Annotated in this window: 56 protein-coding genes and 1 pseudogene (2 of these 57 only partly in view); 36 read left to right on the top strand and 21 right to left on the bottom strand. The window is 63.5% G+C overall.

Going from position 1 to position 55,807, the window contains the following annotated elements:
• Both EJ070_RS17110 and EJ070_RS17105 read left to right on the top strand, forming a co-directional pair.
• Positions 1-716: the 3' portion of an extensin family protein gene (locus EJ070_RS17110; RefSeq protein ID WP_126092424.1), read on the top strand. It extends 109 nt beyond the left edge of the window; 716 of the gene's 825 nt are visible here — the last part of the coding sequence; its start codon lies off the left edge, out of view; the stop codon is at positions 714-716.
• A 76-nt stretch (positions 717-792) separates the two neighbouring features.
• Positions 793-1,503: an LssY C-terminal domain-containing protein gene (locus EJ070_RS17105; RefSeq protein ID WP_126092423.1), complete on the top strand. Its 711-nt coding sequence runs from the start codon at positions 793-795 to the stop codon at positions 1,501-1,503.
• Positions 1,504-1,516: 13 nt separating this feature from the next.
• Here EJ070_RS17105 and EJ070_RS17100 read toward each other — a convergent pair whose 3' ends face one another.
• Positions 1,517-2,539: an NAD(P)-dependent alcohol dehydrogenase gene (locus EJ070_RS17100; RefSeq protein ID WP_126092422.1), complete on the bottom strand. Its 1,023-nt coding sequence runs from the start codon at positions 2,537-2,539 to the stop codon at positions 1,517-1,519.
• Positions 2,540-2,662: 123 nt separating this feature from the next.
• Here EJ070_RS17100 and EJ070_RS17095 point away from each other — a divergent pair, with 123 nt between their 5' ends.
• Entirely contained in the window at positions 2,663-3,577 is a 915-nt protein-coding gene (locus EJ070_RS17095) for a LysR family transcriptional regulator (protein WP_126092421.1), read from the top strand.
• Between the two features lie 88 nt (positions 3,578-3,665).
• A complete protein-coding gene (locus EJ070_RS17090; RefSeq protein WP_126092420.1) occupies positions 3,666-4,979 on the top strand; it encodes a hemolysin family protein in 1,314 nt (437 codons plus the stop codon).
• Positions 4,980-5,164: 185 nt separating this feature from the next.
• On the opposite strand, the gene EJ070_RS17085 is transcribed toward EJ070_RS17090, so the two are convergent.
• On the bottom strand, positions 5,165-5,770 hold the full coding sequence (locus EJ070_RS17085) for an NADPH-dependent FMN reductase (RefSeq protein ID WP_126092419.1): 606 nt from the start codon (positions 5,768-5,770) through the stop codon (positions 5,165-5,167).
• 89 nt (positions 5,771-5,859) lie between these two features.
• Between EJ070_RS17085 and EJ070_RS17080 the strand changes: the two genes are divergently transcribed.
• Positions 5,860-6,228 carry a helix-turn-helix domain-containing protein gene (locus EJ070_RS17080; protein ID WP_126092418.1) on the top strand — a complete coding sequence of 123 codons (369 nt, stop codon included), beginning with the start codon at positions 5,860-5,862 and terminating at the stop codon, positions 6,226-6,228.
• A gap of 169 nt (positions 6,229-6,397) precedes the next feature.
• Here EJ070_RS17080 and EJ070_RS17075 read toward each other — a convergent pair whose 3' ends face one another.
• Together EJ070_RS17075 and EJ070_RS17070 are read right to left on the bottom strand one after the other, a co-directional pair.
• Positions 6,398-6,592 carry a hypothetical protein gene (locus EJ070_RS17075; protein WP_126092417.1) on the bottom strand — a complete coding sequence of 65 codons (195 nt, stop codon included), beginning with the start codon at positions 6,590-6,592 and terminating at the stop codon, positions 6,398-6,400.
• A 116-nt stretch (positions 6,593-6,708) separates the two neighbouring features.
• Entirely contained in the window at positions 6,709-7,104 is a 396-nt protein-coding gene (locus tag EJ070_RS17070; protein ID WP_126092416.1) for an acyl-CoA thioesterase, read from the bottom strand.
• 191 nt (positions 7,105-7,295) lie between these two features.
• Between EJ070_RS17070 and EJ070_RS17065 the strand changes: the two genes are divergently transcribed.
• The 3 genes from EJ070_RS17065 to EJ070_RS17055 are packed head-to-tail and all read left to right on the top strand — an operon-like array spanning position 7,296 to position 11,034.
• Entirely contained in the window at positions 7,296-8,912 is a 1,617-nt protein-coding gene (locus EJ070_RS17065) for a GMC family oxidoreductase N-terminal domain-containing protein (protein ID WP_126092415.1), read from the top strand.
• Positions 8,909-10,120 carry a mandelate racemase/muconate lactonizing enzyme family protein gene (locus EJ070_RS17060; RefSeq protein ID WP_126092414.1) on the top strand — a complete coding sequence of 404 codons (1,212 nt, stop codon included), beginning with the start codon at positions 8,909-8,911 and terminating at the stop codon, positions 10,118-10,120. The genes EJ070_RS17065 and EJ070_RS17060 overlap by 4 nt, the downstream gene beginning before the upstream one ends.
• A complete protein-coding gene (locus EJ070_RS17055; RefSeq protein WP_126092413.1) occupies positions 10,117-11,034 on the top strand; it encodes an NAD(P)-dependent oxidoreductase in 918 nt (305 codons plus the stop codon). The genes EJ070_RS17060 and EJ070_RS17055 overlap by 4 nt, the downstream gene beginning before the upstream one ends.
• A 71-nt stretch (positions 11,035-11,105) precedes the next feature.
• Here the strand turns inward: EJ070_RS17055 and EJ070_RS17050 are convergent, their stop codons facing one another.
• Positions 11,106-12,044 (bottom strand): diacylglycerol kinase family protein, encoded by a 939-nt coding sequence (locus EJ070_RS17050; protein ID WP_126092412.1) that lies wholly within the window; start codon positions 12,042-12,044, stop codon positions 11,106-11,108.
• A 795-nt stretch (positions 12,045-12,839) separates the two neighbouring features.
• On the opposite strand from EJ070_RS17050, the gene EJ070_RS17045 reads away from it, so the two are divergent.
• Both EJ070_RS17045 and EJ070_RS17040 read left to right on the top strand, forming a co-directional pair.
• The gene (locus tag EJ070_RS17045; protein ID WP_126092411.1) at positions 12,840-13,361 is read left to right on the top strand and encodes a hypothetical protein; all 522 of its coding nucleotides are present in this window, start codon (positions 12,840-12,842) and stop codon (positions 13,359-13,361) included.
• Positions 13,362-13,550: 189 nt separating this feature from the next.
• Entirely contained in the window at positions 13,551-14,045 is a 495-nt protein-coding gene (locus EJ070_RS17040) for a DUF2314 domain-containing protein (RefSeq protein ID WP_126092410.1), read from the top strand.
• A gap of 10 nt (positions 14,046-14,055) precedes the next feature.
• Here EJ070_RS17040 and EJ070_RS17035 read toward each other — a convergent pair whose 3' ends face one another.
• Together EJ070_RS17035 and EJ070_RS17030 are read right to left on the bottom strand one after the other, a co-directional pair.
• Positions 14,056-15,027, bottom strand: a complete 972-nt coding sequence (locus tag EJ070_RS17035; RefSeq protein ID WP_126092409.1) for a DUF3137 domain-containing protein — start codon at positions 15,025-15,027, stop codon at positions 14,056-14,058.
• A gap of 73 nt (positions 15,028-15,100) precedes the next feature.
• Entirely contained in the window at positions 15,101-16,150 is a 1,050-nt protein-coding gene (locus EJ070_RS17030) for a CapA family protein (RefSeq protein ID WP_126092408.1), read from the bottom strand.
• Positions 16,151-16,317: 167 nt separating this feature from the next.
• Between EJ070_RS17030 and EJ070_RS17025 the strand changes: the two genes are divergently transcribed.
• The 7 genes and pseudogenes from EJ070_RS17025 (at position 16,318) to EJ070_RS16995 (ending at position 25,050) form a co-directional block, all read left to right on the top strand.
• Positions 16,318-17,574 (top strand): hypothetical protein, encoded by a 1,257-nt coding sequence (locus tag EJ070_RS17025; protein ID WP_126092407.1) that lies wholly within the window; start codon positions 16,318-16,320, stop codon positions 17,572-17,574.
• 118 nt (positions 17,575-17,692) lie between these two features.
• Positions 17,693-20,809, top strand: coding sequence for an excinuclease ABC subunit UvrB (gene uvrB / locus EJ070_RS17020; RefSeq protein ID WP_126092406.1), 3,117 nt, complete (start codon positions 17,693-17,695; stop codon positions 20,807-20,809).
• Positions 20,810-20,929: 120 nt separating this feature from the next.
• Positions 20,930-21,836: pseudogene (locus EJ070_RS17015) on the top strand (DMT family transporter).
• 241 nt (positions 21,837-22,077) lie between these two features.
• Complete coding sequence (locus EJ070_RS17010; RefSeq protein ID WP_126092405.1) at positions 22,078-23,604, top strand: ABC-F family ATP-binding cassette domain-containing protein; 1,527 nt, start codon at positions 22,078-22,080, stop codon at positions 23,602-23,604.
• A 140-nt stretch (positions 23,605-23,744) separates the two neighbouring features.
• The gene (locus EJ070_RS17005; protein ID WP_126092404.1) at positions 23,745-23,927 is read left to right on the top strand and encodes a hypothetical protein; all 183 of its coding nucleotides are present in this window, start codon (positions 23,745-23,747) and stop codon (positions 23,925-23,927) included.
• A gap of 159 nt (positions 23,928-24,086) precedes the next feature.
• Complete coding sequence (locus EJ070_RS17000; RefSeq protein ID WP_126092403.1) at positions 24,087-24,503, top strand: glyoxalase/bleomycin resistance/extradiol dioxygenase family protein; 417 nt, start codon at positions 24,087-24,089, stop codon at positions 24,501-24,503.
• A gap of 193 nt (positions 24,504-24,696) precedes the next feature.
• Positions 24,697-25,050 (top strand): DUF1428 family protein, encoded by a 354-nt coding sequence (locus tag EJ070_RS16995; RefSeq protein ID WP_126092402.1) that lies wholly within the window; start codon positions 24,697-24,699, stop codon positions 25,048-25,050.
• A gap of 236 nt (positions 25,051-25,286) precedes the next feature.
• Here the strand turns inward: EJ070_RS16995 and EJ070_RS16990 are convergent, their stop codons facing one another.
• Together EJ070_RS16990 and EJ070_RS16985 are read right to left on the bottom strand one after the other, a co-directional pair.
• Complete coding sequence (locus EJ070_RS16990; protein WP_126092401.1) at positions 25,287-26,921, bottom strand: tetratricopeptide repeat-containing sulfotransferase family protein; 1,635 nt, start codon at positions 26,919-26,921, stop codon at positions 25,287-25,289.
• 188 nt (positions 26,922-27,109) lie between these two features.
• Positions 27,110-27,520, bottom strand: coding sequence for a Kazal-type serine protease inhibitor domain-containing protein (locus EJ070_RS16985; RefSeq protein WP_126092400.1), 411 nt, complete (start codon positions 27,518-27,520; stop codon positions 27,110-27,112).
• Positions 27,521-28,067: 547 nt separating this feature from the next.
• On the opposite strand from EJ070_RS16985, the gene EJ070_RS16980 reads away from it, so the two are divergent.
• From EJ070_RS16980 to EJ070_RS16970, 3 genes are all read left to right on the top strand, one after another.
• On the top strand, positions 28,068-28,280 hold the full coding sequence (locus EJ070_RS16980; protein ID WP_006202520.1) for a cold-shock protein: 213 nt from the start codon (positions 28,068-28,070) through the stop codon (positions 28,278-28,280).
• A gap of 239 nt (positions 28,281-28,519) precedes the next feature.
• Complete coding sequence (locus EJ070_RS16975; protein WP_006202521.1) at positions 28,520-28,732, top strand: cold-shock protein; 213 nt, start codon at positions 28,520-28,522, stop codon at positions 28,730-28,732.
• A gap of 196 nt (positions 28,733-28,928) precedes the next feature.
• Positions 28,929-29,339, top strand: a complete 411-nt coding sequence (locus EJ070_RS16970) for a BA14K family protein (RefSeq protein WP_126092399.1) — start codon at positions 28,929-28,931, stop codon at positions 29,337-29,339.
• Between the two features lie 125 nt (positions 29,340-29,464).
• Here the strand turns inward: EJ070_RS16970 and EJ070_RS16965 are convergent, their stop codons facing one another.
• The 5 genes from EJ070_RS16965 to EJ070_RS16945 form a co-directional block, all read right to left on the bottom strand.
• Positions 29,465-30,106, bottom strand: a complete 642-nt coding sequence (locus tag EJ070_RS16965; protein WP_126092398.1) for an MBL fold metallo-hydrolase — start codon at positions 30,104-30,106, stop codon at positions 29,465-29,467.
• Between the two features lie 329 nt (positions 30,107-30,435).
• Positions 30,436-33,753: an AAA family ATPase gene (locus EJ070_RS16960; RefSeq protein WP_189350554.1), complete on the bottom strand. Its 3,318-nt coding sequence runs from the start codon at positions 33,751-33,753 to the stop codon at positions 30,436-30,438.
• Between the two features lie 266 nt (positions 33,754-34,019).
• Positions 34,020-34,238, bottom strand: a complete 219-nt coding sequence (locus EJ070_RS16955) for a hypothetical protein (RefSeq protein WP_126092396.1) — start codon at positions 34,236-34,238, stop codon at positions 34,020-34,022.
• A 25-nt stretch (positions 34,239-34,263) separates the two neighbouring features.
• Entirely contained in the window at positions 34,264-34,581 is a 318-nt protein-coding gene (locus EJ070_RS16950; protein ID WP_126059777.1) for a hypothetical protein, read from the bottom strand.
• 146 nt (positions 34,582-34,727) lie between these two features.
• Positions 34,728-35,621, bottom strand: a complete 894-nt coding sequence (locus EJ070_RS16945) for a branched-chain amino acid aminotransferase (protein WP_126092395.1) — start codon at positions 35,619-35,621, stop codon at positions 34,728-34,730.
• 257 nt (positions 35,622-35,878) lie between these two features.
• Here EJ070_RS16945 and EJ070_RS16940 point away from each other — a divergent pair, with 257 nt between their 5' ends.
• The 5 genes from EJ070_RS16940 (at position 35,879) to EJ070_RS16920 (ending at position 41,459) form a co-directional block, all read left to right on the top strand.
• Positions 35,879-36,412, top strand: coding sequence for a MarR family transcriptional regulator (locus tag EJ070_RS16940; protein WP_126092394.1), 534 nt, complete (start codon positions 35,879-35,881; stop codon positions 36,410-36,412).
• On the top strand, positions 36,399-37,118 hold the full coding sequence (locus tag EJ070_RS16935; protein ID WP_126092393.1) for a response regulator transcription factor: 720 nt from the start codon (positions 36,399-36,401) through the stop codon (positions 37,116-37,118). Before EJ070_RS16940 ends, EJ070_RS16935 begins: the two co-directional genes overlap by 14 nt.
• 132 nt (positions 37,119-37,250) lie before the next feature.
• Entirely contained in the window at positions 37,251-38,663 is a 1,413-nt protein-coding gene (locus EJ070_RS16930) for an ATP-binding protein (RefSeq protein WP_126092392.1), read from the top strand.
• 255 nt (positions 38,664-38,918) lie between these two features.
• A complete protein-coding gene (locus tag EJ070_RS16925; RefSeq protein WP_126092391.1) occupies positions 38,919-39,941 on the top strand; it encodes a glycosyltransferase family 1 protein in 1,023 nt (340 codons plus the stop codon).
• 579 nt (positions 39,942-40,520) lie between these two features.
• Positions 40,521-41,459, top strand: a complete 939-nt coding sequence (locus EJ070_RS16920; RefSeq protein ID WP_245464904.1) for a hypothetical protein — start codon at positions 40,521-40,523, stop codon at positions 41,457-41,459.
• A 109-nt stretch (positions 41,460-41,568) separates the two neighbouring features.
• On the opposite strand, the gene EJ070_RS16915 is transcribed toward EJ070_RS16920, so the two are convergent.
• From EJ070_RS16915 to EJ070_RS16905, 3 genes are all read right to left on the bottom strand, one after another.
• The gene (locus tag EJ070_RS16915; protein ID WP_126092389.1) at positions 41,569-41,928 is read right to left on the bottom strand and encodes a tRNA-binding protein; all 360 of its coding nucleotides are present in this window, start codon (positions 41,926-41,928) and stop codon (positions 41,569-41,571) included.
• An 18-nt stretch (positions 41,929-41,946) separates the two neighbouring features.
• A complete protein-coding gene (locus tag EJ070_RS16910) occupies positions 41,947-42,447 on the bottom strand; it encodes a YbjN domain-containing protein (protein ID WP_040970944.1) in 501 nt (166 codons plus the stop codon).
• Between the two features lie 318 nt (positions 42,448-42,765).
• Positions 42,766-43,068 (bottom strand): accessory factor UbiK family protein, encoded by a 303-nt coding sequence (locus tag EJ070_RS16905; RefSeq protein WP_126092388.1) that lies wholly within the window; start codon positions 43,066-43,068, stop codon positions 42,766-42,768.
• A gap of 141 nt (positions 43,069-43,209) precedes the next feature.
• On the opposite strand from EJ070_RS16905, the gene EJ070_RS16900 reads away from it, so the two are divergent.
• From EJ070_RS16900 to EJ070_RS16865, 8 genes are all read left to right on the top strand, one after another.
• Entirely contained in the window at positions 43,210-43,470 is a 261-nt protein-coding gene (locus EJ070_RS16900) for a type II toxin-antitoxin system ParD family antitoxin (RefSeq protein WP_126092387.1), read from the top strand.
• Complete coding sequence (locus tag EJ070_RS16895) at positions 43,467-43,769, top strand: type II toxin-antitoxin system RelE/ParE family toxin (RefSeq protein WP_126092386.1); 303 nt, start codon at positions 43,467-43,469, stop codon at positions 43,767-43,769. The genes EJ070_RS16900 and EJ070_RS16895 overlap by 4 nt, the downstream gene beginning before the upstream one ends.
• Positions 43,770-43,852: 83 nt before the next feature.
• Positions 43,853-44,707, top strand: a complete 855-nt coding sequence (gene lgt, locus EJ070_RS16890) for a prolipoprotein diacylglyceryl transferase (protein ID WP_126092385.1) — start codon at positions 43,853-43,855, stop codon at positions 44,705-44,707.
• Positions 44,704-45,771 carry a class I SAM-dependent methyltransferase gene (locus EJ070_RS16885; RefSeq protein WP_126092384.1) on the top strand — a complete coding sequence of 356 codons (1,068 nt, stop codon included), beginning with the start codon at positions 44,704-44,706 and terminating at the stop codon, positions 45,769-45,771. The genes lgt and EJ070_RS16885 overlap by 4 nt, the downstream gene beginning before the upstream one ends.
• A 105-nt stretch (positions 45,772-45,876) precedes the next feature.
• Positions 45,877-46,665: a peptidoglycan editing factor PgeF gene (pgeF, locus tag EJ070_RS16880; RefSeq protein WP_126092383.1), complete on the top strand. Its 789-nt coding sequence runs from the start codon at positions 45,877-45,879 to the stop codon at positions 46,663-46,665.
• Positions 46,665-47,816, top strand: coding sequence for a Xaa-Pro peptidase family protein (locus EJ070_RS16875; RefSeq protein ID WP_126092382.1), 1,152 nt, complete (start codon positions 46,665-46,667; stop codon positions 47,814-47,816). The genes pgeF and EJ070_RS16875 overlap by 1 nt, the downstream gene beginning before the upstream one ends.
• A 54-nt stretch (positions 47,817-47,870) precedes the next feature.
• Positions 47,871-48,482: a hypothetical protein gene (locus tag EJ070_RS16870; protein WP_126092381.1), complete on the top strand. Its 612-nt coding sequence runs from the start codon at positions 47,871-47,873 to the stop codon at positions 48,480-48,482.
• A gap of 165 nt (positions 48,483-48,647) precedes the next feature.
• Positions 48,648-49,583 (top strand): ribose-phosphate pyrophosphokinase, encoded by a 936-nt coding sequence (locus EJ070_RS16865; protein ID WP_126092380.1) that lies wholly within the window; start codon positions 48,648-48,650, stop codon positions 49,581-49,583.
• Here the strand turns inward: EJ070_RS16865 and EJ070_RS16860 are convergent.
• Entirely contained in the window at positions 49,580-50,464 is an 885-nt protein-coding gene (locus EJ070_RS16860) for a helix-turn-helix transcriptional regulator (protein WP_126092379.1), read from the bottom strand. The genes EJ070_RS16865 and EJ070_RS16860 overlap by 4 nt on opposite strands.
• 129 nt (positions 50,465-50,593) lie before the next feature.
• On the opposite strand from EJ070_RS16860, the gene EJ070_RS16855 reads away from it, so the two are divergent.
• Entirely contained in the window at positions 50,594-51,838 is a 1,245-nt protein-coding gene (locus EJ070_RS16855) for an MFS transporter (protein WP_189350552.1), read from the top strand.
• Between the two features lie 152 nt (positions 51,839-51,990).
• Positions 51,991-52,905, top strand: a complete 915-nt coding sequence (locus EJ070_RS16850; RefSeq protein ID WP_126095795.1) for an alpha/beta hydrolase — start codon at positions 51,991-51,993, stop codon at positions 52,903-52,905.
• Between the two features lie 80 nt (positions 52,906-52,985).
• Here EJ070_RS16850 and EJ070_RS16845 read toward each other — a convergent pair whose 3' ends face one another.
• Positions 52,986-53,843: an alpha/beta hydrolase gene (locus EJ070_RS16845; protein WP_126092377.1), complete on the bottom strand. Its 858-nt coding sequence runs from the start codon at positions 53,841-53,843 to the stop codon at positions 52,986-52,988.
• 147 nt (positions 53,844-53,990) lie between these two features.
• On the opposite strand from EJ070_RS16845, the gene EJ070_RS16840 reads away from it, so the two are divergent.
• Entirely contained in the window at positions 53,991-54,431 is a 441-nt protein-coding gene (locus EJ070_RS16840) for a MarR family transcriptional regulator (protein WP_126092376.1), read from the top strand.
• A gap of 17 nt (positions 54,432-54,448) precedes the next feature.
• Here EJ070_RS16840 and EJ070_RS16835 read toward each other — a convergent pair whose 3' ends face one another.
• Together EJ070_RS16835 and EJ070_RS16830 are read right to left on the bottom strand one after the other, a co-directional pair.
• Positions 54,449-55,210 carry an ABC transporter ATP-binding protein gene (locus EJ070_RS16835; RefSeq protein WP_126092375.1) on the bottom strand — a complete coding sequence of 254 codons (762 nt, stop codon included), beginning with the start codon at positions 55,208-55,210 and terminating at the stop codon, positions 54,449-54,451.
• A gap of 15 nt (positions 55,211-55,225) precedes the next feature.
• Positions 55,226-55,807 carry the 3' portion of an ABC transporter substrate-binding protein gene (locus EJ070_RS16830; RefSeq protein WP_126092374.1) on the bottom strand. 417 nt of this gene lie beyond the right edge of the window, so 582 of the gene's 999 nt are visible here — the last part of the coding sequence; its start codon lies off the right edge, out of view; the stop codon is at positions 55,226-55,228.

The raw sequence follows: 55,807 nt of genomic DNA, 5'->3' as shown, positions 1-55,807 counted from the left end.
GCAACACGGGCGATGTCTTCTCGCTGCAGCCGGCCGTCGACGTCGGCAGCCAGACCGCTGCCGTGCCCGAGGCGCCGCAATATTCCGGCATGCAGCGCCTCGTTCCTTCCAATCCCTATATGACCCAGGCTGCCTATCCGCGCATGGATGAGCCGATGTCGCCGGTCGAGCAGATGCCCGCAAGCGAGATCGACTGCCGCAACGAGCTGAAACGCATGGGCGTCGTCTATACGGATATCCAGCCGATCCATGAAGGCCAGTGCGGCATCGACTTCCCGGTGAAGGTTTCGGCCATCGGCAGCGTCGAGATGAAGCCCGCCGCCACGCTGACCTGCAACATGGCCGCGACCTTTGCCGCCTGGACCAGGAACGAACTCGTGCCGGCAGCCCGCTGGCGCTATTTCTCCGGCGTCAGGGCCATCCACCAAGGCTCGAGCTATTCCTGCCGTAACATCGCCGGCGAAGGCGTGCTCTCGGAGCACGGCAAGGGCAACGCGCTCGACGTCATGAGCATCGAGCTCAACAATGGCGACGACATCGACGTCCGCAAGCCCGGCCTGTTCGCTTTCCGCACCCGCGGCTTCCTCAACAACGTGCGCGCCGACGGCTGCCAGTATTTCAACACGGTGCTCGGTCCGGGCTACAATTACGATCACCGCAACCACTTCCACTTCGACGTCAAGAACCGCAGGAGCGGCTACCGCGCCTGCCGCTAAAGCAATCCCGAAACCTCTGCCCAATGCGCGCAACGCGACATAGAGTGGCCGTGCATCGACTTGGGAGTGGTCTCTCTTGGGTGAGCGGAGCCTTCGGCGGCGCGCCGCGATCTGGCTGGCGGCGTTTTGCGCTTTCTATCTGGCATTTGCCTATCTCGCCGCGCCGGAATTCTGGACCTGGCGGGAGCGCGGCTTCCGCACACAGCGTTTCGAGATGGTGACGCACACGCCGCAAGGAATTCCGGGCGACCCGATCAATGTCGGCCTTGTCGGTACCGAAAAGGAAGTGGTCCACGCTTTTGCCGTCGCCGGTTGGGACACGGCCGACGCCGTCACGCTCAGGACCGCTATCGACATCGGCGAAAGCGTCCTGTTCTCCCGTCCCTATCCCGATGCGCCGATGAGCAGGCTGCTGTTCGAAGGCCGCGCCCAGGACCTCGCCTTCGAAAAGCCGGTCGGCGACAGCGCCGACCGTCGCCACCATGTCCGCTTCTGGCAAACCAACACGGTCGGCGACGACGGCCGCCGCCCGCTCTGGCTGGGCGCTGCCAGCTTCGACCGCGGCGTCGGCCTCAGCCACGACACCGGCGCCATCACCCACCATATCGGCCCGGACATCGACGCCGAGCGCAGCTTCCTGATCGGCGGCCTCGATGCGGCAGGCATGCTGATTTCGACCAGCGAGATACCGGGGATTGGCGCCACGAAAAGCGGCAGGAATGGCGGCGGCGATCCGTTTTTTACCGACGGCATGGCGGTAATCGGCGTGCTGAAGACCCTGCCGTGACCGCGCGGCGAGGTCAGGTCGCGGTGATGACGATCTTGCCGAACGGGCCTTTCTCAAGATGCCCGAACGCCTGCGGCACGTCGTCGAAGCCGTAAACCTTGTCGACCACTGGTTTGATGCGGAGAGCTTCGATCGCCTGATTCATGCGCTCGAAGCTGCGGCGGTGGCCGATGGAAATGCCCTGCACGACGATGCGGTTGCGCATGAGCGGCACGACCGGAAAGCTGATCTCCGTCGCGCCGAGCAGGCCGACGATCGACAGCCGGCCATCGGCGGCGAGCGCGTTCAACGACCGCCGTGCGTTGTCGCCACCGACCATCTCCAGAATGTGGTTCACGCCCAGCCCATCCGTCAACTTACGGGCTGCCTCGTCCCAGGCCGGCTGGGTGCGATAGTTGATCACCTGCCAGGCGCCGAGTTCCTTGGCGCGCTTGAGCTTCTCGTCGCTGCTCGAGGTGACGATGGCGCGCAGGCCGAACGCCGCGGCGAACTGCAGCGCAAACAGCGAGACGCCACCAGTGCCCTGGATCAGGATGGTCTGGCCCGGCACCGGCCTTGTCGCCTCGGTCATCGCGAACCAGGCAGTCAGCGCCGCGATCGGCAGCGTCGCTGCCTCGATATCGCTGAGCGAAGGCGGCGCGAGCACCGCGGCATCTTCACCGAAGACGACATGCTCTGAAAGCGTGCCCGGCAGCGATGAGCCTAGCGTGTGTCTGTGCAGCACCGGCGGCGCATCGCCGTCCGGCCAGTCGGCAATCACCTGGCCGAGCACGCGCTGTCCGACCTGAAATCGGCTGACCGCGCTGCCGATGGCGACGATCTCGCCCACCGCGTCCGATGTCGGCACGAAGGGGAAGGTAAGATCGGGAATGAGCATGCCATCCACGATCAGCTTGTCCTTGTAGTTCAGCGAGACAGCTTTCGTACGCACCAGAAGCTCGTGCGGGCCGGGCTCGGGAATCTCGCCTCTCACCGGGTTCAGTTTTGACAGGCCGAAGCCCGTCATCTGCCAGGATCTGTTGCCGTCGGTACTCATGCGTCTCGCTCCTTGATTGATGGCCGAGCGAAGACATTTATGCGATCCAACTATGGAAAATAGTGCCGCAATGCGGGATATTTGGCAACAAATTGAAGAGAAGAACTCTACAAAGGATGCATCGTGGATTCGGTAGACCTGCAAGGCATTGTCGCATTCGTCCACGCCGTGGAGGCCGGCAGCTTCACCGGCGCCGGCGAACGGCTGCGTGTAACGAAGTCCGCCATCGGCAAATCCGTCGCGCGGTTGGAGCAGCGGCTCGGTGTTCGCTTGCTTAACCGCACCACCCGCAGCCTCAGCCCCACCAGCGAAGGCGCGAGCTATTACGAAGCCTGCGTGCGGGCCCTGGCCGAGATCGAGGCCGGGCAGGCGCTGCTCGCCTCACGCCGGCAGGTTCCGTCCGGCAGGCTGCGCGTCGACGTGCCGCTTGCCTTTGGCCGCACATGCGTCGCCCCGGTGCTGTTCGGCATCTCCAGCCGTTTCCCGGAGCTGACGATCGAGATCTCCTTCAACGACCGGCGCGTCGACCTGATCGAGGAAGGCATCGACCTTGCGGTGCGCATGGGCGATCTCGACGACAGCCTGTCGCTCGCGGCGCGCCGCATCTACGCCCAACGCTCGGCAATCTTCGCGGCTCCCGCCTATCTCGAAAGGCACGGCAGGCCGCGGTCCATCGACGACCTCGCCGGCCACAGCGTCATCGGCTATGGGCGTGAGGGCGTTGTTCGTCCCTGGACCATAAGGGACGCCGACGGCCGTCTGACGACATTCGTGCCCAAGGCCAGGCTCGTCCTCGGCCACGGCGAACCGATGCTCGATGCGGCCCTTGCAGGCTGCGGCATCACCTTTCTGCCGACCTGGCTGGCAGCCGACAGCCTGAAGCGCGGCGAGCTTGAAATGGTCCTGTCCGACTGTCTGGTCGAAAACATCGTCGTGCACGCGGTCTGGCCGGTGACGCGCGCGCTCACGCCGAAGGTCCGGGTCGTCATCGACGCGCTCGTCGAACATTTTTCGGCGCCGCCCTGGGATGCCGTCTGAATGGCCAGCGCCCGCGCTCCAAAATTGTCATGCTCCAAATAGCGGCGGACTATTTTCGAATGCACCGCGGCAATGCTATTGACCAGGCATGCTTTATGTTGAAATCGCCGTCGTGGCCGTCCTCATCCTGGTGAACGGCCTTTTGGCCATGTCGGAGCTCGCCATCGTCTCGTCGCGGCCGGCCCGCCTCAAGGCGATGATCGACCGCAACGTCAGGGGGGCCGGCCGCGCGCTGGCGCTGGGCTCCAATCCCGGCAAGTTCCTGTCGTCGGTGCAGATCGGCATCACCCTGGTCGGCGTTCTCTCCGGCGCCTTTTCCGGCGCCACGCTCGGCGGGCGGCTGGCGCAATATCTGGCTTCGACGGGCATCCGCGAGAACATCGCCGATCCCGTCGGCGTCGGTATCGTCGTCGCGATCATCACCTATGCCTCGCTGATCGTCGGCGAGCTCGTGCCGAAGCAGATTGCGCTGAGGGATCCGGAACGCGTCGCCGTCAGGGCGGCGCCTGCGATGACCATCCTCGCCACCGTCTCGGCGCCGCTTGTCTTTCTGCTCGATGTTTCCGGCCGCGCCATTCTCTGGCTGCTCGGCCAGTCCGGCGAGTCGGAAGAAAAGGTCACCGACGAGGAAATCAAGATGCTGGTCGCCGAGGCCGAACATCACGGCACCATCGAATCCGACGAGCGGCGCATGATCGCCGGCGTCATGCGCCTCGGCGACCGCGCCGTGCGCGCCGTGATGACGCCGCGCACCGAAGTCGACTGGATCAACCTGCAATCCGACGAAGCAGCCATCAGGCGGCTCCTGATGGAGACCCAGCATTCGCGCCTGCCCGCCGGCGACGGCAATGTCGATGACATGGTCGGCGTCGTCCAGACGCGCGACGTGCTGTCGGCGATCCTCGGCGGCAAGGTGCTAGAACCGCGCCAGCATGTGCGCGCCGCGCCCATCGTGCATGACCAGGCCGACGCGCTCGACGTCCTGCAGAAGTTGAAGGAGTCGGACGTCCCGATGGCGCTCGTCCATGACGAATACGGCCACTTCGAAGGCATCGTCACGCCGGCCGACATCCTGGAGGCGATCACCGGCGTCTTCCGCTCGGACCTCGATGCCGGCGAGGAAGAAAACGCCGTCAAGCGCGAGGACGGCTCATGGCTGCTCGCCGGCTACATGCAGGCCGACGAGATGGCCGAGGTGCTGGGCATCGATCTTCCGGAGAACCGCGATTACGAGACGGTGGCCGGCTACGTGCTGTCGCATCTGCACCATCTTCCCGCTACTGGAGAGTGCGTCGACGCGCAAGGCTGGCGCTTCGAAGTGGTCGACCTCGACGGCCGCCGCATCGACAAGCTGATCGCCACCCGCCTGCCCGACGGCCACCGCCAGATCGCGCGGCGGTAGCCGACGCAACAGGCCGATACCTAGAGCGGTTCGGCGATTCTATCAAACGCTGAACCGCTCTAAGGCACCAGAACAACCTTGCTCCGGTCACGGCCGCCGGCTGAAGCGTCCGCGAATTGAAAAAGGGCGGCGCAAGCGCCGCCCTCGACAGATGATTTTGGGAGGATGATCGCGCTATGACGCGCTCAAGCCGCCTTGGCTTCGGCGTCGATCGCATCGGCCGCGCGCGCGGCCTTCAGCACCTTCGCCCACCATGCAACGTCGTTGACCAGCGCCGCGGCCGCCTGGTTCAGATGCTCGATATCTTCCAGCTTCTTTTCGCCCTGACGTACCGCAAGGAAATCGCCCCAGGCGATGTGGACGGCCGACTTGACCGGCGCCATCTGCAGCTCGACGGCATGCAGACGGAGCTGTTCGACGGCGCGCGAGCCGCCGACGCTGCCATAGCCGACGAAACCGGCCGGCTTCTTGTTCCACTCATTGGCGGCGTAGTCGATGGCGTTCTTCAGCACAGCCGTCGGGCCGTGATTGTATTCGGCGGCGGTGAAGATGAAGCCGTCGAAATCGGCGACCTTCTTCTGCCAGCGCTGCGCCACCTCGTTCTGCGACGGCGCCCAGGCAGACGAAGCGACCTCGTCGAAGAAGGGCAGCGGGAAGTCGCGCAGATCGACGACTTCGACGTCGATGTCGGCATGCGTCTTGGCGATCTTGGCGATCCACTGCGTCGGCACGTCGGCGAAGCGGGCGGCGCGCGTCGAACCGACGACAATGGCGATTTTGGGCTTGGACATAAGGGGCTCTCCTTGCGGGAATTTTGGTATCGTTTGGATACCGGCGCTATATGTGATACTGACAAAGCGGCACGCAAGGAGGCACATTTTTGTTACTGAGGCACCCGCACAACACCGAGGACTGCCGCGCCGTGTCGGAAATCCTGCAACGGGTCGGCGACAAATGGACCGTTCTGGTGGTCGGCAAGCTGGGCGGCGGAGCGATGCGCTTCAACGAATTGCGCACGGCCGTGGGCGGCATTTCGCAGAAGATGCTGACCACTACTTTGCGCGGTCTGGAGCGTGACGGCTTCGTCACGCGCAAGGTATTTCCCACGATCCCACCGCGAGTCGACTACGAGCTGACCGAGCTCGGCCACGAGCTGCTGGTGCCGGTCGGCGCGCTTGGCGAATGGGCGCGCAAGAACACCAGTCGAGTGCAGGCAGCGCGCGCGAAATTCGACGGCCAGCAGGCCTGAAAGCCTTGCGGCGCAAGCGCTTCGGAGGTTTCGAGGCGGAAGTCCCGCCGGCCGCGAGGCGGGCCGTGCAACAACATCTCAAAATCTTTAGATCTTGTCGCATCGGACTGTGGCCAGTCCGGCCTGCATTGGACTCTCGTGGCGAAGGTCGCCTTGCGATGACAGTCGTTCAGGCATTTCGCGCGATGCCGCCGCGAGGCGCGAGATCGCATATCGCGCCCTGCCCCCCAATGTCCCCGCCGCCACCCAGACTGGCGGTGCGCGGAAGGTCCGTCTTGACCTCGGCATAGGCTATTATGCCGAGCAGGCAGACCAGGGCGACGAAGGCTGCCACGAGCCAGCCGTTCAGCATGTATTGACGCATTGTCTTTCCTCCAGCGTTGGCACGATCGGGCGTGGCGGCAACCATCGGATGTCGCCGGACGCATCTGCCGCGCGGGAGTTGTTACAAATGCGCCGGTCCGGAAGAATCGTCTTCCGTCAGCCTTCGGCTGGAACCGGTTTCGGCTTGCCTTCGCCGTCGAGCGCCACCATGACGAAATCGGCATGGGTGACCTTCTCCATCAGGTCGGAGAGGTAGCGCTGCGCCCAGGCCTCGACCTTGAGCACCATCGAGGTTCGGCCGACGCGCTCGACATGGGTGTAGATGCAGAGCGTGTCGCCAATCTTCATCGGCTTGGCGAAAGACATCTCCTTGACCGCCGCCGTCACCACGCGGCCCTTGGCGCGCTCGGCTGCGCGGATGCCGCAGGCAAGGTCCATCTGCGCCATCACCCAGCCGCCAAAGATGTCGCCGGCCGCATTGGCGTCGGACGGCATGGCCAGCGTCCTCAGTGTCAGGTCGCCGAGCGGCTTTCCGTCCGCGTAGTGCACCATGGGAAGGTCCTTCAGCCGCTGCTTTCCTGAACCCGTACCAACGCGGTCGCGATGTCGCAAGCTCTGCTGAAAGCGAAAAGCGCGCCGCTCAAGCGGTCGCTTTTTTCACAAGCCATGACGGAAGCCCCGGCGACGCGGTGAGCCGGCAATGTCTAGGGTAAGCGCCGGATTTCGGAGCCCGCGCGCGCATCATGCAGACTTATGACTTCATCATCGTCGGCTCCGGCTCGGCCGGCTCGGTCGTCGCGGAAAGGCTCTCGGCCTCGGGCCGCTTTTCGGTGCTGGTGCTGGAGGCCGGCGGGACCGATCGACGCTTCTATGTCAAGATGCCGCTCGGCTACGGCAAGACCTTCTTCGATCCGGCCGTCAACTGGAACTACAAGGCCGAGCCCGATCCCGGCTTCGGCAACAATGCCGACCACTGGCCGCGCGGCAAGCTGCTCGGCGGCTCGAGCTCGATCAACGCCATGGTCTACATCCGCGGCGCGCGCGAGGACTTCGACGCCTGGGGCGCCGCCGGCAATCCCGGCTGGAGCTATGGCGACCTGCTGCCCGCCTTCAAGGCGCTGGAGGACAACGAGGCCGGCGCCGATCAGTGGCGCGGCGTCGGCGGTCCTTTGCACATCACCGATTGCTCGAACGCGGTGCATCCGTTGACGAAGCGCTACCTGGCAGCCGCGCAGCAGGCCGGCCTGCCGCTCAATCCGGATTTCAACGGCGCCACCCAGGAAGGCGTCGGCGTCTATCAGATCACCACCCGGAACGGCCGCCGCATGTCCGCCGCCCGCGCTTTCCTGCGTCCGGCGATGAAGCGCGGCAACGTTCGCGTCGAGACCAACGCGCTGGCGACGAAAATCCTGTTCGAAGGCAAGCGCGCCGTCGGCGTTGAATACGAGCAGAACGGCCAGACGAAGACCGCGCGCGCTGGCCGCGAGGTCATCATTTCCGGCGGCTCGATCAACTCACCGCAATTGTTGCAGCTCTCGGGCGTCGGTCCGGCCGCGCTGCTCAACGGCCTCGGCGTCCCGGTCGTCCACGCAAACGAGAATGTCGGCGCCAATCTGCAGGACCATGTCGGCGTCAACTACACCTTCAAAGGCAAGCTGCCGACGCTCAACCAGATCCTGCGCCCATGGTGGGGCAAGCTTCTGGTCGGCATGCAATACATCCTCTTGCGCTCCGGTCCGCTGGCTCTGTCGATGAACAATGCCGGCGGCTTCTTCCGCACCGACCCGTCGATGGCGCGGCCCAACATGCAGCTCTATTTCCAGGCCTTCTCGACCGTCATCCCGAAGAGCGGCGAGCGCCCGATCCTGACCCCCGATCCGTGGCCCGGCTTTTCCATCGGCCTTTCCAACTGCCGCCCGTCGAGCCGAGGCGAGATCATGATCCGCTCGAAGAATCCGCGCGATTATCCGAAGATCACGGCCAACGCCTATTCCACCAACGCCGATGTCGACGAGATGCTGGCGGCGGTGAAGTTCGTGCGCAAGATCGCCTCGATGCCGGCCATGGCCGACATCATCGAGGAAGAGGTTCTGCCTGGTCCGTCAATCACTTCCGACGCCGATCTGATTCAGGATTTCAGGAAACGTTCGGGCACCGTCTATCACCCGGTGTCGACCTGCCGCATGGCTCCGGACGCCGCGCGCGCCGTCGTCGATCCAAGGCTTCGGGTGCACGGGTTGAGCGGTCTGCGCGTCATCGACGCGTCGATCTTTCCCGACAATATCACGGGCAACACCAACGCCGCTTCGATCCTCACCGGATGGAAAGGCGCCGAGCTGGTTCTGGAGGATCGGAAATGAAAGTCACCGACGTCAAGACCTGGGTTGTCGGCAACCCGCCGCCGGGCATCGGCGGCAAGTATTTCATCTTCGTCAAGCTCACCACCGATGGGGGCGTGGTCGGTTACGGCGAGGCTTACAACGCGACCTTCTCGGCGCATGTCACGGCCAGGATGATCGAGGACATGGCCGAGCGCTATCTCGTCGGCCGCGATCCGCACGATGTCGAGAACCTCTTCCGCCGCGTCTATTCGTCCGGCTTCACCCAGCGCCCCGATGTCTCCGGCATGGGCTGCTTCTCGGCGCTCGAAATGGCCTGCTGGGACATCGTCGGCAAGGAGGCGAACAAGCCGGTCTACAAGTTGCTCGGCGGCCAGGTGCACGAGACGCTGCGCTCCTATACCTATCTCTATCCGCACGCCGGCAGCGTCCATTCCGAGGATGCGCGCGGCCAGAATGTCTACAACGATCCCGACATGGCCGCCGCCTGCGCGCTCGAATATGTCGAGCAGGGTTTCAACGCCGTGAAGCTCGATCCGGCCGGCCCCTACACCGCCTATGACGGCCACCAGCCGCGCCTCATCGACATCGACCTTTCGGCGCGCATGGTCAAGGCGATCCGCGAGGCCGTCGGCACCAGGGCGGACATCCTGTTCGGCACGCATGGCCAGTTCACCGCTTCCGGCGCGCTGCGGCTGGCCCGCGCCATCGAGCCTTACGACCCGTTGTGGTTCGAGGAGCCGGTGCCGCCGGACATGCCCGAGGTGATGGCGCAAGTGGCACGCGGCACTTCCATTCCAATCGCCACCGGCGAGCGGCTGACGACGAAATTCGAATTCGCCCGCGTCATCGAGAACCGCGCCGCCACCATCCTGCAGCCGGACCTTGGCCGCTCAGGCGGTATTCTCGAGACCAAGAAGATCGCCGCCATGGCCGAGGCCTACCACATCCAGGTCGCGCCGCACTGCTATTGCGGGCCGATCGTCGGTGCCGCCAACATCCAGCTTGCAGTGACGCTGCCCAACTTCCTCATCCTGGAATCGCTCAAGCAGTGGGACGGGTTTCACGCCACGCTGCTCAAGAAGAAGATCGAGTGGCAGGACGGCAACGTCATTCCGTCGAAGGAACCCGGCCTCGGCGTCGAGCTCAACGAGGAGGTCTGCGACGCGTACCCCTATAGCGGCAAGGACCTGCATCTGCAGATGATGCAGACGCCGCTGATGCCGTGACCCTCGCCTACGCCTTCATCGGCCTCGGCCATCTCGGCGGCAACCTTGCCGCCAGCCTGCTGCGCAACGGTTTTGCCGTCACCGTCTTCGACTGCGATCCGGCGGCTGTCGAGCGCCTTGTCGCGCTCGGCGGCACGGCGGCAAGGAGTCCTGCCGAAGCAGCCGCGCGCGCCGGCAATGCGATCACCTGCCTGCCCTCCCCGAAAGTCAGCGAAGCGGTGCTCGCCGGCCCCGACGGCTTGCTCGATGGCCTGCCCGCCGGCGGCACCTGGATCGAGATGTCGACCAATGGCCGCGACGAGATCCTGCGGCTGGCGGCGCTTGCTTCGGCGAAGGGCGTCGAGACGCTGGAATGTCCGGTCACCGGCGGCGTGCATCTGGCGGCGGCAGGCAGGATCACTGCGCTGGTCGGCGGCGATGCCGCGCTTTACGAGCGGCACCGGCCGGCGATCGAAGCGATGTGCGCCAAGTCCTTCCTCATGGGGCCGGTCGGCTCGGCGGCCGTGATCAAGGTCATCACCAATATGCTCGCCTTCGTCCATCTCGTCGCCGCCGGCGAAGCGTTGATGCTGGCCAAGCAAGGCGGGCTCGACCTCGCCCAAGCCTATCATGCGATCGTCGCCTCCTCCGGCAACAGCTTCGTACACGAGACCGAAAGCCAGCTGGTGCTGAACGGCTCCTACGACATTGGCTTCACCATGGACCTTGCGCTGAAGGATCTCGGCTTCGCGCTTGCCATGGGCAGGGATTTCGGCGTGCCGCTCGATCTCGCCGCCCGCGTCAACGCCATCTTTGAAGAGGGCAAGCGGGCCTATGGCGGGGACGCCTGGTCGACGCAGATAGTCAAGCTGCTCGAGGATGCAGTCGGAGCGGAACTCCGCGCCCCGGGCTTCCCGGCCAGGCTGGGAAAATAGTCGGCAAATTTTTCGCCAGCTATTTCAAGAGCCTGGCTGCGCTCACGGAATCTGTCCTGGAGGACGTTGATTCAACATCTCAGCGTCAGCGCGCCGGGCAGGATCTCGAAAGTCGCCGGGATCCGGCCCGGCGACTCGCCGTCTATGTCGACCAGCGCCCCGTTCTTCTCCGCATCGCCCAGCGGCTCGACCAGCACCTTGCGACCGCGCAGGATCGTGATCGCTGGATGGTTGCGGTGACGCCCGCCATAAAGCAGCCGGATGTCGCGGATCAGCCCGAGCTTGTTCGCCGCCCGCACGATGACGATGTCGAACTGCCCGTCCGAGAGCTCGGCGTCGGGCGCGATCATCATGCCGCCGCCGAAGAACTTCCCATTGGCGACCGCCACCAGCGCCATGCGGGCCTCGACCGGCTCGCCGTCGTCTATGGTGATCCTGACGTCCTGGAAGCGGTAGCGGAGGAACTCCAGCACCGTGCGCCAGAAGAACAGCGCCTTGACCGAGACCCTGCCCTTGCGCTTGTCGGAATTGACGGCGCGATCCGTGGCGCCTGAAAGGCCGAGGCTGGCGATGTTGATGAAATGGCGGCTGGCCAGCGCGCCGTGGTCGTCGATGTAGGTGACGCGCCCGGCATCGACCTTGCGCGGGCTTGCACCGGCGATGCGCGCCAGCGCTGCCTCGATTTCATCCGACAGTCCCAATCCGCGCGCGAAGTCGATGCCGGTGCCGCATGGCAGCAGCCCGAGCTCGCTCGCCCGGCCGGTCTCATGCTCTGCCTGCAGCAGCCCGTCAGCCACCTCGCTCGCCGTGCCGTCGCCACCGGCGGCAATCACCAGGTCGCAGCCGTCGACCGCCAGGTCGATCGCCAGCCGCTCGGCGTCGCCGCTGGTCTGTGTCTCGCGCAGATCGAAATCGCCGAAATGCTTCCTGAGCGATGTGGCGACCCTGGGCCAACGCCGCTTGAGTTTGCCGCCTCCGGCAATCGGATTGAGAACCACCCCGACCTTCAATCTGACCTCCCCCGAGGCAAGTTGCCTAAAAGCATACGGCGGCTTCGGGCAATGACATGCCCCAGTCCTTTGCCGGCATTGAAACGCGGGCCGGCGGGCGGGGCAAGGCTCCATCGTCCTAGGGCGACAGAAATACGGGGGCAGGCTGTCTAAGGGGTTTGGCCGGCAAATTCCGAGGCTTGTCGCATCGGTCCCCGATAATCCCGCTATCCACAGGTTGGCGGGCATTTCGCAAAGCCCTTACCCGGCGTACATTGAACCCATCTCAGGCGGCTACCGAACGCCTCGCCGAAAGGCAAAGCGCAAGGCGGATTTCCTGAGGCCCGCACGACCCGGATCGAGAGCAGGTTCGCCTGTTGGAGGGACGGATGTCGGCGGGGCCGCGGAAAGCGTGCGAACGCCGACGGCGGACCGATGCTGCCATGAAGGCGGTGAAACCTTCGATGGCGCGCCGGGGAAGCCCGCAAGGGTGGAGATCGGCGTGGTCTGGAACGGGCGCTGCCCCTCGGGTGGCGACTGGCAGGACCGTCAAAATCAAGGCCAGCCTGGCGCGACACCTTTTGGGAGTTGCTGCCGCGACTGGTTCCTGATCTGACAGGGAGGCGCTGGGAGAAATCCCAGCGCCGACTGTCTTTTTGGGCTGCCGCTTTCCTGCAATTGATGCTTTCCCGCCACAGTCGCAAGCCAAGCAACCTTCCGTAACATGTGGTCATGCACAATTCACAAATGCGGCCAAATCCCGCCTTGTTCCCCGGCGATTGATCAGCCTTGGAACGAATTCAAAGGGACAAGACCGTGATCAAGACCGCCCTTGTCGCCATGACCATCGTCGGCTGCGACTGCGACGCCAAGCTTTGCGAATATATCGGCGAGACGCCCGCCAAATGGGCGACGATCGCCGACTGCGAAGCGGCGATGAAGAGCCAGATGCTGCATCAGCGCAACTTCAACCGCCCGCTGGTTTCCGGCATCTGCCGCACCAAGGGTTCGGCATCGACCTCGGAACTCGCCGCGAAAGCGTCGGGGCCGGAGCTGAAGCCGACGAACGGCGTCGTCGAAACCATCGCCCCATTGCCGCCCGAGCTCAGCCATCGCCCGACCGTCGCGGTTGGCGGAACGGTGACGGCCAGCGAGACGGAGGCCGCGCGACCGGTCGCCTTCGAGGCTGCGGTCGACGGTGGCAGCGCCGTGCTCTACCGCACCAAGACCGGCTATGCCGTGGTCAAAACCGACCTCGGCCGCGCGGCTGACGCGACCGTGGACATGGCGAAGCGATCGGCGGACTGGCTGGCAGGATTGGTGCCGAGCGGGCTGTAGGGCATTCCCGGGGAAAAAGCGACGCCCCCCCGCGGGTCAACATAGGCCGTCGTCGGAAACGCTGGGCCTGATACCGGTCGGGTGGCAATGACTACGGCTGGAAATCTCGACGCTCCTCCCAATTGATCCCAATTGATAATGCCGGCCCGATGCGGGAAGATTGTCGCCTATCCGGAGTCGGGGGGCTTCATGACCTTTACCGTTCGCGCCGCACTATGCCTGCTGCTGGCGCTCGCACCCTTGCAGGTTCGAGCGCAAGACTCGGATCAGGGCGACGACAAGACCGTGATGGTCGCCCCCGACGATGCCGAGATGGCGGCAGCGATTGCGCAGGCGCGATCCAGCCTGGACGACTTCCTGGCTCTGTCCGAAGCTCCGCCGCCGGGAGCCGACAAGTTCAAGCTGAAGGTCATGGTCGTGGACGGAAATGTGACGGAGCATTTCTGGGTCATCCCCTTCAAGCGCACCGCCACCGGCTTCGTCGGCATATTGGCGAACGAGCCGGAACTCGTCCGCAACGTCGTCTTCGGCCAGAACATCGAATTCACCAGGGACGATATTTCCGATTGGGGATACACCAGGGACGGCCATCAGGTCGGCAGCTTCACCGTCTGCGTGATGTTCAAGAAAATGTCGAAGGAAGAGGCTGACTACATGCGCACCCAGTACGGCTTCGATTGCTGAGCGAAGCGCGTCATCCGGCCGCTTCGTCCTTCGCCCCGATCTTGCGTACCAGCGCCGCCGTGGCAAGCATGGCGCCGAGATCGGCGATCATCGGCGCGACATGGGTGTTGTAGTCGATCGGCACGGAGATATCCGGCAGCTCGAAGAAGTTCTTCGACCGCGGCATCAACAGAAAACCGTCGCTGCCGCTCAGCGCCACCCGGGCCTGGTCGTAAGGCCATGTCTCGCCGAGCCAGGTCAGCGCCTGCGCCAGTCGTCCCGTGACCAGCGGCCGCGCCGCCTCGATATTGTCGGTGCGGAATTCATAGGCGGCATCGAGTTCGGCGACGCCGCTCGAAAGCTCCTGCATCTTGTTGGCAAACATGCCGCGGAAGAAATGCACCATCTTGTTGGCCCTGCGCGCCGCAACCAGCGTGCCCGGGAACGGCTCGATGGTTTCGAAGGCGACGATGACGCCCTTGAAGGCGGTCGTCTCGCTCTTGCCGGAGCCTTCCCAAAGCTTCGCCTCGTAAAGCTCGAAGGGAAAATCCTCGTAGCGTCCCGAGATCGTGTCGTCGAAACTTTGCCTATTGAAAGCGCCGACCGTTTCGCGCGGCATCCTGTCGAAGGAATTCGGCCGCACGCCGTGCTGGTAGCGGACATCGCGCACGAAGCCGAAGATCATCGGCAGCAGTGTATCGCGGAAGGATTGCTGCAGCCGGGTCGCCGGCCTCAGCGCCTGGAAATAGAGCAGCACCGCAACGATGAAGCCGCCAAGGTAGAGAAAGACGTGCGGCGTCGAGAGCCACTGTTCGTTGGGGTCGGCGGCGCTGTTGAACAGCCAGGCGGTGAGCACGACGAAAACAATCACCAGGCCGACAAACAGCGGCACCCGCCAGCGCACCTGTTTCTGGGCCGACGCCCGCTTCGCTTCATAGGCCTCGATGTTGTGCCTGATGCCGGCGATCACCGCTTCGCTCGGCATGAAATCCGCTGCTTCCATGGCCACCCCCGGCCGCCGCTAAGACATCGCTCATGATAGCGGCTTTTGCGCGAAAGTCGCCAGCGGTCGGCGGTTAGCCCGGCTGATCTGGAAAGACAGCCTTCAGCCGAGCCGCGACCCGGCGTTTCATCGCCCCGTCCAGCGCTTCCACCGGCACCAGCCGCTCATGGCCGCCGGCGCCGAGCCGCATGAAGAAATGCAATCGGTAAGCGGCGATCATGCCGCGCGTGGCGGCATCGGCGCTGAAGTCGACGGCGAGGATCGAGCCGATGCGGCCCGGCCATGGTTGTTTGACGAAGGCCGTGCCGAGGAAATCGCCGAGGCCGTAGGCGACGATGCTGTCGCCGAACCGATCGACCGGCTGAACGACATGGGCGTGGTGCCCGGCGACCAGCCGGACGCCATGGCCCGCCAGCCGCCGCGCCAGCACCCGGGTCGGCTGTCTCGGAAAATGCCGGAATTCCCAGTCCCAATGCGGCACGGCGCAAAGCAGGTCGACATCGGCGATCGCCTCGCGCGGCCATTCCGCCGGATCGCTCGCCATGGAAACCCGTGCTCGAAATTCGGGCTCGTCAGCATTGCGCCAAAGCGTGAAGGCGGCGAAGCCGATCGTCAGCAACCCGGCGGCATGGCGCTGGACCGGCCCGCCAGCACTGGTGCCGATTGTGCGTATGCCGAGCCGCTTCAGCGCCGCGACCGTCTCCTCGAAGCCGGCAGTGCCTTGGTCGAGGACATGATTGTTGGCGAGCGACAGCACCAACCTGTCGCGTGCGATGCCGACGGCTGTCAGCGCGTCCGCCAGGAAGCGTTCGGTCATCGCGTGATGGGTGCCGAGCCGCGTGCCCATCACCGCGCTCGGCCGCTCGACGATCGGGCTTTCGCAATTGCCTATCACGAGATCGGCGGAGGCAAGCAGCGCCGCGATCGCAGGATCGCACTCCGGCGCCGTGCGGTTGGCGACCGCCGAAAGGTCGCCGATGAAGGCAAGCCGCACCGTCCGCGCCGGTGGCGGATCCATCAGGCTCGCCGCCGGCGCAGCGAAACCGTTCGTGTCACCGCCAAGCGACGGCTTCAGGAAGCGCGGCAGCCACGACAATTTGTAGGAGAGCGGATAGTTCGACACGCCATGCCCAATCGTTTGCCACGTGTGTAGACCGTTCCGCGAACGGGTTGAAGCCGGCCTCATTGAGTGGCGGGTCGGTTGACGCCGGATGCAAGTCCAGTCCGGCCAGGCAGGCGCCATGGGCCAAAAAAGTGTATGTTCGCTGCAACGTCGGTGGGAGGATGACGATGACGCGCATAGTCTGTCTTATGGCGGCCGCCTTGTGCCTTTGCCTGCCGATCTCGTCAGTCGCCGCGGAAATGCCGGGCGCAGCAAAGATGCTGTTCGAGGCGAAAAACGTTTCGGAGCGGAACAGTTCGTTGTCGACCCTGGAGGCATCCGCATCGGGCGACCCGGCAGCGGCCTACGCAGCCGGCGCCGGCGAATTCTTCACCGCGCTGGAGATTCTGGCCAGTGGCCTCCACCGCCACGGTTTCGAGAGTCCGCAATCCTTCATGCTGCCCCTGATGCGGCTGCCGGTGCCGGACAACCCCAACCCGCAGCCGCTGACCTATGAAGAATTCCGCGCCATCCTGGTCGCCTTCCGCGACCAGCTGGAGAAATCCGCCACCACGCTGGGCTCCGTGCCGGCCGGTGCCGATATCGGCATGGTGGTCGACCTCACCCGTGCCGGCATCGATCTCAATGAGGACGGCAACATCGCGCCGGACGAGAGTATCGCCGCGATCATGGCCTCGCTCTCGCGCGGCAGTGTCGACGCGAGCGCTGCCGCGCCCTCGCTCGCCTTCCGCTTCGACCGCGCCGACGGCTATTGGCTGCAAGGTTACGCCGAGTTCCTGATGGCCCAGGCCGATTTCTGGCTGGCGCATGATTTCAGGACCATGTTCGACGGTTCCTTCCACATGCTGTTCCCGCGCGCGAAACTGCCGCTGCAGGACACGCTGGTGCCGCCGGACGGCGGTATGAGCGGCAACATCTTTTCTTCTGAATGGCGCTTCGCCGACTTCATTTCGCTGGTGCATCTCGTCAACTGGCCGGTGGTCGAGCCGGAGCGCCGCCAGGCGGCGCGCAGGCATCTGCTGGAGATGATCCGGCTTTCGCGCGAAGACTGGAAAGCGATCCTCGCCGAAACCGACAACGACCGCGAATGGCTGCCGGGGCCACAGCAGAAGGGCGTCAACCCACTCACCGGCCTCGAAGTCGGCGAGGAGCAGGTGACGGCTTGGCTCGCCACTTTGACCATGGCCGAGGATCTTCTGGAAGGCCGCGTGCTGCTGCCGCATTTCCGCATCGCCGGCAAGGGCATCAACATGAAGCGTTTCTTCGACGAGCCGAAACCCTTCGACCTCGTCCTGTCGATCACCGGTCCAGCCATCGCGCCCTATGTCGAGAGCGGAAAAATCCTGACCAGCGACGATTTCGACCAGATCCAGCGCGAGTTCGGCGGTGCCGGATTCTTGATTTTCGCGCTGTGGTTCAATTGAGGCGAAGCGGCGGGCGCGACATGCCTCCTGACAGCCTTCTGTCAGCAGCGTCCGCAGGGCGCACCCGCCCTTTCACTCCGCTCTTTCCATTTTGGCCGAGTCCTCCCATATTCGGGCCATGGCCAAACGCACCGACAAGAAAACGCCCTCGCCGGCGCAAGATGGCGCGCCGAAACGGCGCAGCCCACTGACCGAATTCCTCGACGCCGCCGAGCCGTTGAAGCCCGGTGGTTTTGCCGAAGCGCCGCAGAGCGAATTCTCCGGCGCGCCGCTGACCGGCTCGATCTCCGATTGGGCTGGACAGATCGAGCGCGAGGCGGAGAAGCAGCCGAAGGCAAAAGCGCCGAAGAAGATCCCCGAACGCTCGTCCGCGCCCGGCCGCACGGCGCGCGGCACCTCGATGGGCGGTGCAGCCTCGGCGAAGGAACGCGCGGCCGCCGGCCTCAACCCGGTGGCCGGCCTCGACATCAGCCTGGAGGACGCCGAGTCGGTCTCGTCGAGTGGTGTGACCGCCACTGTCGCAGCGTTGTCGGCGCTGATCGAATCCGGCAATCCGCTGCACAAGGACGGCCAGCTTTGGACGCCCCACCGCCCGGCCCGGCCGGAAAAGTCGGAAGGCGGCATCGCCATCAAGATGGTCTCGGATTTCGAGCCGGCCGGCGACCAGCCGACCGCCATCAAGGACCTCGTCGAAGGCGTCGACCAGAGCGACCGCACCCAGGTGCTGCTCGGCGTCACTGGCTCGGGCAAAACCTTCACCATGGCCAAGGTGATCGAGGAGACGCAGCGCCCCGCCCTGATTCTCGCGCCCAACAAGACGCTGGCCGCGCAGCTCTACGCCGAGTTCAAGAAATTCTTCCCGGAAAACGCGGTCGAGTATTTCGTCTCCTACTACGACTACTACCAGCCGGAGGCCTACGTCCCGCGCACCGACACCTATATCGAGAAGGAATCCTCGATCAACGAGCAGATCGACCGCATGCGCCACTCGGCGACGCGCTCGCTGCTGGAGCGCGACGACGTTATCATCGTCGCCTCGGTGTCCTGCATCTACGGTATCGGCTCGGTCGAAACCTATACGGCGATGACCTTCCAGATGCAGGTCGGCGACCGGCTCGACCAGCGCGCTCTGCTCGCCGATCTCGTCGCCCAGCAATACAAGCGCCAGGACGTCAACTTCGTGCGCGGCTCGTTCCGCGTGCGCGGCGACACGATCGAGATCTTTCCCGCCCACCTGGAAGACCGCGCCTGGCGCATCTCGATGTTCGGCGACGAGATCGAGGCCATCACCGAGTTCGACCCGCTGACCGGCCAGAAGACCGGCGAATTGAAGAGCGTCAAGATCTACGCCAATTCGCACTATGTGACGCCGCGCCCGACCTTGAATCAGGCCATCAAGTCGATCAAGGAAGAATTGCAGCACCGCCTGCAAGAGCTTGAAAAGGCTGGCCGTTTGCTGGAAGCGCAACGGCTCGAGCAGCGCACGCGCTTCGATCTCGAGATGCTGGAAGCGACCGGCTCCTGCGCCGGCATCGAGAACTATTCGCGCTATCTCACCGGACGTCAGCCGGGCGAGCCGCCACCGACTTTGTTCGAATATGTGCCGGACAATGCGCTGATCTTCATCGACGAAAGCCACGTCACCGTGCCGCAGATCGGAGGCATGTATCGCGGCGACTTCCGCCGCAAGGCGACGCTGGCTGAGTATGGCTTCCGCCTGCCCTCCTGCATGGACAACCGGCCGCTGCGCTTCGAGGAATGGGACGCCATGCGCCCGCTGTCGGTCGCCGTCTCGGCGACGCCGGGCGGCTGGGAGTTGGAGCAGTCCGGCGGCGTCTTCGCCGAGCAAGTTATCCGCCCGACCGGCCTGATCGACCCGCCGGTCGAGGTACGCCCGGCCAAGAGCCAGGTCGACGACGTCGTCGGCGAGATCCGCGAGACCACCAGGCTGGGCTATCGCACGCTGGTCACGGTGCTCACCAAGCGCATGGCCGAGGACCTTACCGAATACCTGCATGAGAACGGCATCCGTGTCCGCTACATGCACTCCGACATCGACACGCTGGAGCGCATCGAGATCCTGCGCGACCTGCGCCTCGGCGCCTTCGACGTGCTGGTCGGCATCAACCTGCTGCGCGAAGGCCTCGACATTCCCGAATGCGGCTTCGTCGCCATCCTCGACGCCGACAAGGAAGGTTTCCTGCGTTCGGAAACCTCGCTGATCCAGACCATCGGCCGCGCCGCCCGCAACGTCGACGGCAAGGTCATTCTCTACGCCGACCAGATCACCGGCTCGATGGAACGGGCGATGGCGGAGACCAACCGCCGCCGCGAGAAGCAGATGGAGTGGAACGCGGCCAACGGCATCACGCCGGAATCGGTCAAGTCGCGCATCGCCGACATCCTGGACTCGGTCTACGAGAAGGATCACGTGCGCGCCGACATCTCGCAGTTCACCGACGATGCCGGGGCCATGATCGGCAACAATCTGAAAACCCATCTCGAGGCGCTCGACAGGCAGATGCGCGACGCCGCCGCCAATCTCGACTTCGAGAAGGCCGCCCGTGTCCGCGACGAGATCAAGCGGCTGCGCGAGATGGAGCTTGCGATCTCCGACGACCCGCTGGCGCGCGAGGTGGAAAGCCAAAGTCCCGCCTCTGGCCGCGAGAAGGGCAGGCACAACAAGGGCGTGGCCAGGCACCGTACGGCCGAGGAACAGGAGCGCTTCCGCAGGCTCGACGAAGCACGCGCCGCCGAGGAAGCGGCCAGGGCGGCCCGCCCCAACATGTTCCGCAAGCCGCATCTCGACAAGATGGGCGCAGACGGCGCCGAGCCGGTGAAGAAGCCGCTCTTCGCCAAGCCGTCGATCGACGATATGGGTCCGGGCACCGACATGCCGACGCCGGCCGGCGCCGTCTCGCGCTCGCTGTTCAAGAGACAGTCGGCGCAGGAAGCGCATGGCTCCGATTTCGGCATTCCCGGCGACCGCACCAAGCCTCTGTTCCGAAAGAACTCGCTCGACGAGATGACCGTGCGCCGCACGGAGAAACCCGTCGAAGGAAAAGTGCCGGCCAAGCCACGGCCGGTCTCGCCGGAGGCGAATGCCGGCAGAACCGAAGCGCGCGACGACAAGCCCATCGTGCGCCAACGCTCAGGCATCGGTTCTTACGAGGATCCGGCTGACGAGCGCCGTCAGAAACGGCGGCCGAGCAAGACGGGGCGCCCAGGGCAGTAACGACATCGCTACGCCACTAGGCGGGAAGGAAGCTGGCCCATCAGCCTCCGCTTGCCATGCGCACGCGCAAACGCTAGGCGACGGTTCCGCCTTCGCTCTTCAATCCCGCCCCCGCCGACCATGAAACCCAGAGACATCGCGTCCTATGTCTTCCTGGCCCTAACCTGGGGGCTGTCCTTTCTTGTCCTGTTGAAAACGGTTCAGGCCTTCGGCTGGATCGGCGCGGTGACGTTGCGTGCCTTGATCGCCGGCGGCGCGCTGTTCCTGCTGGCGATGGCCACGCGCCGGCGGCTCGACTTCAGCGCCGGCTGGCGCCACTTCGCGGCGGTCGGTGCCACCACGGTCGCCGCCCAGCTGATCGGGCTTTCCTTCGCCACGCCGCGTATCGGCACCGCAATGGCCGCCATCCTCGTCGCCGCCATCCCGCTCTTTTCAATGATCCTCGGCCAGCTATGGGGCCTGGAGCGCATCACGCTGCGCGGACTGTCGGGGCTGGTGGTCGGTGCAGCCGGCATCGGGCTTCTGGTCGGCTTCCCGGCAGTCCCGGTGACGCCGTCTTTCCTCATCGGTTGCGCCGCTTCGCTGTTCAGCTCGTTTTCGGCGGCCTTCGGCAGCAACTATGGGAGCCGCCACCTCCGCTCGGCCGGGCACCAGCGCGGCTTTCCTTTTCGGCGGGCTGATGACGTTGCCCTTGTTGTTCTTCGTACCGGTGCCGGCAATGCCGCGCGCCGTCGATCTCCTCTATCTCGCCATCCTGAGCTGCGTGATGAGCGCGCTGACCTATGTCGTCTATTTCCGTCTCGTCGCGAGCATCGGCGCCACCAGGACGATCAGCGTCGAATTCGCGGTGACGGTGGTCGCGGTCCTGGTCGGCACGATGCTGCTCAAGGAGCCGCTCTCGCTCGTCCAGGGTTTTGGCGCGGTCGCGATCATTGCCGGCTGCATGCTCGTTCTCGACCCTTTTCCGAGACGGGCCAAATCGCTGCCCCAGGCTGCGCCCTTGCCATCGGCCACGCCTTTGGTGTAACCCCTGCCCATACTCGAACGTCTGGAAAGGAGGGCTGCGTGTCTATCGATCACCACCGTCAGCGCGGCCCTGTCTGTGCCCTGCGAGCTTGCTTGCAGGGCTGACCAGGACGGTCCGGGAATTTTCCCCGCTTCGATTTTTTGGTCTGCCCTTCGTGGTGCCGCTGAGTTTGGCCTGATGGCCTGCCGGCGCACCGTCAAAGTGCATTGAGCCGCGCTCCGGCAAGACCAGAGAAATCGATATGGCCCTGATCAGCCTCAAATCCCTCGGCGTCACCATGAGTGCGCCGCTCTTTTCCAATCTCGATCTCACCATCGGCGCCGGCGATCGGCTCGGCATCGTCGCCGCCAACGGCCGCGGCAAATCCACGCTTCTCAAATGCCTGGCCGGTGAGTTGGACGCCACGACCGGCGACATTACCCGATCGCGCGGCCTGCGCGTCGGCCATGTCGAGCAATCCGTCCCCGAGGCGCTGCTCGACCGTGGCTTCCATCAAGTGGTCGCCGATGTCTTGCCGCCCGAACAGCGCGACAGCGAACACTGGCGCGTTGACGTGGTGCTGGATTCGCTCGACGTGCCCGAGGATATGCGCGGCCGGCCGATGCGCGCCTTGAGCGGCGGCTGGCAGCGGCTGGCGCTGATCGCCCGCGTCTGGGTTACCGATCCGGACGTGCTCCTGCTTGACGAGCCGACCAACCACCTCGACCTTGTCAAGATCGGCCTGCTGGAAACCTGGCTCAACGCGCTGCCGCGCGAGGTGCCGGCGATCATCGCCAGCCACGATCGCGCCTTCCTCGATGCCACCACCAACCGCACCCTGTTCCTGCGCCCGGAAGAATCGCCGGTATTCGCGCTGCCCTATTCGCGCGCCAGGCAAGCGCTCGACAAGGCCGACGCCTCGACGGCGCGCCGGTTCGAGCGCGACATGAAGGTCGCCCAGCAGTTACGCAAGCAGGCCGCCAAGCTCAACAATATCGGCATCAATTCGGGCAGCGATCTGCTCACGGTGAAAACCAGGCAGCTCAAGCAACGAGCCGAGAAGCTGGAGGATGCAGCCGTGGCCGCACATCGCGGGCGTTCGGCCGGCGCCATCCGGCTGGCAAACCGCGGCACCCACGCCAAGGTACTGATCACGCTGGACGACGCTGCCGTGGAAACGCCCGACGGCACGCTGCTGTTCAGGACCGGCAAGCGCCATATCTGCCAGTGCGATCGCATCGTGCTGCTCGGTCGCAACGGCGTCGGCAAGTCGCGTTTCATTGCGATGATCCGCGCCGCCATCGCCGAACCTGGGACCGCGCAGAACATCAAGGTGACGCCGTCGACCGTGCTCGGCTACAGCGACCAAGCGCTGTCGGGTATCGGCGGCGACGACACGCCGCTGGCGATGGTCTCACGCCGCTTCGAGGTCGGCGAGCAGCGCGCGCGTTCGCTTCTTGCCGGCGCCGGCGTCGCCATCGAGATGCAGGAGAAGAAGATCGCCGCTTTGTCGGGCGGGCAGCGGTCTAGGCTGATGATGCTGGTGCTCAGGCTCATCAACCCCAATTTCTATCTCCTCGACGAGCCGACCAACCACCTCGACATCGACGGCCAGGAAGCACTGGAGGAGGAACTGCTCAAGCATCAGGCGAGCTGTTTGCTCGCCTCGCACGACCGCTCCTTCATCCGCGCCGTCGGCAACCGTTTCTGGCTGATCGAGAAGCGGCGCCTGACCGAAGTCGACAGTCCGGAAGCGTTCTTCCGCTCAGTCGCCGAAACGGGGTGCTGAGACCATCGCAAGGCCGGCTCGCTACGGGCCGGCCTTTCGGGCGCAAGAAAAAAATCAGGCGATCTGTCGGATCGCCGATCGCCGCTGCGTCCTTGGGATGCCGACGCGATGGTGCCGGCATCAACCAGGGAGAGTTCATCATGTCGATTCTGTCATCCATCGGCCGCATCGCCACCCAATATGCGGAGGCGCGCGCCCGCTACCGCAGCGAGCGCATGCTGCTTTCGCTGCCGGCCGAACTGCGCAAGGACATCGGCTTTCCGGAAATTCTCGACACGCGCGACAGCCGCCGCACGGCCACCTTCTCGACCAAGGTCATCTGAAAGGACCCGTCAAGCAGCGCGAGCATCACCCGGCTTCGCCGGTTGCCTGGCCTGCCCGGGTCCGGCCTCAAAAAATTCCGCCGCCCGTGTAGGATTGCGGTCGCCTCGTCCGTCTTTTGATCGCAAGGCCAAATCAACCCTCGAAGAGGAACACGCGAAATGACCGACCAGACCCCACCCCGCGCCAAGGTGCTCGGCGGACTGACCCCCTATCTGCAGGTCGACGGCGCCATCAAGGCGGCCGAGTTCTACAAGAAGGCTTTCGGGGCCGAGGAGGTCTTCGCCTATCCGCCGGACGACCAGGGCCGCACCATGCATATCCACCTCTATGTCAACGGCTCGACGCTGATGCTGGGCGACGCCTATCCCGAGCACGGCCATCCACATCAGAATGCGCAGGGCTACGTGCTTCAGCTCCATCTCGGCAGCGACGATATCGACACTTGGTGGCAGCGCGCGGTGGACGCCGGCTGCGAGGTCGTCACGCCGCTGCAGGTGATGTTCTGGGGCGACCGCTGGGGCCAGGTGAAGGATCCCTTCGGCGTCGCCTGGGCGATGAACGCCCCGGTGAAATGAGCTGGACGTCTACCTCTCCCCTTGTGGGAGAGGTCGGATTGCCCCGATTTGTCCTTCACAAATCGGCTGGCAATCCGGGTGAAGGGTACGTGGCGCCAAGCTGGAACACCCCTCATCCGTCTTGCCGCTTCGCGACAAGCCACCTTCTCCCACAAGGGGAGAAGGAAGATCCTCACCAGCAAAGGAGCTCACCATGTCCTATGTCGATGGCTTCGTGCTCGCCGTGCCGAAGGCAAATCTCGATGCGTACAAGAAGATGGCCGAGAATGGCGGCGCCGTGTGGATGGAGCACGGCGCCCTTGCCTATGTCGAATGCGTCGGCGACGACGTGCCTTACGGCGAGCTGACCTCGTTTCCGCGCGCCGTGCAGGCGAAGGACGACGAAGTCGTCATCTTCGCCTGGGTGGTCTATGAATCCAGGCAGAGCCGCGACGCTGTCATGGCCAAGGTGATGGCCGATGAACGCTTGAAGATGGACTGGTCGTCAATGCCGTTCGACGGCAAGCGCATGATCTTCGGCGGCTTCCAGCCATTCATCGAATTGTAGGCGCATTGCCATCACTTCGTCATCCTAGGGCGGAGCAAGGAGCGAAGCGACGCGCGCAGACCCTAGGATCCATGCCGTGACGTTAAGGCGTTGAAACGGTTGAAGAATTCTGCTCCGCCGCACCTTTCGACAAAGGTCACGGCATGGATCCTCGGGTCTTCGCGACGCCGCTCCGCGGCTGCTCCGCCCGTGGATGACGAAGCTGAGAGGGCTTCGGCCAACCGGAGAACAGTGTGCTAATTCAGCCTATCGAGCAGCGGCTTCAGCCTATCGCCATAGCGCTTCCACAGATCGACCGAGCCTTGATACATCGGCTGGCGCACCTGCGCGGCGGACGCCGTCCGCACGGGGCGGTCGGTTTCGTGGAAAGACAGCACCTTGTCGTCCCAGGGCAGGCCGAGATGCGCCATCAGCGCCCTTGTCTGCCCCTCCTGGTCGGTGACGAAATCCTCATAGCGCACATCGTGCACGACGCCCGGCAGCACCTTGTGCCAATGCGCCATGATGTCCGTATAGAGGTTATAGAAATCGGCGAGCTCGCCGAGATCGTAGCCGTAGCGGTGGCTGTCGCCGCGGAAATGCACCTTGAAGATCGACAGGCACGTGGCGGCCGCGTCGCGCGCGCAGTGCACGATCTTCGCCTTCGGCAGCATCATGTGAAGGAAGCCGACCAGAAGGAAGTTGCCCGGCATCTTGTCGGTGACATGCCGGAAGCCCGGATAGCGGCTGTGCAGCATATCGAGATAGGCTTGGCCCGCCTCGGCGAAGGCCTTGTCCGGCATGCCGGCTATCCCCCGGGGAAAGCCGCCAGGCATGTTCATCGGAAACTGCTTGCCGACCGCCGTCTTCAGGATGCTGAGCTCGCCCGCGCCAAAGACTTGGGGATGGCTGGCGATGATCTGCTCGACCAGCGTCGTGCCGGAGCGCGGCATGCCGACGACGAAGATCGGCGTATCGTCGGCAATGTCGCTCGGCTTGTGTTTCTCGAAGAAGGCCTCGTCGAAGACCGCCTTCATGGCCTCGAACTCGTCGCGCGTCCTCACCGGATCGTAGTCGATGCCCTTGCGGCGGATCGCGTTGCCCTCTGCGAAATAGTCGAAGGCGCGGCCATAGTCCTTCAGATCGTCATTGGCCTTGCCGAGGCCGAAGGAAAGCTGCATGCGCGCAAGGCTGTCCTTTGGCGCCTTGGCATGCTCGGCTTCCATCCCCGCAAGCTCGGGGTCGCGCTCAGTCTGGCGCTTGATCTGCGTCAGCAAAAGCCAGGCCTTTGCCATGGCGGGAGCGATCGCAACCGCCTGGCGGGCAAGATCGGCGGCCTCGGCGAGCTTGCCCTTCTCCATCATGGCGACGCCGAGCCCATAGAGCAGCTCCGCATCCTTGGGCCGGATCGACAGCGACTCGCGGAAGAGAGCAATCGCCTCGTCCAGCCGCCCGGCTTCCTGCAGCGTTTCGGCAAGGCCGATGCGGGCGCGGACATGGAACGGGTTGCGGCCGATCGTGCCGCGGTAGATCTCCTCGGCGCCCTCGAACTGGCCGAGCTGCTTCAGCGACGACCCGAGATTGTCACGCGCCGCCAATTGGTCCGGACGGATGTCCACCGCGCCACGGAAGAAATCGACAGCGGCGGCGATACGGCCGAGGTCGCGCATCACCGTGCCCATATTGTTGAGGAAATCGGCATTCCGGGGCTGCAGCGTCACCGACTGCTCGATGAGATCGAGCCCTTCCTCGCTGCGGCCGGTCTGATGCAGCAGGAGTCCGAGGAAATGCAGTGCGGCGGCGTGGTTCGGCTGCTGCCCCAGCACCCGCCGGTAGAGCGACTCCGCCTCCTGGCGGCGCCCCGTCTGGTGCAGTTGCAGCGCCTTTTGCACATAAGGATCGAGCGGGCTCGCCGAACCGGCCTTGCCACTCGCGCCCGCCGCACTTCTCTGATCTCTGTTAATGGGAAACCTGCCGTGTTTGTCCGCCCGCCGGACCTAAGCCAAGCGGACGGGAGATTCAAGGGTATGGGTAGCGCTCCGGTGGATTGCCCGCAACGCGGAATGCAAACCCGACCTTGCTAGCACGGCCCGTCGCCGATGATGCGGTAGTCCGCCGCGCGGGCCTCGCATGCATTCGGGAAGGTACGCACCTCGCCGTAGCGCCTGGCGCAAACCGGAGCGTATTCGCGGGTGCAGAAGGTCTGCTCGCCGCCTCCAGCGCCGCTGCCACCGCCACCATCCCGGCAAGGACCTTCGCGCACGATGCGATACCCTGCCCTCTCGGCCAGGCAGGCATTGGCGAAGGTCTGGCGGTCGCCGCCGCGGCGCGCGCAGACCGGCTCGTACTGCATGGTGCAGAGTTGCGGATGCGGCCTTGACGGGCGTGGACGGGGGCCTTCGTCGACCACCACGGTACAGGCCGCCAGCAATGCCGACAGAAGCAGGGCGACAAAGCCCTGCCGCGAAACGATTGCCGCAAGAAATCGCATGGGTTCCTCTCCGATCCTCGCTGGAGCAATTCCAGGAAAAGTGGAAACGGTTTTCCGTCCGGAATTGGGTAAAAACAAAGAACGGTTCGCCGTTTCCGGAAACGGCGAACCGTTCTAGGCGCGGCCGCGTCTACTCGCGCAATCCTCGCCATTTTGGACCCGAACGCAACCCCGGCTTGTGGATTGTCCTCTTGCCGACCGGCTCCCGCACTGGCCCATGCCTGGCTCTTTTCTGGCCGATGACCGGTCATGACCCCGGGTCTATCGATGCCCTCGCGTTGGGCGCGCCAAGGGCCGCCCGCGGCGCTGTCTTGCAACCATCACGTTTCCGTGTAATAAATTTTGTGTTCGGGCATTTACGACCCGGAGAGCGGCACGTTTTGGACGACCTTTCCCCGATAAGTGTGAATCTCTGACGGCCCCGTATTTCGGCGGGGGGTTTAACCATGCGCGAATGCATGACTGCCGAAGCAACCACCGGGGCTTGCCCAAGGCGCGAAGGCATCGGGCGAGCCATAAGACTGATACGGGTGAAGGAGTTTCCCCAATGGCCCAGACCGGCACCGTAAAGTTCTTCAACGCCACCAAAGGCTTCGGCTTCATCACGCCTGACGGCGGCGCCAAGGATGTGTTCGTCCACATCTCCGCGATCGAGGCCTCCGGCCTGCGCACGCTCGTCGACGGTCAGAAGGTCACCTTCGACGTCGAGCCGGACCGCATGGGCAAGGGCCCGAAGGCGGTCAACCTGCGCGCGGCCTGAGCGGGCAAAGCTGCCTGTGTTCTGCTGATGAACGGCGCGGCAGGATCATGAATGGGCTTCGCAGGAAGCTTGAGTTTTCGAGGGCGCGACGGAACCGTCGCGCCCTTTTTTGTCCGGCAAAATGGCGGGATTGGCAGGCCAAAACTTTCTCTTGCCGATAGCGCTAAAATAAAGGACAAATTTCCTCTCGGGCAGTTTGCCGGCCCGAGACTGACTTGATGGGATCAAAGGAGCTTCCCATGCCGCAGACCGGCACCGTCAAATTCTTCAACCATGCCAAGGGCTTCGGCTTCATCACGCCCGACGATGGCGCGAAGGATGTCTTCGTCCATATTTCGGCCGTGCAGGCGTCGGGCCTTCCCGGTCTTGAGGATGGGCAGAAAGTGACATTCGACACCGAGCCGGACAAGCGCGGCAAGGGTCCGAAGGCCGTCAATCTGTCGATCGGCTAAGCCGGCTCAAGACAGATCCGACGGAGGCTGAGCAGGCGGGACCTCTCCCGCAGAGCTCGGAATTGTGTTCGAGCCGCGAAACCGTTCGCCCAATTCTGTTCAGCCTCCGTTCAGCCACGGTCTCCTATTAACCTTTGCTAAAGCCGACCCCGCATCCCCTGAAAAAATACGCGGGCCGGCGCGAAGGAGACCGAAAATGAACCGATTTCTCAAGACCGCCATCCTGACCGCGGGCATTGCCGCGACCACTTTGGCCACCTTCTCGGCGGCCAATGCCGACGACTGGCGCTGGCGCCACCATCGTCATCATGGCGGCGACGCCCTCGCCGCCGGCGTTGTCGGCCTCGCGGCGGGCGCCCTGATCGGTAGCGCGCTCAGCAACCCCGGGCCGAGATATTACGATCCAGCCTATGATGACGGCTATTATGTCGACCGGCCTGTTCGCCGGTATTACGTTCAGCCGCGCGTCGTCTACGCCGACCGCTATGCCGAGCCGTGGACCCGTGACTGGTACGAGTACTGCTCGGACCGCTACCGCACCTTCAACTCGCGCACCGGCACCTTCACCGGCAATGACGGCGAGCAGCATTTCTGCGTCGCCAACTGACCGGAGCAATTCCAGGAAAAGTGTGAAGCGGTTTTCCGTTCGGAATTGCGTCTAAACAGACTCTTAGGGTTCCCTGCCCCGAGCAAAGCGCCGCCTCTCAGCGGCGCTTTTCTTTTGGAGGCAGGTCAGACCAAAAATGGGTTGGTCCGGCGCTCCTCGCCGAAGCGGCCACCCGGACCGTGGCCGCAGATGAAGCCGATATCGTCGCCGAGCGGCAGAAGCTTCTGCTTTATCGAGGCGATCAGCGCGGCGTGATCGCCTCCGGGCAGATCGGTGCGGCCGATCGAGCCGCGAAACAGCACATCACCGACATGGGCAAACTTGGCCGCGCGGTTGTAGTAGACGACATGGCCCGGCGCATGCCCCGGACAATGCAGCACCTCGAACACATGCTCGCCGAACGAGACCGTATCGCCTTCGCTGAGGAAACGGTCCGGCACGCAATTGCGCACAGGGTCGGTAAGTCCGAAACGTCTGGCCTGGTTCTCGAGATTGGCCAGCAGCGGCCGATCGGCCTCATGCGGACCGATGATGTCGATGCCGAGCGCGTCCTTCAGTTCCATCGCGCCGCCGGCGTGGTCGATGTGGCCATGCGTGATCCAGATCGCCTGCGCCGTGATGGCGTTGTCCTTGAGAACCGCCAGTATCTTGTCGATATCGCCGCCGGGATCGACGACGACACCGTTCCTGTCGTCCATGTCGAAGAGGATGGTGCAGTTCTGCTGGAAGGGCGTGACCGGCACGATGCCGGCATTGAGTTGACCCATGTCTTTCCTTTCGAAGTGTCGCCCTGATGTAGACAGCGCGGCGAGCGGCGTCCACCGTCCAGCCGGAGCTAGTGGTGAAAGTCTGACGCTTGGTACCCGAGACAGACTTCCGTTTTGGGTGGTTTCTTGTCGTACGTCTAATTGACCGGAACGAGCAACCAGCGCCATGTTCAGAGCCACGCCGCTACAAACGTGAACGTCTCATCTCAACCCTTTAGTGACGTTCCGATCGAACCGGACGAGCGTCGTCTTGGGCGCGGCAACGAGCCAAGCAATTTGGATCGAGTCGACGCAAACTACTGTCGGAGCCGAAGGTAGGCGATGCGAGCTCAACGGCCCAACGTGCCTAGCTCCCTTTGTGCGGCGACGAGGTCGACGATTGGATATCTTGTGTCAAATGCTTGGACTACCGCTTGCAGACCCGTCGCCGCCTCATGGACACGACCTTGTCGTGCCAGAACTGGTGCCAGTTGCGTTGTGGCGCGAAGCTCGAAGAGTCTCGCTTGCTGCCGACGGGCAGTAGCAATCGCTGTTTCGAATAGGCGCGCGGCACCCGCCAGGTCACCTCTGCCCGCGGCGATTTGGCCACGAAGCCGGATGCATTCTGCAAGGTAACTCGCTTCGTCTGTATCGAAAACGAGGGAATTGACATCATCAAGCATCTGCGATGCCTCTTCGATGCGACCGGCCCGCAGGAGTAGATCACAAAGCGCGCATGTTTTCTCAGGGGTATGAAATACGACGCCCTGCGCACGCCAAAGAACCATGCTCTCTCGGACGTCATCGATACCGGCGTCCAGTTCTCCTAGATGCGAGCGGGCATGGCCACGCCACCTAATGCCGCTGCTTCGACGCGCCGTGTAGCCATGACGCTCGCAAATCTCGACGATCTTCCTAGCGTTATCGAGTAGTTCCTCGTATTGACCGAGCAGCGCGCACAATTGGCACTGCACGAGAAGATGCCACGCGAGGTCGAAAGGCTTATCGAGCTGGTCAAAGTTGCGCATCAGGCGCTCTTTCTCTTCGACTGCAGCATCAAAGAAACCCAATATGATCAGCGATTCGCTGAAATATGCTTGGGCAGAGACACGTTGATCCGCACCGGCGAACGAAATACGATGACTTGGGTCAACCCGATCAATCAGATCTAAGGCCTTGCGCAAGGCCTCCGCTGCCAGCGGCTCTTCTCCCCGGTTGGAATGAGCGATCCCCTTTGTTGCCCAAAGACCACTCAGATGGGCCGTTGGAAGGAGATCGGCACAGTTTGCGAGCTGCTCTTCGGCCAGGGTCAGGTAATCTTGATTGCGCCCAGCGGCATAAAAAAATGGAGCGAGTGAAAGTGCAACGTCACATTGCAGTTCGACCGATGCAGTCTTCGCGGCTGCAAGACGTGCATCTTCAAGCGTCTTCCCAAGGCGCTCAGAACGATACCCTTCTGCCTGCATCAAGGCATTGGCCATCGCAAGGTGGAGACGTGTCACCCGTTCGGCGCCGCCGGAGACGTCGCCAAGTCTCCTGCTGCAGTCAATAGCACTGGCAAAGTGCGACACGGCTTCCCGAGTAGCCGCTCTGGCCAGGGCGGCCCCTCCCGCCTTTTGCCAGTGATCGACCGCGCCCGCCCAATCCCCCGCTTCCTGAAGATGGTGCGCGAGGAACTCGGGTTGCGCTTCGGTGATCTCGGGCCACTTTTCCTCCAGCACGTCTGCGACCCGCTTGTGTAGCTCCTGGCGCTTGGCGCGCAGCAGCGTGCCATACGCTGCATCCTGAACGAGCGCATGCTTGAAGAGATAAGTGGCCAGTGGGCGCGTTCCGCGGCAGAACACCAGACCGGCGCCGACGAGTTGATCCAGCGCGCCGTTTAGCTCAGCGGCGTTCCGCTGTGCGACCGCTGCCAGCAATTCGTAGGAGAACTCCCGGCCGAGAACCGCGCCGACCTGTGCGACCTCCTTAACGGCTGAGCCGAGGCGATCGAGCCGCGCCATCAGCGAGGCATGCAGCGTGGCGGGTACGTTCAACGCCGTCGCAGCAGCTCTTGCGAGCACTGTCCTCGCGTTACGGCCCTCCAACACCGCCTTGGTCAGCTCCTCGACGAACAGTGGCACCCCATCCGTGCGCTCGATGATCTCCGCGACAATGTCGCTCGGCAGCTCTCCGGTGCCGACGACCCGCTGGACCAGCGAGGCGCCTTCACGACGGTCGAGCCGATTGAGGACAAGAACCGTGACGTGCGCCTGCCCAGTCCACGGCGGTTGAAACTCGGGGCGAAAGGTGAGGAGAAGGAGCACTGGCAGGCGCGGCACCCGTTCGATGACCAGCTCGAGCAGCTCGCGCGAGCTGGGGTCGATCCAGTGTACATCCTCGAAGAGCATCAGCACCGGACCTCGTCCCGCCAAGTCTTCGAGCTGCCGGAGCAGCGCATCGAAGATTTTCTCTTTCTTCCGCTGGGGCGTCAGTTGGAGAGGCGGGAAGCGGCCTTCGGTCGGCAACGACAGCAGTTCGGCCAGCTGGGACACGTCCTCCGGCGAGGCCGGGGCAAGCAGGACCGCAAGCTTTTCCAGCTTCCTCTCAGGCGGGTCGTCGCGCTCCAACCCGGCGGCACGTTCCAGCTGCGCAATGATCGGGTGGAGCGCGCTGTCTTGATGATGCGGCGAACAGAAATAGCGCAAGCGGGTGTGCGGCTCATTCTGGATCCGCTCCTGCAAGGTGACGGTGAGGCGCGACTTTCCGATGCCGGGCTCGCCGGAGAGCAGTACCACGCGACCTTCACCACTTTTCGCGCGATGCCAGTGGCGCTGCAGCAGGTCGACCTCTTCCTCACGCCCCACCAGCGGCGTGGGCGCCGCCCCGTGCAGCGCCTCGAACCGGCTTTCGATGCTACTCTCGCCAACCACTTGATAGGCGTGGATCGGCTCCGGAAAACCTTTCACCTCGACTGCGCCAAGATCGCGGTATTCGAAAAGATCGCCGACCAGATGCCGCGTTTGCCGCCCGATCACGACCGAGTCGGGTTCAGCAAGAACTTGCAGTCTGGCGGCAAGGTTCGGCGTCTCGCCCACGACGCCGCGCTCCTGCCCTTCGCCTGAACTGATCAGATCGCCGACGATCACCTGACCGGTGGCGATGCCGACGCGAATCCGCAATGGCTCGGACTGCTGAAGCAGCCTGACAGCACCGACGAGCGCAAGGCCCGCCCGCACCGCCTGTTCCGCGTCGTTCTCGTGCGCCTGCGGGTAACCGAAATACACCAACACGCCATCGCCCATGTACTTGGCGACGAAGCCGCCGAAGCGCGCGACCGTATCGGCGACACAGCGGTGATACGCTCCGATGATGTCACGCAGGTCCTCGGGATCCAGACGTGTCGCCAGCGCCGTCGAGCCGACGAGATCAGCGAACATGACGGTCAGCTGTCGGCGCTCGGCGATGGGCTCCGCCGCGTTGGGTTGAACCGACCTCGAGCTGTTTGTGGACGCCTCCAGTTCCACGATTGCTTTGAGGAGCCGCTTGCGATGACCGAGCAGTATACCCAGCTTCTCTAGGTCGGCCTCGGTCAACTCGGTCAGAACTTCAGCGTCAATGGCGTTGTCGCGAAACGTCTGCTCGTATTGTTCCAGCCCGAGAAGTCGCAACCAAGCGGCAATGTCCACGACACCTTCTCCAAACACTGAATTCGGCCCGCCGCGTCATATTAGCTCAGACGCATGGGAATTGCTTCAGACTCGGAAGACGAAGGTTCGCTCGGGAGAGTGGTGGATTGGCCGCGTCCGCCATTCTCATCGCGGCGCGATGACGGCCTGTGGACGCGAGGCGGACGATACGCTCCCAATGAACAATCATCAGCTTTGGGTGACGACTTTTCCTTGGGGTCGAAACCGGTATTTCGACTCCGGTACCAAGCGTCAGATTTTCACCACTAGAGCAATTCCAGGAAAAGTGTGAAACGGTTTTCCGTCCGGAATTGCGTCAATACAACAAGATAGGGCGGTTTGCCGTTTCCGTGAAACGGTGAACCGCCCTGGCGATCCTCGAAAGAAATGGGCGGCCGTAGCCGCCAGAAAATGATTGAAAAAGAATGGGCGGCCGCAGCCGCCAGAAAATGATTGAAAAAGAATGGGCGGCCGCAGCCGCCCATGGCGCAGGCTCGAAAGGTGCCTGACCTATTTCTTCATCGCACCCATGACCGCGCCGATGATGGCGGTCAGGATGGCGCCGCCGCCGGCGCCGCCGACGATGTTCTGTACGTTCAGCGCGCTGCCCAGTCCGCCCGCTGCCGCCGCGGCCGCCGCCGGATCGACCGTGCCGCCGCCGAGCAGGCTGCCGAGAATGGCCGCGCCGCCGACGCCGCCGATGGCGCCACCGAGGATTTTGGGAAGCTGACCCAGTGCCGCCTGTTTCAACGCCGCGCCGACGGCCTGACCGCCGATGACACCCGTAATGACCTGAATAACGATAGCGACGAGCGTGTTCGTATCCATGTACCTAGTCCCTCCATAGCCGCCAGCCTCCTCGGGCCGACGCCATCATGAGACGCCTAATTGCTCCAAAGTCAAATGCGCGGCCGCTTAAATAAAAGGGGCGGCCCGAAAACCGCCCCTATAGGACAAAAAAGCTGTGACTATCGCTATTCTGCGGCGATGGCATGCTTTGGTTGCACTGCAGCAGAATAGTCATTCATCAAGGTCTTTGCGATCTCGCCGACCTCGAATCGGTACGGACCGATCTCCGAAACCGGCGTGACTTCGGCGGCCGTGCCGGTGAGGAAGCACTGCTCGAAGCCTTCGAGATCTTCCGGCATGATGGCGCGCTCGATCACCTCGAAACCACGGTCCTTGGCCAGGCCGATCACCGTGCGGCGGGTGATGCCGTCGAGGAAACAATCGGGCGTGGGCGTATGGACCTTGCCGTCCTTGACGAAGAAGATGTTGGCGCCGGTGGCTTCCGCCACCTGGCCGCGCCAGTCGAGCATCATGGCGTCTGCGCAGCCCTTGGCCTCGGCGGCGTGCTTGGACAGCGTGCAGATCATGTAGAGGCCGGCCGCCTTGGACTTGGACGGCGCGGTGCGCGGGTCGGGCCGGCGCCATTCGGCGACGTCGAGGCGGATGCCCTTCAGCTTTTGCGCGGGATCGAAATAGCTCGGCCATTGCCAGATGGCGATGGCACAGTTGATGCGGTTGTTCTGCGCCGAGACGCCCATCTGCTCGCTGCCGCGCCAGGCGATCGGACGCACATAGGCGTCCTGGAAACCCTGCTTCTTCAGGAGCGTGCGGCAGGCCTCGTCGATCTCCGCGACCGAAAAGGGGATCTTGAAGCCGAGCAGGCGCGCCGATTCATGCAGGCGCTCATTGTGCTCGGTCAGCTTGAAGATCTGGCCGCCATAGGCGCGCTCGCCCTCGAAGACGGCGCTGGCATAATGCAGGCCGTGGGTCAAAACATGGATCTTGGCGTCGGCCCATTTGACGAACTCGCCGTTCATCCAGATGAAACCGTCCAGTTGATCGAAAGGAACGGATGCCATGGAAACCTCCCGCGGGCGGGCGCCCGCAAATCGTTGCGTCATATAGCGTTCGCGTCAGCCGCGCATGGGGTCTGAACCGCCGCCAGTGCTTGGAAGCGTAGGCGGATATTTAATTCATGGCAAACTTAGGAAGTTCCGGAAAAACGGCTTCCGCTTGCCTTTTCGTTCGCAATCCGCCGAAAAGCTTGTCAAAAATTATCATTGCCGGGAAATTACGTCAACAGTACTGACATAATCCCGCTTTGCATGGAGAAATGATGACGGATCGAAGCCCCGCAGCCGGAAAACCGATCAGGACGGCGATCACCGATGAGGACGGCATCGATTTTGCCATCATCGAGTTGTTTTTCTTCGCCTATCGCGACTTCACCTCCGATCCCGACCAGATCCTTGCCGATTACGGCTTCGGCCGCGCCCATCATCGCGTGCTGCATTTCGTCAATCGCAGGCCTGGGTTGACGGTTGCCGAACTGCTCGATGTGCTGAAGATCACCAAGCAGAGCCTGGCGCGGGTATTGAAGCAGTTGATCGACACCGACCATATCGTGCAGTTGCAAGGTCCGCGCGACCGCCGGCAACGCGAACTCTACCCGACGGCCAAGGGCCGCGCGTTGGCACTGGCGCTGGCACGGCCACAGTCGCGCCGCATCCGTGCTGCATTGGAGGATTCCGGAGCCGCCGGACGTGCCTCGATCGAACGTTTCCTGGAGGCGATGGTCGATCCGGAACTAAGAGCGCAGATCAACATTGTGCCTGCGCAAACATCGGGGAAAAGAAATGGAGACCACTGAAAAGGTTGATCATCCGGCAATGCCCGACGATGACGCGCCGCATCTGCTGGTGGTCGATGACGACACCCGCATCCGCAATCTGCTCAAGCAATACCTGTCCGAGAATGGCTTTCGCGTCACCGTCGCCGGTAATTCCAGCGAGGCGCGGCGCAAGCTCGCGGGGCTCGACTTCGACCTGCTGGTGCTCGATGTCATGATGCCTGGCGAAACCGGCGTCGACCTCACCAAGGCGCTGCGCGCCGAGAAGAACGTGCCGATCCTGATGCTGACGGCGCTGTCGGAAACCGACAGCCGCATCACCGGGCTGGAGGCCGGCGCCGACGACTATCTGCCGAAGCCCTTCGACCCGCGTGAGCTCATCCTGCGCATCAACAATATCCTGCGCCGCGGCGGGCCGGCGGCAACGCCGAAGGTCGAGCAGCTCGTCTTCGGCCCCTACACGTTCCAGATCGCCAAGCGCGAACTGAAGCGTGGCGGCGAGGCGCTGAAGCTGACCGACCGCGAGCAGGAGATCCTGGCAATCTTCGCCGCGCGCGCGGGCGAGACAATACCTCGCCATGAGCTCGTCGGCGATGAATCGGATGTCGGCGAGCGGACCATCGATGTCCAGATCAACCGGCTGCGCCGCAAGATCGAACGCGATCCGTCCAACCCGGTGTGGCTGCAGACAGTGCGCGGTATTGGGTATCGGCTCAGCGTGGAATAAACTGTTCCAGTGCGTGTCGCCCTAAAGTGGGCAGCGGTTTTGGGATACGACATGCACCAAAGAAGCGAAGCGCGCCAGGTAGGGCGCGCTTGCGGCCCTTTGCTGAACGGCCATCGACGAGCGGAAGGGCGAATGGCGACCACGCAACTGGAAAAGAAGGATGGCGGCATCGGCGATCTCGCGATGCGGACGCTGAAGGCGATGCCGCGCGCCTGGAACCGGTTCTGGCGCCTGGTCGCGCTCTACATGCCGAAGCGGCTCTATGCCCGCTCCCTCATCATCGTCATCGCGCCGATGATCCTTCTCCAGTCGGTCGTCGCCTTCGTCTTCATGGAGCGCCACTGGCAGACGGTCACCCAGCGCCTGTCGCAGGCGACCATCGCCGACATCGCCGCCATCATCGACATGATGGAGACCTACCCGCACGACGCCGATTACGCCAATGTCATCCGCATCGCTCAGGACCGCATGCAGCTCAAGGTCGATCTGCTCCCGCCCGATCCGCTGCCGCCCCCCGGGCCGAAGCCGTTCTTCTCCATCCTCGACACGGCCCTGTCGTCGGAGATCACCAGGCAGATCAACCGCCCCTTCTGGATCGACACGGTCGGCAACTCCAACGTCGTCGAGGTTCGCGTCCAGCTCGAAGGCAAGGTCTTGCGCGTCTTCGTGCGCCGCAGCCAGGCCTACGCCTCGAACACCCATATCTTCCTGATCTGGATGGTCGGCACCTCGCTGGTGCTGTTGATGATCGCCATTCCCTTCCTGCGCAACCAGATAAGGCCGATCCTGACGCTCGCCGAGGCTGCTGAGAGCTTCGGCAAGGGCCGGCCGATGCCGCGCGATTTCCGTCCGCGCGGCGCGGAGGAAGTGCGCCGCGCCGGCTTCGCCTTCATCCAGATGCGCGAGCGCATCGAGCGCCAGATCGAACAGCGCACCGCCATGCTGACCGGCGTCAGCCACGATCTTCGAACCATCCTCACCCGCTTCAAGCTGCAGTTGGCGCTGGCCGGCGGCAAGGCCGAGACCAAGGCCGCGCTCAACCAGGATATCGACGACATGCAGTCGATGCTGGAAGGTTATCTTGCCTTTGCCCGCGGCGAGGCTGCTGAAGACACCGGCCGCTTTGATCTTGAGACCTATTTACAGAAGCTTGGCGAGGAAGCGCAGCTGCGCAAATGCAAGCTGTCCACGACCTTGACCGGCGATCCGGCCGTGCATGTGCGGCCGAACGCCTTTGCCAGGCTGCTGTCCAACGTCATCGGCAACGCCTTCCGCTATGCCAAGACCGTAAAGGTCGATGCCAACCACGGCCGCGGCTCGCTCACCGTCACCATCGACGACGACGGCCCGGGCATCGCGCCCGACAAGCGCGAAGAAGTGTTCAAGCCATTCCTGCGGCTCGACGAGGCGCGCAACCTCGATGCCAGCGGCACCGGCCTCGGCCTGTCGATCGCCCGCGATATCGCCCGCAGCCATGGCGGCGACATCAGCCTCGAAGACAGCCCGCTCGGCGGCCTGCGCGCCGTGATCAAGGTTCCAGCCTAGATCGGAGCATGATCCCGTAAAGTGGAACCCGGTTTTCGGGTTAGATCATGCTCAATCAAAATTGCGGGTTCATCCGCCCGTCATGAAATCATGGTCAAGAGCGCGCATGAAGCGTGCGACCCTTACCGATTCGGCACTGCCGCCCCGCTTCGATCCCGCGCCTGCTAGGGTGCGCTGGAGCGAAGCGCGAGCCGCTGCCTGGCTGCCGTTTCGCCACCGTGCCGGCGCGCTCATGAATCTCTGCGAAGGATCGTCATGCGCATCCTGATGGTCACCGATGCATGGCGGCCGCAGATCAACGGCGTGGTCCACACGCTGGAGCGGCTTGCCGAGACGCTGAAATCCTTCGACGTTGAGGTCGATTTCCTGACGCCGAACATCTTCCGCACCTTGCCGCTGCCGACCTATCCGGACATTCGGCTGGCGTTGACAACTCCCGGCCATGTCGCGCGGCTGATCGATGCACGCAAGGCTGACCACATCCACATCGTCACCGAAGGGCCTCTGGGTATCATGGCGCGCCGCTACTGCCGCAAGGCCGGCCGCCCCTTCACCACCAGCTACCACACGCGTTTTCCCGAATATCTCAGCGCCCGCCTGCCGGTGCCGGAGGGCTGGGCCTATAACTGGCTGCGCGACTTCCACAATTCCGGACAGGGCACGCTTGTCGCCACCCAATCGCTTTCGGACGACCTCGCAGCGCGCGGCTTCAACAAGCTGCGCCCCTGGACGCGCGGCGTCGACACCGATCATTTCCGGCCGGACAAGCGCAAGGACACGAGCTTCCCCCACCCCGTCTTCCTCTGCGTTGGCCGCGTCGCGATCGAAAAGAACCTGACGGCCTTCCTTGATCTCGATCTTCCCGGCAGCAAGGTGGTCGTCGGTGAAGGGCCGGAGCTGGCGAAGCTCAAGGCCCGCTATCCAATGGTGCATTTCCTCGGTCATCGCCCGAACGACGAGCTGGCGGAAATCTACGCATCGGCCGACGTCTTCGTCTTTCCAAGCCGCACCGACACCTTCGGCAACGTCATCATCGAGGCTTTGGCCAGCGGCACGCCGGTGGCCGCCTACCCGGTGACCGGACCGATCGATATCGTTGGTGACGGCGGCGGCGGAGCCGTGTCCGAGGACCTAGGCGAGGCCGCGCTCAAGGCGCTTCAGATCGACCGCGCTGAGGCGCGCCAGCGCGCCATGCGCTACAGCTGGAAGGCCTGCGCCGAAATGTTCCTCGACGCCGTCGAGGAAGCGTTGGGGATGCCGCGCAAGCTGGCCGCCTGATAGGGCCCCTTCACATACCTGTGCCGCCGGCGACGTTTCCCTTAAATCAATCCCACTGCCTCTTTGAGTCTTTTGTACACCAATACCGATGATTTCATTTTCAATTTGGGGGCCGAAGGTTTAGATTTTCTCCGCTTTACACCGTCTCTAGATGGAGCTGCGCTTGCCTGCCCTCCTTGCAATTAATAATTTTCGTTGGAAGGTGGCGGCGCTTTTAATAGCATCTTTGATTTATTTTATTGCCTATTCCATTCGCACCAATCACTGGCTATTGTTGATTTTGCCTGTTTTAGTGATATTGATTTGCATGATATCTACTTGGGACAAGAGGGGGAATTTTAAAAACCTGGTTATGTCTTTTGTATATCAGATAATATCTTACTTAATTCTCGGGATTGGCATTCTTGCGGATGAAAGAAGTCTCTTTATAATATTGTTTTCGTCAGTTTTATATATTTTTGGCGACACAGAAAGGATACGGAAGCCTAGCTAGGTAACACGCCGCCTAGCGAGAGCTTGCGCTATAGTTAATTGCAGTGCATTATTCTGCATGTGTAGTTCGCTGCGGGATTGACGCCGATGTCAACGCTGGACGAGTTGCCTGCCGTATTGCCAACGCGTCGCCTCTTGCGCATCGGCAAGACCGTTGCGAGGGTGCTCGGCTATTGCCGTGCGAATGCCTGGCCGCTCTTCGTGGCCGCCTGGTTTCCCTGCTTTCTGACGGCGCTCTGTCTGGCGGCGCTTGCGCTTGTTCTTTTTGCCGATCCGGAGCAGGTGCCCGCCTGGCTTCTATCGCGTGGCTTTGACTCCAGGACTTGGCTTTCCGCGATTGTTGCCGCGCCGTTCTCAGCGATGGTCTTTGCATTCGTTCTGGATCACATGGCAAACGCGCCCGAGCATGGCCGTGTCGTTGTTCGGCGCGGCATTGAAAGTACTAGACGCTTCGCTATCCCGGGCATACGCTTTGAGCTTAGCCAGCGGATTCTCTTGGCTGCGTTGCTTCTCGCGGCCGTCCAGCTTCTTAGCGGCTTTGCGGTCGCCGGCGAGCACAGACTGCTCGTCGCCGGCCTGCTGGCCACACATGACCTGCCGCTCAGTCCTGAGGACATCACGCCCTGGGTGTCGGCGATGGGAGTCTTCAACCTGTTCGCGGGCGGTTTCGTGCTTGCCTGGACATATCTGTTTGTCGGCGATTTTCTCTGGACGGGATCGTTTGATCCAATCGGGTGCTGGCGTGCGCTCCACGGCAATCACCTGCGTTTCGTCGCCATAATGCTCATCGTTCTCGCAATAGTTGCCATGCTCAAATATGGGCTGGTCCTGGCCGCAGGCCTGATCCTGATCCCCGCGGATGCCGCGCCGCCTTCCTTCTTGAGCCTCATGCTGTTGCATTTCGGACTCGCCTGGCCGTTCGACGTCCTCCATCTGGTGCTCTCAGCCGCAACGGTCGGAACCATTTTGGGCGCATTTCGGCCCGCAGCCATCGCCTCAATCCGGCCGGCTGCAGCGGCGCTATGATGCGCCTGCCCGGGCCTCCTGGCGGCGCTGCGCTCGGCGAGGTCGAGTTTGATCAATCCGCCGGCTGCAGCGCAGACAACTGCGGATGACGGCAGCCTGCTCGCCAATTTTAGAACAGTCGCCCGCCGTCCGGGACCTTGCGCTCGATGGCGCCGAGCACCACGGCTCCTTCCTCGTCGGGAAAGCCCAGCGTCAGCACTTCCGACATGAAGGGGCCAATCTGGCGCGGCGGAAAATTCACCACCGCGAAGACCTGCCGGCCGATCAGCGTTTCCGGAGCGTAGTATTTGGTGATCTGGGCCGATGACTTCTTCACCCCGATGGCCGGGCCGAAATCGATCTTCAGCTTGAACGCCGGCTTGCGCGCCTCCGGAAATGGCTCGGCCTCGACGATCGTGCCGGCACGGATATCGACACGGTCGAAATCGGCGAAGCTGATCTCGGGCTTGCGCCCGCTGCTGGAACTCATCGCTGGCGTCTGCTTGGTTCAGGCGTTTCCGTGGGTCTCGAAGAGCACGCTGGACAGCGCGTCCTTGGCCGATGTACCGGACCAGACGACGAACTGGAAGGCCTGGAAATAGCATTCGCAGGCCTCGAGCGCCGAGGACAGCAGCACCTCGACCTGCTGGCTCGACGGCTCGACCCCACCGGCAAGCAGCAGCGACTGCCTGAACATGATCGCGCCCTCCTGCTCCCACAGGTCGAAATGGCCGAACAGCATTTGTTCGTTGATGAGCGACAACAGCCGCATCACTTCCAGCGCGCGCGTTTCCGGCACCTTGATGTCGAAGGCGCAGGCCAGATGCAGCGCCTCGAAATCCTCCATCCAGGAGAAGGAGACATGATAGTCGGTCCAACTGCCGGTCACCGAAATCGAGATCTCGTCGTCGCCGGCGCGCTCGAAGGACCAGTCATTGTTGTGGGCCACCTGCTCGATGACATCCACCGGGTGGATTTCGCGGGAGAATTCGAGTTCGAGAAGTTCCATGGAATGCTTCCTGTGTTCAGGGGAGCGCCACACGCTCCGCGGGGCACACACGACGAACAATCTTGTCTAGAACTCGGACGGCCAGGAACTTCTCAAACGCAAAGACTCCAGACCGGACCCCACCGCCCGGCGCATGATCCCTGCTCCGAATCATGCAACAAATTCAGTCTATTGATCGGGAGTCGCGTGAACAGCCCAATTTTTCGCACTGCGTCATTCGCATGTGGAAAGGCGCTGTCAAAAAGATTCATGCAATGCCGGTAAGCGATTCACGGCAAAGCGATTTTCCGGATCGCGCTTTGTGGAAAAGTTTAGCGATTATTTTTTTGATCTGGGCTTCGCCGCGGCCGCCGGTGCGGTCTGCCCGGTCAGTTCGGCGAGCTTGGCCTCGAGCGCCTCGACGCGCGCCGCAAGCTGGATGCTGTCTTCCCTCGCCTTGACAGCCATCTCGCGCGCGGCCTCGAACTCTTCACGCTGAACCACTTCCATGGAGTTGAGCAGGCGCTCGGCCTGGCTGCGGAAGGCGGTCTCCATCTCGCGCCGAACGCCCTGGGCGGCCCCCGCTGCATCCGTCATCAGCTTGGCGAATTCGTCGAGAATGCGGTTCGGTCCGTTCGACATGGCAAATCCTCGCTTGCTGATTTTTCACGTAGTGGCGAGCGGCGCGGAATGCAAGCGCATCCGATGCGGACTTGCTATTCCTGCTAGCTGGCCATTCCAATAACTATTATTATAGAGTGAACCCTCTCAAAGGAGGCCGTCATGGCGATCAGTGCAGACCTGGGGCACCGGCTGGAAGATGTTGTGAACCGGCTCGTCAGCACCGGCCGCTACAATTCGAAAAGCGAGGTATTGCGCGAAGGCGTTCGCCTCGTCGAGGAGCGAGAGAAGCGCCTTGCCACCCTCGATGCGGCACTCGCCAAAGGCATTTCGGATGCCGACGCAGGCAGGTCGACGCCAGCAGAGGAAGTGTTCGACCGTCTTGAGGCGAAATACAGGGCGATTGCAGAGAAGGGCAAGTGAGGCCGCTAACCTTCACTGATCAGGCCAAAGCGGACCTTGAGGCCATAGCCAACCACATCGGGCTCGACAATCCACTTCGCGCGGTGACCTTCATCCAGGACCTGCGCGACGACTGCTTGCGATTGCGGACCATGCCGGAGCGGCATCCAGTCGTGGAACGATACCGGTCGTCGGGCGTCCGTCGGCGCGTTCACGGCCGCTATCTGATCTTCTATCGCGTCAGCACAGGCGCGGTGGAAATCCTGCATGTCCTGCACGGCGCGATGGACTTTGAGAATATTCTATTCCCCGAGGATTGAGGTCGCGGCAGCCGCCTTGACCCCGCCAAAACCCTGCCGCATGGTCCGCGCCCGATAGACGACCGCAACCGGGAGACCCCAGTTTGAGCGAATATTTCCTGCTGCCACTGGCCTCTCTGCCCTTCCCCAACATCGATCCGGTCATCATCCATATCGGACCGCTGGCGGTGCATTGGTATGGCGTCGGCTACATCGTCGGCATCCTCTTTGCCTGGTGGTACGCAAAGCGGCTCGTCACCAACGCCAGCCTTTGGCCGGACGGCAAGCTGCCGATGAAGCCCGAGGACCTCGACGATTTCATCGTCTGGGCAGCGATCGGCGTGGTGCTCGGCGGGCGGACCGGCTATGTGCTTTTCTACGATCTTGCGCGCTACATCGCGCATCCGCTCGACATCTTTGCCGTCTGGGAGGGCGGCATGTCGTTTCATGGCGGGCTGCTCGGCGTCATCCTCGCCATGACCTTGTTCTCGCTCAAGCGCGGCATCCACACTTGGACGCTGTTCGACGTCGTCGCGGCTGGCGTGCCGGTCGGCCTCGGACTGGTGCGCGTCGCCAATTTCATCAATTCTGAGCTCTGGGGGCGACCGTCGGATGTGCCCTGGGCGATCGAATTCCCCAATGGCGGCCCGTTTACCCGGCATCCCAGCCAGCTCTATGAGGCGCTGCTTGAAGGCCTCGTGCTGTTCCTGGTGCTGCGCTTCCTCACCCATTCTCGGCTGAAGCTGAGAACGCCGCGTTTCGTCGGCGGCGCCTTCATCTGCGGCTATGGTTTGTCGCGCATCTTCGTCGAGCTCTTCCGCGAGCCCGACCAGCAGCTCGGCTACCTGCTCGGCACCAACTGGCTGACCATGGGTATGATCCTGTCCTCGCCGATGGTGCTCGCCGGCATCTGGGCCATGGCGACTGCGAAGCCGATGACGCAGCCGCAGGCAGCATGACCCGCCTGAAGGACCGCATCGTCGACCTGATCGGCGCCGTGGGGCCGATCCCGGTCAGCGAATACATGGCGCTCTGCCTGTTCGACCCCAAGGACGGCTATTACACGACGCGCGAGCCCTTCGGCCCTGCCGGCGACTTCGTCACCGCGCCCGAGATCAGCCAGATGTTCGGCGAGCTTGTCGCCGTCTGGCTTTACCAGGCCTGGCAGGGCGCCGGCCGGCCGCTTCCCGCCACCTTCGCCGAGATCGGCCCCGGCCGCGGCACACTGATGAAGGACATGCTGCGCACATGGTCGCGGCTCGACCCGGTGCTTGCAGCCGGCGCTTCCTTCGCCATGATCGAGACCAGTCCGCGCCTCATCGAGATCCAGAAAGCGACGCTTGCCAATCAAAATGCAGCCCTGAGCTGGCACCGGACCATCGACACCCTGCCGCACCAGCCGCTCTTCATCGTCGGCAACGAGCTGTTCGACGCGGTGCCGATCCGCCAGTTCGTCCATGTCGGCGCAGGCTGGCGCGAGCGGATGGTCGGCCTCGACGATGCCGACAATCTCCATTTCTTTGCCGGCGCCGGTTCCGTCGACCCGGCGCTGCTGCCGTCGGGCGCGGCGGACGCGCCGCAAGGCGCGATCGCCGAGGTGGCGCCGGCCCGCGCGGCGTTGATGTCGGCGATTGCCGAGCGCATCGCCGGCCGCGGCGGCGCCGGGCTCTTCATCGATTATGGCCATCTTGAGCCCGGCATCGGCGACACATTGCAGGCGCTGCGCAGGCACGATCACGAAGACGTGCTCGCCAATCCCGGCGAGGCCGATCTCACCGCCCATGTGGATTTCGCGGCCTTGGCAGCGACCGTCCGGGCGCACGGCCTCGATGCGGAACTGACCACGCAAGGCGAATTCCTGCTTGGCATGGGGCTGCTCGAGCGCGCCGGTTCACTCGGCGCCGACGCCGATGACGGCGCGCGGCAGGCGATTTCCGACGCGGTCGAACGCCTCGCGGGTTCAGATGCCATGGGCGAGCTCTTCAAGGTGATGAAGGTCCTGCCGGCGGCGAAAACCGGCTGACATCGACAGGCAATCCGTGCAAGCTGGCCCGGCTACTTGCCCGAGCTTCGCCCCTCGCCGAACTTCACCTTGACGAAATCGCCCACGCGGACAACAAACCCATCCATGCTGAATCAGACCAGACCCGATCCAGTACGCTCGCCTCTTCTGGAGAAGGCGCAAGGCATCCGTCACGGTTACTTCACGCGCATCGGCGGCGTCTCCGGCGGCATCTACCAGGGCCTCAACATCGGCACGGGCTCCAGCGACGATCAAACGCTGGTGGCCGAAAATCGCCGTCGCGTCGCCGACTGGATGGGCGTGCCGGCGGATCATCTCCTCACCGCGCACCAGGTCCATTCGCCCGATGTCGTCATCGCCAGGGAACCTTTTGCGTATCCGCGACCCAAGGCCGACGCCGTCGTCACTGATCGGCCGGGCATCGCCGTCGGCGCCTCGACGGCCGATTGTGGGCCGGTGCTGTTCGCCGACCCCGAAGCCCGCGTCATCGGCGCGGCGCACGCCGGCTGGAAAGGTGCTTTCACCGGCGTGCTCGAAAACACCGTTGCCGCGATGGAAGGTCTCGGCGCCCGCCGTGATCGCATCGTCGCCGTGCTCGGCCCCTCGATCGGACCCGACAATTACGAGGTCGGAGCGGAATTCGTCTCCCGCTTCGTCGAGGCCGACGCCGGCAACCAACGCTATTTCAGGTCGTCGGTGAACCCCCGCCACTCGATGTTCGACCTCAACCAATATACGGTCGACCGGCTGCGCAAGGCCGGCGTGACCGCCGAAGGGCTCGGCCGCTGCACTTACGCGGAAGAGGATCTTTTCTATTCCTACCGGCGCACCACCCACCGCAGGGAAGCGGATTACGGGCGCCAGGTTTCGGCAATCGTTCTGGAGAAAGAATAATGGCGCTGCATTTCGAACGTTCGGAATTCGACGCGCGGCGCGACCGGCTGCTGATCGAAATGGCCGAGAAGAAGCTCGACGCCGTGCTTTTGTTCGCGCAGGAGAGCATGTACTGGCTGACCGGCTACGACACGTTCGGCTTCTGCTTCTTCCAGTGTCTGGTAGTGAAGGCCGACGGATCGATGGTGCTGCTCACCCGCTCGGCCGATTTGAGACAAGCGCGCCACACCTCGACCATCGAAAACATCGTGCTGTGGACCGATCGCGACGGCGCCAATCCGGCGATCGACCTGCGCAACCTGCTCAATGACCTCGATCTGCTCGGCGCCCGCATCGGCGTCGAATACGACACGCATGGCCTGACCGCCTACAACGGCCGCCGCGTGGATGAGCAGTTGCAAACCTTCGGCCAGATCGCCGATGCTTCCGGCATCGTCGGCCGGCTGCGGCTCTTCAAGAGCCCGGCCGAAATCGCCAAGGCGGAAAAAGCGGCAAGTCTTTCCGACGATGCGCTGGATGCGGCCTTGCCGCTGATCAAGCAGGGCGGCGACGAGGGGCCTATCCTGGCGGCCATGCAAGGTGCCGTCTTTGCCGGCGGCGGCGACTACCCCGCCAACGAATACATCATCGGCTCCGGCGCCGATGCCCTGCTTTGCCGCTATAAGGCCGGGCGCCGCAAGCTTACCAAGAACGACCAGCTGACGCTCGAATGGGCGGGTGTCTTCCATCACTACCACGCCCCGATGATGCGTACCGCATTGACCGGCAAGGTCTCGAAGCGCCACCAGGAACTGTTCGATGCCGCCCGCGCCGCGCTGCTTGCGGTCGAAAAGGCGATGATGCCGGGCAACACCTTCGGCGATGTCTTCGATGCGCATGCCCGCACGCTCGAGGCGCATAATCTCACCAAGCACCGGCTGAACGCCTGCGGCTATTCGGTCGGCGCCCGCTTCACGCCGTCCTGGATGGATATGCCGATGTTCTACCAGGGCAATCCGGAGCCGATCGCGCCCAACATGACGCTGTTCGCGCATATGATCATCATGGACTCCGAGACCGAGTCGGCGATGACCCTTGGCCGCACCTACCTCACCACGGAATCGGCGCCGAAGCCGCTCTCCCGCCATGATCTCGACTTGATCGTACAGTGAATCCATAATGGTAGGTTCACGCGGGGGCGTCGCCACGAGGGAGTTTTCGGGCAAATGAGACGATCGCAGGTGACGACCGTGTCATTGCTCGCGGCGCTGGCGCTCACCGCTTGCACCAACGCCAAGGACGTCCTCGATCCTTCGGCCGTCACCCCGCCGGCGAGTTCGGCTCAGACTTTGCCGACCACCCCGGGCACATCGGCCACCACATCGCCGACGACGACCGCGCCAGCCCCTGCGGCGACAGCGACGGCTTCGGCGCCCGCTACCCCCGCTCAGACAGCCGCCATCGCCAAGACCCGGCTGCAGGTCGCGCCGATCGTCGGCGCCTCGGTGGAAGCCGCGGCACCACTGACAGCGGAGCTGCAGACGCGCGCCAGGCAGCGCGGCGTGACGCTTGTCGGCAGCACCGACCAGACGGCAACGCATGTGCTGAAAGGCTATTTTTCGACGATGTCCGAAGGCAAGGACACGACCGTCATCTACGTCTGGGACGTCTACGACCCCTCGGGCAACCGCCTGCACCGCATCAATGGCCAGCAGAAGTCGCCTTCGGTCGGCAGCACCGAGGGCTGGCCGGCCGTTGCTCCCGCGACCATGCAGGCGATCGCCGACCAGACGATCGACCAGTTCACCGCCTGGCTGGGCAGCGGTGGCGCCGGCTAGGGCGCCCTATTGTGTTGCCGGCTTGCGATGCCGACAGCCTTTGTTGCGCCTTGTCGAAGGATTCCCGATCACGAGGCTTGCAATACCGGCGCGGGCCGCTAAAAGCCCGCATAAAAGGCTCATGAGAGTCTGTTTGGTCTCTCCATCCTTCACCAGGAACGGTGCATGAAGCTTTTCGCGGGCAATTCCAATAGGGTGCTGGCCGAAGCGGTCGCTCGCTATCTCAACATCCCGCTGGGTAAGGCCAGCGTCCGGCGCTTCGCCGATCAGGAGATCTTCGTCGAGATCCAGGAAAACGTGCGCGGCGAGGATGTCTTCATCCTGCAGTCCACGTCTTTCCCGACTAACGACCATCTGATGGAACTGCTCATCATGATGGACGCCTTCATGCGCTCCTCCGCAAGGCGAATCACGGCGGTCATCCCTTATTTCGGCTATGCCAGGCAGGACCGCCGCGCCTCCGGCCGCACGCCGATCTCGGCCAAGCTCGTCGCCAACATGATCACCCGCGCCGGCGCCGACCGCGTGTTGACGCTCGACCTTCATGCCGGCCAGATCCAGGGCTTCTTCGATATTCCGACCGACAATCTGTTCTCGGTGCCGGTGATGGCCCGCGACGTGAAGGCGAAATACAAGCAGCTCGGCAACGTCGTGGTGGTGTCGCCAGACATCGGCGGCGTGGTGCGGGCCCGCGCGCTGGCAAAACGCTTCGACGCGCAGCTCGCCATCGTCGACAAGCGCCGCGAGCGCCCCGGCGAATCCGAGGTCATGAACATCATCGGCGCCGTCGCCGGCAAGGATTGCCTGCTGATCGACGACATCGTCGATTCCGGCGGCACGCTCTGCAATGCCGCCGACGCGCTGCTCGCCAACGGCGCGACCAGCGTCACCGCCTACATCACCCATGGCGTGCTCTCGGGCGGCGCGGTTGCCCGCATCGCCGGTTCGAAGCTGCAGGAACTGGTGATCACCGATTCCATCCAGCCGAGCCAGGCCGTGCTCGACGCGCCCAACATCCGCGTCATCTCGATCGCCGACCTGATGGGCGAGGCGATCTCGCGCACGGCGACCGAGGAATCGGTCTCGAGCCTGTTCGATTAAGCCACCGCGGTTTCGGCACGGACCGGGCCGCTTAACCGCTTTGCCCCCTCGCCCGCCTCGCGCGCGCCGCGCATATAGCCGCGCGGCGAGGCGCCCAGCATGCGCTTGAACATGGTGATGAAGGCCGGCACGCTGTCATAGCCGAGGTCAAGCGCCACTCTGGTGATCGGCTCGTCGTCGGCAAGCCTCGGCAACGCCGCGAACAGGCAGGCCTGCTGGCGCCATGTCGACAGCGACAGCCCGGTTTGACGCTGAAAGGCGCGGGTGAACGAGCGCCGGCTCATGCCCGCGGCATCCGCCCATTCGTCGATCGTCGCATGCGGCGAAGGCGCCGCCACGAAGCGCCGGCAGAGCGTCGCGAGCTTCGGATCCGACGGGAAAGGCAGACCGAGCGGCCGTTCCGGCAGGTTCGGGATCTCGTGCAGCAAGAGCCCCATGATCAATCCGGCGCGCCCTTCGAGCTCGCCGCCCTGCGGCAACTTCTCCGATTCGACGATCAGGCTGTGCATGAGCCCGGTGATGCCGACGACGCGCAAGCCCTCCGGCAGGCCGGGAATGGCGTCCGGCGTGACATAGACCGAGCGCATCGAGACATCGCCCAGCATCTCGACCGAATGCTCGATGCCGGCCGGTATCCACATGGCATGGTCGGGCGGCACCATCCAGCGGCCGTGCTTGGTCGTCACCAGCACGACGCCGACCAGCGCGTGCAGCAACTGGCTGCGGCTGTGCCGGTGCCGCGGCACGTGGTAGCCGTCGGGATATTCGGTCGGCAGCGCGACCGCCGGCCCGACCGCCTGTTCCAGCCATTGCCAGCGGCTTTCATGCAGCCGGCCGAGCTCGGCGGCATCGCCCCTGAATATTTCCCGGCCATGCGGCATCGGATGTGGCCCACTTGCGAAACTATTGGACCAAACCACGAAAGAAGTCGCCATTCAAGCCGACTATAAGGCAAGCGTCCTATAAGACTGCCTGCGGTTCGCCGCCAAAAAGACCACGGAGCAATTGCCTTGACCGACACGACAGCTGCCGCCGTCGCTACCCCAGCGCCGGCCAGCCACCCCTCGGCGCAAGCGACGGCCTTCACCGCCATTCTTGCGGTGAGCTTCTGCCACTGCGTCAATGACATCATGCAGTCGCTGCTTTCGGCCATCTATCCGCTGCTCAAGGACAATTACGGTCTCGACTTCTGGCAGATCGGCCTTTTGACCTTCACCTTCCAGGTGACCGCCTCGCTGCTGCAGCCGGTGATCGGCATGATCACCGACAAACGGCCGATGCCCTATTCCTTGCCTTGGGGCATGGCCTCGTCGCTGATCGGGCTGGTGGTGCTTGCTCATGCCGGCCATTACTGGCTGCTCCTGATCGGCGCCTCGCTGATCGGTATCGGCTCGGCGATCTTCCATCCGGAATCCTCGCGCATCGCCCGCTTCGCTTCCGGCGGCCGCTTCGGCCTGGCGCAGTCGCTGTTCCAGGTCGGCGGCAATTTCGGCCAGGCGATGGGACCGCTGCTCGCCGCCTTCATCGTCGTGCCGTTCGGCCAGACCAGCATCTCCTGGTTCGCCGTCGGCTCGCTGATCGGCATCATCGTGCTGTGGCAGGTCGGCGGCTGGTACAGCCGGCTGCGCGCTTCGATGGCCACCCGCAAGCAGGTGGCCCACGTCTCGCCCTTCCCGCGCAGCAAGGTGATGTGGGCATTGGCGGTCCTGACGCTCTTGGTGCTGACCAAGAACGCCTATATCGCCTCGCTCTCCAGCTACTACACTTTCTACGCCATCCATAAGTTCGGCGTTTCGGTGCAGATGTCGCAGGTGATGCTGTTCCTGTTCCTTGGCGCTTCGGCGCTGGGCATCCTGCTAGGCGGCCCATTCGGCGACCGCTACGGCCAGAAGGCGATGATCTGGTTCTCCATCGTCGGCGTGCTGCCGTTCACGCTGGCACTGCCCTACGCCAACCTGGAATGGACGATGGTGCTCACCGTGCTGATCGGCCTCATCCTGTCGTCGGCCTTTTCCAACATCGTCGTCTTCGCGCAGGAATTGGTGCCCGGTCGCGTCGGCATGATCGCCGGCATCTTCTTCGGCTTCGCGTTCGGCATGGGCGGCATCGCCGCCGCCGTGCTTGGCGTCATCGCCGATATGAAGGGCATCGACTTCGTCTACCAGATCTGTTCCTACCTGCCCTTCCTCGGCCTGCTGACGGTATTCCTGCCGAATATGAGGGAAGCGCGGAAGGCGCAGGCGGCGGCCAGTTAAAAACCGCCGATCTTCAGGACTCGAATAAGGGCGTGGCAGCTGCCGCGCCCTTATCGATTCCTTCCCATACGCCAGGTGAAAAGCCTGTTAGTGTTCGAAACGCGTGCGCTGGCGACGCTGCCGCAGATAACTCAATGTCTCTGGAGAATGATATGCGCAAGATCGTATTGGCCGTGTTGGGCGTGCTTCTTGTAACCTTGCCGGCTACGGCACGCATCGTTCCTTTTCCGCCGGGTTTCAAGACGCAGTCCGTCGAAACCAACGGCACGAGCCTCTATGTGCGCGTCGGCGGCAAAGGTCCCGCGGTCGTGCTGCTGCACGGCTTTGCCGATACCGGAGACATGTGGGGCGCCGCGGCGGCGGCGCTCGCAAAGGACCATACTGTCATCGTGCCGGACCTGCGCGGCATGGGTCTGTCCGCTCACCCTGAAGCGGGCTACACCAAGAAGAACCAGGCCGTCGACATCGCCGGCGTGTTGGATGCCCTGAAGATCGACAAGGCAGATCTGGTCACGCACGACATCGGCAACATGGTTGGCTATGCGCTTGCTGCGCAATATCCCAAGCGCATCACCAAATGGGTCATCATCGATGCGCCGCTACCCGGAATCGGTGACTGGGAAAAGATCAAGCAAAGCCCGCTGCTTTGGCACTTCAACTTCCGTGGCCCGGATATGGAGCGGCTGGTCGCGGGGCGAGAGCGCATCTATCTCGACCGCTTCTACAACGAACTGTCGGCCGACCCGAAGAAGATCGATGAGGCCACGCGCAAGCACTATGCCAAACTCTATGCACGCCCGCATGCGATGCATGACGCTTTCGAGCAGTTCAAGGCCTTTGACCAGGACGCGATCGACAACCAGGCGATGCTCGCCGCTGGCAGCAAACTGACCATGCCGGTGCTGGCTGTTGGCGGGGAAAAATCCGCCGGCACCACGCAGGCCGATATCTTGCGGCTTGTTGCGACCGATGTCACAGGCGGCATCGTGCCCAACTCCGGTCATTGGATCATGGAGGAAAACCCCGACGCCACCGTCAAGCTGATCACTGGTTTTCTCGCCAGGTAGGCACTGTCCCGCGGACATGTCGATGAAAGTACAAAAGCACCCGCCTGACGGCGGGTGCCTGTCTACGCAACTGGACGATTCTAGGCCTTGAAGAAGGCCAAGAGGTCGGCGTTGATGACGTCCGCATGGGTCGTCGCCATGCCGTGCGGAAAGCCCTTGTAGACCTTGAGCTCACCCTTCTTGAGCAGCTTGATCGAAAGCAGCGCCGAATCCGCGATCGGAACGATCTGATCGTCGTCGCCATGCATGACCAGCACCGGCACGTCGATCTTCTTCAGGTCCTCGGTGAAGTCGGTTTCCGAGAAGGCCTTGATGCAATCGTAATGCGCCTTGGTGCCGCCCATCATGCCCTGGCGCCACCAATTGTCGATAACGCCTTCCGACACCGTCGCGCCCGGACGGTTGAAGCCGTAAAACGGACCGGCGGGAACGTCGCGGAAGAACTGGGCGCGGTTGGCCGTCAGCGCCGAGCGGAAGCCGTCGAACACCTCGATCGGCAGGCCGCCGGGATTGGCTGGGGTCTTGAGCATGATCGGCGGCACTGCCCCGATCAACACGGCCTTGGCGACGCGACCGCCGGAGCCGTATTGCGCGACATAACGCGCCACTTCGCCGCCACCGGTCGAATGGCCGACATGGATGGCATCCTTGAGGTTGAGATGCGCGGTGAGCGCCGCCACATCGGCGGCATAGGTGTCCATCTCATTGCCGGCGTCCGTCTGACTGGAGCGGCCGTGGCCGCGGCGGTCATGGGCGATGACGCGGTAGCCTTTGGAGAGGAAGAACAGCATCTGGGCGTCCCAGTCGTCGCTGCTCAGCGGCCAGCCGTGATGGAACACGATCGGCTGACCGGTGCCCCAGTCCTTGTAGTAGATCTGCGTTCCGTCCTTGGTGGTGATCGTGCCGCTGCCGATCTTGGTCTGCGAAGCTTCAGTCATCTCCATCTCCTTTGTATTTTCGCAATAAATAATATCGCGATAACGAAATGGGTAACGCGATCGAGCACGCTTGTCCACAAAAATATATATCACGATAACATTTTCCGTGGTATATAATCAGTGCTCAGTCGGCAAAGGAACGCGTCGGTGCCTCTTCCCTTGGACAATCAGCTCTGTTTCACGCTTTACGCCACCAGCATGACAATCAATCGTACCTACAAGCCCATGCTGGACGAAATGGGAATCACTTATCCGCAATATCTGGTGCTCAACGCGCTGGGCGAAGCGGACGGCATGTCGGTGGGCAGCATCGCGCACCGGCTCGCCTTGGAATCGAGCACCATCACGCCGCTGGTGAAGCGGATGGAACAGGCTAGCCTGGTAACCCGCCAGCGCAGCCAGACCGACGAACGCCAGGTGCAGGTTGACCTGACCGCGGCCGGACGCGCGCTGTTGGTCCGGTGCAATTGCCTGAACGAGACCCTGATCGAGCGCTCGGGCATGACGCTGGCTGAACTCGATGCCCTGAACCGGCAGGTGAAGGCGCTGCGGGATGCGCTGAACAGTGACCTGGCCGGCGATAGCTGAAGCTTGCGCGCTATCCCTTAATGCAGGCCGAACTCGCGCAGCAATTCCTCGCGGTAGCGCACGAAGCGGCTTTCGCTGCGGTCGCGCGGTCGTGGCAGGTCGACGTCGATCAGCCTTGCCGCGCCGCCCTTCTCCTTGGGCAGGATCAGCACCCTGTCGGCGAGATAGATCGCCTCCTCCAGGTCATGGGTGACCACGACCATCGTGACGTTCTCCTCGCTCCAGATGCGCGCCAGTTCCTCCTGCATGGAGATCTTGGTCATGGCGTCGAGGGCCCCAAGCGGCTCGTCGAGCAGCAGGATTTCGGGCTGCACCGTCAGCGCCCGTGCTATGCCGACGCGCTGGGCCATGCCGCCCGAGAGCTGCCTTGGATAGGCATCGCTGAACTCGGCAAGGCCGACCAGCGCGATATAGAACCGCGCCCGCTTCTCGGCCTCCGCCTTGGACACGCCACGCACTTCGAGACCGAAGGCGACATTGCCGAGTACGGTCAGCCAGGGCAGCAGCCGCGGCTCCTGGAAGATCACCGCCCGCTCCTCGCCGACGCCCTCGACCTGCTTTCCATCGATCGCGACGGCGCCGCCGTCGGCCCGCTCCAGGCCGGCGAGGATGCGCAGCAGCGTCGTCTTGCCCGAACCGCTGGCGCCGACGATAACCAGGCATTCGCCGGAGCGGATGTCGAGGTTGAGCGAGCGCAGCACCGCGAGTTGACGCCCGCCAAGCGCGAAGGACTTCGACAGGTCGCGTATCGTGACCTCGCCGCCGCGTGCGGTAGCCATGCCGGTGTCTCCATGTCAGTTGGTTTTGGTTTCGCCCGGGCGATAGAGGATGTCGGTGGCCTTGAGCTTGCCTTTCGGCAAACGGCCATCGCGTTCGAGAATGCTGACCCAGAACTCGACGTCGCGGTTCGTCACCGCTGCCTTTTCGCGCAGCCCGAAGCCGGTCCAGAAGCGGGCCAGCTCGCCGTTCTCGCCGCGTTTGTCGAGGACGTCGGCGAGCACCTTGCGCGCCTCGTCCGGATTTTGCCGCGACCAGTCGGCGGCGCGCGCGGACTGTTCGACGAAGTTGCGGGCAGCATCGGGATTGGCGGCGATGAAGTCGCGCCGGAGCACGACGAAACCGCCGGCGATCTCGCCGAGCACGTCGGTGTCGTTGAAGACGCCGCGCACGCCGCCATTGCTGACCAACTGGCCGGCAAACGTCGCCTGCCAGTAGCCGAGCCCCGCGATATCGACCTGGCGCGAGCGCAAGGTCTGCTCGAGCTGCGGTCCGGGTACCACGACGAGCTTGGCGGCATCCGGCGGCAGGCCGACGCTGCGCAGCGCCTCACGCACCGTATAATCGAGATGGGCGCCGAGCGTGTTGACCGAGATCGT

Source organism: Mesorhizobium sp. M1E.F.Ca.ET.045.02.1.1 (assembly GCF_003952485.1).
In the GTDB taxonomy this organism is placed as follows: domain Bacteria; phylum Pseudomonadota; class Alphaproteobacteria; order Rhizobiales; family Rhizobiaceae; genus Mesorhizobium.
The sequence above is the reverse complement of the archived record's forward strand: the minus strand, read 5'-3'. Positions and strand labels throughout refer to the sequence as shown.

What these genes read in the sequence shown, in the direction of transcription:
- EJ070_RS16925 (WP_126092391.1), top strand. Translation starts at nt 38,919, where the DNA reads ATGCGCATCCTGATGGTCACCGATGCATGGCGGCCGCAGATCAACGGC.
- EJ070_RS16860 (WP_126092379.1), bottom strand. Translation starts at nt 50,464, where the DNA reads ATGCCGCATGGCCGGGAAATATTCAGGGGCGATGCCGCCGAGCTCGGC.
- EJ070_RS17040 (WP_126092410.1), top strand. Translation starts at nt 13,551, where the DNA reads ATGACCTTTACCGTTCGCGCCGCACTATGCCTGCTGCTGGCGCTCGCA.
- EJ070_RS16875 (WP_126092382.1), top strand. Translation starts at nt 46,665, where the DNA reads ATGGCGCTGCATTTCGAACGTTCGGAATTCGACGCGCGGCGCGACCGG.
- EJ070_RS17100 (WP_126092422.1), bottom strand. Translation starts at nt 2,539, where the DNA reads ATGAGTACCGACGGCAACAGATCCTGGCAGATGACGGGCTTCGGCCTG.
- EJ070_RS17010 (WP_126092405.1), top strand. Translation starts at nt 22,078, where the DNA reads ATGGCCCTGATCAGCCTCAAATCCCTCGGCGTCACCATGAGTGCGCCG.
- EJ070_RS16930 (WP_126092392.1), top strand. Translation starts at nt 37,251, where the DNA reads ATGGCGACCACGCAACTGGAAAAGAAGGATGGCGGCATCGGCGATCTC.
- EJ070_RS16975 (WP_006202521.1), top strand. Translation starts at nt 28,520, where the DNA reads ATGCCGCAGACCGGCACCGTCAAATTCTTCAACCATGCCAAGGGCTTC.
- EJ070_RS16950 (WP_126059777.1), bottom strand. Translation starts at nt 34,581, where the DNA reads ATGGATACGAACACGCTCGTCGCTATCGTTATTCAGGTCATTACGGGT.
- EJ070_RS17070 (WP_126092416.1), bottom strand. Translation starts at nt 7,104, where the DNA reads ATGGTGCACTACGCGGACGGAAAGCCGCTCGGCGACCTGACACTGAGG.
- EJ070_RS16910 (WP_040970944.1), bottom strand. Translation starts at nt 42,447, where the DNA reads ATGGAACTTCTCGAACTCGAATTCTCCCGCGAAATCCACCCGGTGGAT.
- EJ070_RS16955 (WP_126092396.1), bottom strand. Translation starts at nt 34,238, where the DNA reads ATGGGCGGCTGCGGCCGCCCATTCTTTTTCAATCATTTTCTGGCGGCT.
- EJ070_RS16970 (WP_126092399.1), top strand. Translation starts at nt 28,929, where the DNA reads ATGAACCGATTTCTCAAGACCGCCATCCTGACCGCGGGCATTGCCGCG.
- EJ070_RS16885 (WP_126092384.1), top strand. Translation starts at nt 44,704, where the DNA reads ATGACCCGCCTGAAGGACCGCATCGTCGACCTGATCGGCGCCGTGGGG.
- EJ070_RS17060 (WP_126092414.1), top strand. Translation starts at nt 8,909, where the DNA reads ATGAAAGTCACCGACGTCAAGACCTGGGTTGTCGGCAACCCGCCGCCG.
- EJ070_RS16850 (WP_126095795.1), top strand. Translation starts at nt 51,991, where the DNA reads ATGCGCAAGATCGTATTGGCCGTGTTGGGCGTGCTTCTTGTAACCTTG.
- EJ070_RS16915 (WP_126092389.1), bottom strand. Translation starts at nt 41,928, where the DNA reads ATGAGTTCCAGCAGCGGGCGCAAGCCCGAGATCAGCTTCGCCGATTTC.
- EJ070_RS16935 (WP_126092393.1), top strand. Translation starts at nt 36,399, where the DNA reads ATGGAGACCACTGAAAAGGTTGATCATCCGGCAATGCCCGACGATGAC.
- EJ070_RS16965 (WP_126092398.1), bottom strand. Translation starts at nt 30,106, where the DNA reads ATGGGTCAACTCAATGCCGGCATCGTGCCGGTCACGCCCTTCCAGCAG.
- EJ070_RS17000 (WP_126092403.1), top strand. Translation starts at nt 24,087, where the DNA reads ATGACCGACCAGACCCCACCCCGCGCCAAGGTGCTCGGCGGACTGACC.
- EJ070_RS16945 (WP_126092395.1), bottom strand. Translation starts at nt 35,621, where the DNA reads ATGGCATCCGTTCCTTTCGATCAACTGGACGGTTTCATCTGGATGAAC.
- pgeF (WP_126092383.1), top strand. Translation starts at nt 45,877, where the DNA reads ATGCTGAATCAGACCAGACCCGATCCAGTACGCTCGCCTCTTCTGGAG.
- uvrB (WP_126092406.1), top strand. Translation starts at nt 17,693, where the DNA reads ATGGCCAAACGCACCGACAAGAAAACGCCCTCGCCGGCGCAAGATGGC.
- EJ070_RS17090 (WP_126092420.1), top strand. Translation starts at nt 3,666, where the DNA reads ATGCTTTATGTTGAAATCGCCGTCGTGGCCGTCCTCATCCTGGTGAAC.
- EJ070_RS17005 (WP_126092404.1), top strand. Translation starts at nt 23,745, where the DNA reads ATGTCGATTCTGTCATCCATCGGCCGCATCGCCACCCAATATGCGGAG.
- EJ070_RS16870 (WP_126092381.1), top strand. Translation starts at nt 47,871, where the DNA reads ATGAGACGATCGCAGGTGACGACCGTGTCATTGCTCGCGGCGCTGGCG.
- EJ070_RS16940 (WP_126092394.1), top strand. Translation starts at nt 35,879, where the DNA reads ATGACGGATCGAAGCCCCGCAGCCGGAAAACCGATCAGGACGGCGATC.
- EJ070_RS16905 (WP_126092388.1), bottom strand. Translation starts at nt 43,068, where the DNA reads ATGTCGAACGGACCGAACCGCATTCTCGACGAATTCGCCAAGCTGATG.
- EJ070_RS17035 (WP_126092409.1), bottom strand. Translation starts at nt 15,027, where the DNA reads ATGGAAGCAGCGGATTTCATGCCGAGCGAAGCGGTGATCGCCGGCATC.
- EJ070_RS17025 (WP_126092407.1), top strand. Translation starts at nt 16,318, where the DNA reads ATGACGCGCATAGTCTGTCTTATGGCGGCCGCCTTGTGCCTTTGCCTG.
- EJ070_RS16900 (WP_126092387.1), top strand. Translation starts at nt 43,210, where the DNA reads ATGGCGATCAGTGCAGACCTGGGGCACCGGCTGGAAGATGTTGTGAAC.
- EJ070_RS17075 (WP_126092417.1), bottom strand. Translation starts at nt 6,592, where the DNA reads ATGCGTCAATACATGCTGAACGGCTGGCTCGTGGCAGCCTTCGTCGCC.
- EJ070_RS16980 (WP_006202520.1), top strand. Translation starts at nt 28,068, where the DNA reads ATGGCCCAGACCGGCACCGTAAAGTTCTTCAACGCCACCAAAGGCTTC.
- EJ070_RS17085 (WP_126092419.1), bottom strand. Translation starts at nt 5,770, where the DNA reads ATGTCCAAGCCCAAAATCGCCATTGTCGTCGGTTCGACGCGCGCCGCC.
- EJ070_RS17065 (WP_126092415.1), top strand. Translation starts at nt 7,296, where the DNA reads ATGCAGACTTATGACTTCATCATCGTCGGCTCCGGCTCGGCCGGCTCG.
- EJ070_RS16985 (WP_126092400.1), bottom strand. Translation starts at nt 27,520, where the DNA reads ATGCGATTTCTTGCGGCAATCGTTTCGCGGCAGGGCTTTGTCGCCCTG.
- EJ070_RS16995 (WP_126092402.1), top strand. Translation starts at nt 24,697, where the DNA reads ATGTCCTATGTCGATGGCTTCGTGCTCGCCGTGCCGAAGGCAAATCTC.
- EJ070_RS16865 (WP_126092380.1), top strand. Translation starts at nt 48,648, where the DNA reads ATGAAGCTTTTCGCGGGCAATTCCAATAGGGTGCTGGCCGAAGCGGTC.
- EJ070_RS16845 (WP_126092377.1), bottom strand. Translation starts at nt 53,843, where the DNA reads ATGACTGAAGCTTCGCAGACCAAGATCGGCAGCGGCACGATCACCACC.
- EJ070_RS16920 (WP_245464904.1), top strand. Translation starts at nt 40,521, where the DNA reads ATGTCAACGCTGGACGAGTTGCCTGCCGTATTGCCAACGCGTCGCCTC.
- EJ070_RS16835 (WP_126092375.1), bottom strand. Translation starts at nt 55,210, where the DNA reads ATGGCTACCGCACGCGGCGGCGAGGTCACGATACGCGACCTGTCGAAG.